The organism is Paenibacillus sp. JT31N17 (assembly GCF_056269255.1).
This window is the reverse complement of sequence record NZ_JBWDNP010000003.1, coordinates 57,672-115,342: the sequence shown is the minus strand read 5'-3', so window position 1 is coordinate 115,342 and position 57,671 is coordinate 57,672. Positions and strand designations below refer to the sequence as shown.

At 53.8% G+C, this 57,671-nt stretch carries 52 protein-coding genes (1 of these 52 only partly in view); 4 read left to right on the top strand and 48 right to left on the bottom strand.

Annotated elements, in window-relative coordinates; genetic code table 11:
* Positions 1–30: 30 nt before the first annotated feature.
* From AC0YOB_RS12155 to AC0YOB_RS12050, 22 genes are all read right to left on the bottom strand, one after another.
* Positions 31–498, bottom strand: a complete 468-nt coding sequence (locus AC0YOB_RS12155; protein WP_475786346.1) for a YaiI/YqxD family protein — start codon at positions 496–498, stop codon at positions 31–33.
* 80 nt (positions 499–578) lie between these two features.
* The gene (locus AC0YOB_RS12150; protein WP_475768162.1) at positions 579–1,397 is read right to left on the bottom strand and encodes a pyruvate, water dikinase regulatory protein; all 819 of its coding nucleotides are present in this window, start codon (positions 1,395–1,397) and stop codon (positions 579–581) included.
* Between the two features lie 58 nt (positions 1,398–1,455).
* Positions 1,456–3,537 (bottom strand): glycine--tRNA ligase subunit beta, encoded by a 2,082-nt coding sequence (gene glyS, locus AC0YOB_RS12145; protein ID WP_475793056.1) that lies wholly within the window; start codon positions 3,535–3,537, stop codon positions 1,456–1,458.
* The gene (glyQ, locus tag AC0YOB_RS12140; RefSeq protein WP_210037696.1) at positions 3,530–4,417 is read right to left on the bottom strand and encodes a glycine--tRNA ligase subunit alpha; all 888 of its coding nucleotides are present in this window, start codon (positions 4,415–4,417) and stop codon (positions 3,530–3,532) included. The genes glyS and glyQ overlap by 8 nt, the downstream gene beginning before the upstream one ends.
* 333 nt (positions 4,418–4,750) lie before the next feature.
* On the bottom strand, positions 4,751–5,497 hold the full coding sequence (gene recO / locus AC0YOB_RS12135) for a DNA repair protein RecO (RefSeq protein WP_475793055.1): 747 nt from the start codon (positions 5,495–5,497) through the stop codon (positions 4,751–4,753).
* Positions 5,498–5,531: 34 nt separating this feature from the next.
* Complete coding sequence (locus AC0YOB_RS12130) at positions 5,532–5,687, bottom strand: YqzL family protein (RefSeq protein ID WP_475786342.1); 156 nt, start codon at positions 5,685–5,687, stop codon at positions 5,532–5,534.
* Between the two features lie 125 nt (positions 5,688–5,812).
* Positions 5,813–6,730: a GTPase Era gene (era, locus tag AC0YOB_RS12125; protein WP_475768167.1), complete on the bottom strand. Its 918-nt coding sequence runs from the start codon at positions 6,728–6,730 to the stop codon at positions 5,813–5,815.
* 27 nt (positions 6,731–6,757) lie between these two features.
* The gene (locus AC0YOB_RS12120; RefSeq protein ID WP_475793054.1) at positions 6,758–7,183 is read right to left on the bottom strand and encodes a cytidine deaminase; all 426 of its coding nucleotides are present in this window, start codon (positions 7,181–7,183) and stop codon (positions 6,758–6,760) included.
* 25 nt (positions 7,184–7,208) lie between these two features.
* Positions 7,209–7,571, bottom strand: a complete 363-nt coding sequence (locus AC0YOB_RS12115; protein ID WP_475793053.1) for a diacylglycerol kinase — start codon at positions 7,569–7,571, stop codon at positions 7,209–7,211.
* The gene (gene ybeY / locus AC0YOB_RS12110) at positions 7,571–8,068 is read right to left on the bottom strand and encodes an rRNA maturation RNase YbeY (RefSeq protein WP_475793052.1); all 498 of its coding nucleotides are present in this window, start codon (positions 8,066–8,068) and stop codon (positions 7,571–7,573) included. The genes AC0YOB_RS12115 and ybeY overlap by 1 nt, the downstream gene beginning before the upstream one ends.
* The gene (locus AC0YOB_RS12105; protein WP_210037703.1) at positions 8,065–10,278 is read right to left on the bottom strand and encodes an HD family phosphohydrolase; all 2,214 of its coding nucleotides are present in this window, start codon (positions 10,276–10,278) and stop codon (positions 8,065–8,067) included. The genes ybeY and AC0YOB_RS12105 overlap by 4 nt, the downstream gene beginning before the upstream one ends.
* Before the next feature lie 126 nt (positions 10,279–10,404).
* Complete coding sequence (locus AC0YOB_RS12100) at positions 10,405–11,376, bottom strand: PhoH family protein (protein WP_475793051.1); 972 nt, start codon at positions 11,374–11,376, stop codon at positions 10,405–10,407.
* A gap of 6 nt (positions 11,377–11,382) precedes the next feature.
* The gene (gene yqfD, locus AC0YOB_RS12095) at positions 11,383–12,576 is read right to left on the bottom strand and encodes a sporulation protein YqfD (RefSeq protein ID WP_475793050.1); all 1,194 of its coding nucleotides are present in this window, start codon (positions 12,574–12,576) and stop codon (positions 11,383–11,385) included.
* A gap of 31 nt (positions 12,577–12,607) precedes the next feature.
* Entirely contained in the window at positions 12,608–12,886 is a 279-nt protein-coding gene (gene yqfC, locus AC0YOB_RS12090) for a sporulation protein YqfC (RefSeq protein WP_475793049.1), read from the bottom strand.
* A gap of 179 nt (positions 12,887–13,065) precedes the next feature.
* Positions 13,066–13,566, bottom strand: coding sequence for a hypothetical protein (locus tag AC0YOB_RS12085; protein ID WP_475793048.1), 501 nt, complete (start codon positions 13,564–13,566; stop codon positions 13,066–13,068).
* A gap of 54 nt (positions 13,567–13,620) precedes the next feature.
* A complete protein-coding gene (floA, locus tag AC0YOB_RS12080) occupies positions 13,621–14,616 on the bottom strand; it encodes a flotillin-like protein FloA (RefSeq protein ID WP_379114069.1) in 996 nt (331 codons plus the stop codon).
* A 17-nt stretch (positions 14,617–14,633) separates the two neighbouring features.
* Positions 14,634–16,019: an NfeD family protein gene (locus AC0YOB_RS12075; RefSeq protein WP_475793047.1), complete on the bottom strand. Its 1,386-nt coding sequence runs from the start codon at positions 16,017–16,019 to the stop codon at positions 14,634–14,636.
* A gap of 118 nt (positions 16,020–16,137) precedes the next feature.
* A complete protein-coding gene (locus AC0YOB_RS12070; protein WP_475793553.1) occupies positions 16,138–17,490 on the bottom strand; it encodes an MATE family efflux transporter in 1,353 nt (450 codons plus the stop codon).
* Positions 17,491–17,665: 175 nt separating this feature from the next.
* The gene (locus AC0YOB_RS12065; protein ID WP_475768175.1) at positions 17,666–18,109 is read right to left on the bottom strand and encodes a GatB/YqeY domain-containing protein; all 444 of its coding nucleotides are present in this window, start codon (positions 18,107–18,109) and stop codon (positions 17,666–17,668) included.
* A 16-nt stretch (positions 18,110–18,125) separates the two neighbouring features.
* The gene (gene rpsU / locus AC0YOB_RS12060; RefSeq protein WP_188992903.1) at positions 18,126–18,299 is read right to left on the bottom strand and encodes a 30S ribosomal protein S21; all 174 of its coding nucleotides are present in this window, start codon (positions 18,297–18,299) and stop codon (positions 18,126–18,128) included.
* 162 nt (positions 18,300–18,461) lie between these two features.
* The gene (locus AC0YOB_RS12055) at positions 18,462–18,803 is read right to left on the bottom strand and encodes a histidine triad nucleotide-binding protein (protein ID WP_210037710.1); all 342 of its coding nucleotides are present in this window, start codon (positions 18,801–18,803) and stop codon (positions 18,462–18,464) included.
* 140 nt (positions 18,804–18,943) lie between these two features.
* Positions 18,944–19,333: a hypothetical protein gene (locus AC0YOB_RS12050; protein WP_379114065.1), complete on the bottom strand. Its 390-nt coding sequence runs from the start codon at positions 19,331–19,333 to the stop codon at positions 18,944–18,946.
* A 196-nt stretch (positions 19,334–19,529) separates the two neighbouring features.
* On the opposite strand from AC0YOB_RS12050, the gene AC0YOB_RS12045 reads away from it, so the two are divergent.
* A complete protein-coding gene (locus tag AC0YOB_RS12045) occupies positions 19,530–20,171 on the top strand; it encodes a hypothetical protein (protein ID WP_475793046.1) in 642 nt (213 codons plus the stop codon).
* 11 nt (positions 20,172–20,182) lie between these two features.
* On the top strand, positions 20,183–20,845 hold the full coding sequence (gene rpiA / locus AC0YOB_RS12040; protein ID WP_475793045.1) for a ribose-5-phosphate isomerase RpiA: 663 nt from the start codon (positions 20,183–20,185) through the stop codon (positions 20,843–20,845).
* Between the two features lie 153 nt (positions 20,846–20,998).
* Here rpiA and AC0YOB_RS12035 read toward each other — a convergent pair whose 3' ends face one another.
* The 6 genes from AC0YOB_RS12035 to AC0YOB_RS12010 form a co-directional block, all read right to left on the bottom strand.
* On the bottom strand, positions 20,999–21,616 hold the full coding sequence (locus AC0YOB_RS12035; RefSeq protein WP_475793044.1) for a hypothetical protein: 618 nt from the start codon (positions 21,614–21,616) through the stop codon (positions 20,999–21,001).
* Between the two features lie 178 nt (positions 21,617–21,794).
* Complete coding sequence (locus tag AC0YOB_RS12030; RefSeq protein WP_475793043.1) at positions 21,795–25,286, bottom strand: AAA family ATPase; 3,492 nt, start codon at positions 25,284–25,286, stop codon at positions 21,795–21,797.
* Positions 25,283–26,509, bottom strand: coding sequence for a metallophosphoesterase family protein (locus AC0YOB_RS12025; protein ID WP_475793042.1), 1,227 nt, complete (start codon positions 26,507–26,509; stop codon positions 25,283–25,285). The genes AC0YOB_RS12030 and AC0YOB_RS12025 overlap by 4 nt, the downstream gene beginning before the upstream one ends.
* Positions 26,510–26,535: 26 nt before the next feature.
* Entirely contained in the window at positions 26,536–30,681 is a 4,146-nt protein-coding gene (gene addA, locus AC0YOB_RS12020) for a helicase-exonuclease AddAB subunit AddA (RefSeq protein WP_475793041.1), read from the bottom strand.
* Positions 30,681–34,259 (bottom strand): helicase-exonuclease AddAB subunit AddB, encoded by a 3,579-nt coding sequence (addB, locus tag AC0YOB_RS12015; protein WP_475793040.1) that lies wholly within the window; start codon positions 34,257–34,259, stop codon positions 30,681–30,683. Before addB ends, addA begins: the two co-directional genes overlap by 1 nt.
* A 267-nt stretch (positions 34,260–34,526) precedes the next feature.
* On the bottom strand, positions 34,527–35,942 hold the full coding sequence (locus tag AC0YOB_RS12010; RefSeq protein ID WP_475793039.1) for a class I SAM-dependent rRNA methyltransferase: 1,416 nt from the start codon (positions 35,940–35,942) through the stop codon (positions 34,527–34,529).
* 116 nt (positions 35,943–36,058) lie between these two features.
* Between AC0YOB_RS12010 and AC0YOB_RS12005 the strand changes: the two genes are divergently transcribed.
* Entirely contained in the window at positions 36,059–37,063 is a 1,005-nt protein-coding gene (locus tag AC0YOB_RS12005; RefSeq protein ID WP_475793038.1) for a Na/Pi cotransporter family protein, read from the top strand.
* On the opposite strand, the gene deoC is transcribed toward AC0YOB_RS12005, so the two are convergent.
* The 18 genes from deoC to gpr all read right to left on the bottom strand — a co-directional run bounded on the left by deoC (position 36,990) and on the right by gpr (position 55,274).
* Complete coding sequence (deoC, locus tag AC0YOB_RS12000) at positions 36,990–37,721, bottom strand: deoxyribose-phosphate aldolase (protein ID WP_475793037.1); 732 nt, start codon at positions 37,719–37,721, stop codon at positions 36,990–36,992. The two genes, AC0YOB_RS12005 and deoC, sit on opposite strands and share 74 nt — an antisense overlap.
* Entirely contained in the window at positions 37,714–38,151 is a 438-nt protein-coding gene (locus tag AC0YOB_RS11995; protein ID WP_475793036.1) for an NUDIX hydrolase, read from the bottom strand. The genes deoC and AC0YOB_RS11995 overlap by 8 nt, the downstream gene beginning before the upstream one ends.
* 161 nt (positions 38,152–38,312) lie before the next feature.
* The gene (mtaB, locus tag AC0YOB_RS11990) at positions 38,313–39,704 is read right to left on the bottom strand and encodes a tRNA (N(6)-L-threonylcarbamoyladenosine(37)-C(2))-methylthiotransferase MtaB (RefSeq protein ID WP_475793035.1); all 1,392 of its coding nucleotides are present in this window, start codon (positions 39,702–39,704) and stop codon (positions 38,313–38,315) included.
* A 4-nt stretch (positions 39,705–39,708) separates the two neighbouring features.
* Positions 39,709–40,497, bottom strand: coding sequence for a 16S rRNA (uracil(1498)-N(3))-methyltransferase (locus tag AC0YOB_RS11985; RefSeq protein ID WP_475793034.1), 789 nt, complete (start codon positions 40,495–40,497; stop codon positions 39,709–39,711).
* Between the two features lie 249 nt (positions 40,498–40,746).
* Entirely contained in the window at positions 40,747–41,466 is a 720-nt protein-coding gene (locus tag AC0YOB_RS11980; RefSeq protein ID WP_379114062.1) for a site-2 protease family protein, read from the bottom strand.
* A gap of 75 nt (positions 41,467–41,541) precedes the next feature.
* Complete coding sequence (gene prmA / locus AC0YOB_RS11975) at positions 41,542–42,525, bottom strand: 50S ribosomal protein L11 methyltransferase (RefSeq protein WP_475793033.1); 984 nt, start codon at positions 42,523–42,525, stop codon at positions 41,542–41,544.
* 188 nt (positions 42,526–42,713) lie between these two features.
* Positions 42,714–42,908, bottom strand: a complete 195-nt coding sequence (locus AC0YOB_RS11970; protein WP_475793032.1) for a hypothetical protein — start codon at positions 42,906–42,908, stop codon at positions 42,714–42,716.
* Between the two features lie 10 nt (positions 42,909–42,918).
* The gene (locus tag AC0YOB_RS11965) at positions 42,919–43,074 is read right to left on the bottom strand and encodes a hypothetical protein (RefSeq protein ID WP_475793031.1); all 156 of its coding nucleotides are present in this window, start codon (positions 43,072–43,074) and stop codon (positions 42,919–42,921) included.
* 111 nt (positions 43,075–43,185) lie between these two features.
* Positions 43,186–44,313: a molecular chaperone DnaJ gene (dnaJ, locus tag AC0YOB_RS11960; RefSeq protein ID WP_475793030.1), complete on the bottom strand. Its 1,128-nt coding sequence runs from the start codon at positions 44,311–44,313 to the stop codon at positions 43,186–43,188.
* A 255-nt stretch (positions 44,314–44,568) separates the two neighbouring features.
* Positions 44,569–46,413 (bottom strand): molecular chaperone DnaK, encoded by a 1,845-nt coding sequence (gene dnaK / locus AC0YOB_RS11955; RefSeq protein WP_475793029.1) that lies wholly within the window; start codon positions 46,411–46,413, stop codon positions 44,569–44,571.
* Positions 46,414–46,459: 46 nt separating this feature from the next.
* The gene (grpE, locus tag AC0YOB_RS11950; protein ID WP_475793552.1) at positions 46,460–47,059 is read right to left on the bottom strand and encodes a nucleotide exchange factor GrpE; all 600 of its coding nucleotides are present in this window, start codon (positions 47,057–47,059) and stop codon (positions 46,460–46,462) included.
* 33 nt (positions 47,060–47,092) lie between these two features.
* A complete protein-coding gene (hrcA, locus tag AC0YOB_RS11945; protein WP_475768195.1) occupies positions 47,093–48,118 on the bottom strand; it encodes a heat-inducible transcriptional repressor HrcA in 1,026 nt (341 codons plus the stop codon).
* A gap of 141 nt (positions 48,119–48,259) precedes the next feature.
* Positions 48,260–48,727, bottom strand: a complete 468-nt coding sequence (locus tag AC0YOB_RS11940) for an N-acetyltransferase (RefSeq protein ID WP_475768196.1) — start codon at positions 48,725–48,727, stop codon at positions 48,260–48,262.
* 226 nt (positions 48,728–48,953) lie between these two features.
* Positions 48,954–50,141 (bottom strand): radical SAM family heme chaperone HemW, encoded by a 1,188-nt coding sequence (gene hemW / locus AC0YOB_RS11935; RefSeq protein ID WP_475793028.1) that lies wholly within the window; start codon positions 50,139–50,141, stop codon positions 48,954–48,956.
* 198 nt (positions 50,142–50,339) lie between these two features.
* On the bottom strand, positions 50,340–52,154 hold the full coding sequence (gene lepA / locus AC0YOB_RS11930) for a translation elongation factor 4 (protein ID WP_475793027.1): 1,815 nt from the start codon (positions 52,152–52,154) through the stop codon (positions 50,340–50,342).
* Between the two features lie 67 nt (positions 52,155–52,221).
* On the bottom strand, positions 52,222–52,695 hold the full coding sequence (locus AC0YOB_RS11925) for a hypothetical protein (RefSeq protein ID WP_475793026.1): 474 nt from the start codon (positions 52,693–52,695) through the stop codon (positions 52,222–52,224).
* 28 nt (positions 52,696–52,723) lie between these two features.
* Complete coding sequence (gene spoIIP / locus AC0YOB_RS11920) at positions 52,724–54,073, bottom strand: stage II sporulation protein P (protein WP_475793025.1); 1,350 nt, start codon at positions 54,071–54,073, stop codon at positions 52,724–52,726.
* A gap of 196 nt (positions 54,074–54,269) precedes the next feature.
* Positions 54,270–55,274 (bottom strand): GPR endopeptidase, encoded by a 1,005-nt coding sequence (gene gpr / locus AC0YOB_RS11915; protein WP_475793024.1) that lies wholly within the window; start codon positions 55,272–55,274, stop codon positions 54,270–54,272.
* Between the two features lie 191 nt (positions 55,275–55,465).
* On the opposite strand from gpr, the gene rpsT reads away from it, so the two are divergent.
* The gene (gene rpsT / locus AC0YOB_RS11910; protein WP_210037735.1) at positions 55,466–55,738 is read left to right on the top strand and encodes a 30S ribosomal protein S20; all 273 of its coding nucleotides are present in this window, start codon (positions 55,466–55,468) and stop codon (positions 55,736–55,738) included.
* Positions 55,739–55,876: 138 nt separating this feature from the next.
* Here rpsT and holA read toward each other — a convergent pair whose 3' ends face one another.
* A complete protein-coding gene (gene holA, locus AC0YOB_RS11905) occupies positions 55,877–56,899 on the bottom strand; it encodes a DNA polymerase III subunit delta (protein ID WP_475793023.1) in 1,023 nt (340 codons plus the stop codon).
* Positions 56,900–57,127: 228 nt separating this feature from the next.
* On the bottom strand, positions 57,128–57,671 hold the 3' end of the coding sequence (locus AC0YOB_RS11900) for an anti-sigma factor family protein (RefSeq protein ID WP_475793551.1). 611 nt of this gene lie beyond the right edge of the window; only the last 544 of its 1,155 coding nucleotides appear in the window; its start codon lies off the right edge, out of view; it ends in the stop codon at positions 57,128–57,130.

Sequence of the window (57,671 nt, the reverse complement as noted above, 5' to 3'; positions counted from 1 at the left end):
ACCTTCATCCTAAACATGTTTAAATATTCGCTAAGATTCACCATTCTCCTGCCGGGTTCGCAAAACTTTTGTCAGCTTTTGCTGAAAACGGATCCGATCCTCGCTTGTCATGGCCTTCGGCCCTTTGGTCTTGCCGCCGCTTCTTCGACGCTTCGCAAGCTCATGTCTGCGCTCCATGAGATAATCAATATTGCTGTCATCATACTGCTGTCCCCGATTCGAGAGCGCAATTGCCCCTTTGGCCAGCACGATCGTCGCAAGCCCGAAGTCCTGCGTAACGACGATATCTCCCCGTGCGACATGATTGGCGATATACAAATCGACAGATTGATCGCCTTTATCCACCTGGACAATCTGAATGCCTGCCCCCGGCTCCAGACGATGGTCGTACGAAGCAACCATCAGCACGGGAATGGACATATTCCGCGCTACCTCGACGATTTCGCGCTTGACCGGGCAGGCATCGGCATCCACCACAATTGTAGGGGTATTCGCCACGTTTATGCATCACCGCATCCCTGGAATAATTCTGTACTATGTTATATACGGCAAAAGATAAAAGAATCCTGCAAGAAAAATCAGCTGGAAGGAATACATTCCATGATTAAACTTGCCGTTTCCTCCACCGCCCGATGCGAAACATCGATTACCACGCAGCCGATCCGCTTCATAATATCCGCAGCGTAAGCAAGCTCCTGCTCAATTCGCGCTGTCGTCGCATACGCCGCACTGTCCGGCAAACCAAGAGCCTTAAGGCGTTCCTTGCGGATGACGTTCAAATAATGGACATCAATCGTCAGTCCCACTATTTTTCCCTTGGGGATCCGAAACAGCTCGTCGGGCGGCTTGAGCTCCGGCATCAACGGCACGTTGGCTACTTTGAATTTCTTGTGTGCCAGGTACATCGACAGCGGAGTTTTGGAGGTTCGGGATACGCCGACAAGCACGATGTCCGCCTTGATAATCCCGGTCGTGTCGCGCATATCGTCATACTTGACGGCGAACTCAACAGCCTCCACCTTGCGGAAATAATCCTCGTCCAGCACATGATTCAGCCCCGGCTCCTTGCGGGAGGGACGGTTGGTCTTCAGCTCCAGGCTGCCGATCAGCGAACCCAGCAGATCAATCGCCACGACGGAATGCTCCAGCGAAAACTTGCTCAGCACGTCACGAAGCTTGGGAATCACAAGTGTGTACAAAATAATCGCATTATGCTCTTTGGCCTGCAGCACCATCCGTTCTACAGCGGACTCATCCTGAACAAAAGGAGCCCGGCGTATATCCGCGTAAATGGGATGGAACTGGGCAACCGCAGCACGCACAACCAGTTCGCCGGTATCGCCGGCGGAATCCGAAACCACATAAATAATCACATCAGGATGAAGCCCGGTTGTCATGTTGGTCCCCTCCTAAAATGCTAAAATATGATGGCTGTGCAGGCCGAGCCACCTTTTATTACCACACAAGTCTGGATAAATCTGCAACTGTACCCGCTCCGTCGGCGATAAGAGCCAATAGAGCCAAGCGGTTTGCACGGACGGCTTCATCTTCAGCCATAACCATAACGCGGTCAAAATACGCAGTGATCGGTTCCTTTAATCCCGCGAGCTTGGCGATCGCACCTGCAGCATCATCATTGTTAATACATTCCACAATGCTTTCGCTTACGGCCTGCCATGCGGCGTACAATTCACCTTCAGCCTCATCCGCAAAGAGGGAAGGCGCCACATTCTTAGACGCAGCTTTAGAGGCAAGGTTGCTCACCCGGTTCAGAGCATCGACCGCCAGCTTGAATTCATCCCGCCGCTCGCCCGCAGCGAAGGCTGTCACAGCAGCGGCTCTGTTGACCGTCTGGCGCAAATCATTATAGCCTGCCGCCATAACCGCATCGACAACATCATAACGGATGCCCTGCTCGGAGAGCACATTTTTCACCCGCAGCGCGAAGAACTCATAAAGGTCTTTTCGAATATCCGCGGCTTCGCGTTTCATTGGCTTCCCGCTGTGCACCTCCAGCGAGAGATCGAATAGTCTGTCCAGCGGCAGCTTCAATCCATGCGCCAGAATAATCTGGATAATGCCCGCTGCCTGGCGGCGCAGAGCATAGGGATCCTGGGATCCTGTGGGAATAATGCCGATGGAGAAGCAGCCGACAATCGTATCGATTTTGTCAGCCAGGCTCACAATCGCACCTGTCAGGGAGCCTGGGGCACGGTCACCGGCAAAACGCGGCTGGTAGTGTTCATTGATGGCGACTGCAACCGCCTCCCGCTCCCCTGCCTTGCGGGCATAATCCTCACCCATCACACCCTGCAGCTCCGGAAACTCGTAAACCATCTGAGTGACCAAATCAAACTTGCAGATCTCCGCTGTGCGCGCAATATCGTCCACGGTCTGCGGATCAAGATCAAGGGCGGTTGCCAGCTTGGCCGCCGTTGCCTGAATGCGTCCAACCTTATCCGATACCATTCCCAGCTCCTCGTGGTAAACGATCTTCGCAAGCTTTTGCAGAGAATCGGAGATCGGAGTCTTCTGATCTTCGGCATAGAAGAATCTGGCGTCGGACAGACGCGCTCTTAAAACCTTTTCATTGCCCTTGGCTACCTGCTCGATAGAGGTACGGTCGCCATTGCGGACGGTAACAAAGAAAGGAAGCAGTTTGCCCTGCTCATCCAGCACCGGAAAATAACGCTGATGCTCACGCATCGAAGTAATCAAAACCTCCTGCGGGATCTTCAGGAAAGCTTCATCGAACGTTCCGAACAGCACATTCGGATATTCGACAAGAAACACAACTTCCTCCAGCAAATCCGCCTTCACGTCGATTTTCCAGTTTTTCTCGGCAGCCAGTGCATGGATCTGATCCAGAATCAGCTGTTCACGTTCCGCTGCATTGACAACGACCTGCTGCTCGCGCAGCCGTTCCACATAATACGATGGGGAAGTGACTGAGGTTTCTCCTCCCAGGAAGCGGTGACCTCTGGTGATCGTTCCGCTCTGAACATCCGTGATTTCAATTGGTATGACCGTTTCCCCGAATAAGGCGAGAAGCCATTTGATCGGGCGGACAAATTTCAGCTCGTGGCTGCCCCAACGCATGTTTTTGGGAAAAGACATGGAAGTAATCAGGCTCGTGAGGCCCTCTGGCAGAACATCAAAGGTAACCGTGCCGATGCTGCTTTTGTTGGCATAGATATACTCTACCCCGCCAAGCTCCTTGAAATAGAAGGCCTCCGGTTCAACGCCCTGGCTGCGGGCAAATCCAAGAGCCGCTTTGCTCCAGGCCCCTTGCTCGTCGAGTGCGATTTTACGGGAAGGACCTTTCACTTCTTCGCTGACATCCGCCTGCTTTTCTTCCACATCCCGGACCAGCACGGCGATCCTGCGCGGCGTGGCATAAGCTTCCACCTCACCGTGGGCGATGCGGGCGGTATCCAGCCACTTGACCGTCTTTTCCTTCAGCTGGTTCATCGCTCCCCGCACAAAACGGGCAGGAACCTCTTCAAGTCCGATTTCCAGCAGCAAATCCTTAGCCATTCGCGCTCACCTCTTTCTTCAATAGCGGGAAGCCGAGCCGCTCGCGCTCCTCCAGATACGTGGCTGCGCAGGCGCGCGCCAGATTGCGGACCCGCATAATATAGCCTGTGCGCTCCGTCACGCTGATTGCCCCGCGGGCATCCAGCAAATTGAATGCATGCGAGCATTTGAGCACATAATCATACGCCGGGAAAACAAGCTTGTGCTCCATCGTTTTCTTCGCTTCTTCCTCATACATGTTGAACAACGAGAAAAGCATCGCGGCATCCGAGGTTTCGAAGGTATATTTGGAATGCTCGTATTCCGGCTGCAGAAATACATCTCCGTAAGTAACGCCTGCAACCCATTCCAGATCAAACACATTTTCCTTATCCTGAATATAGGAAGCAAGACGCTCCATCCCATAGGTAATTTCCACAGCGACCGGATTCACGTCGATACCGCCAACCTGCTGGAAATACGTAAACTGCGTAATTTCCATGCCATCGAGCCAAACTTCCCATCCAAGTCCCCATGCGCCAAGCGTCGGCGCTTCCCAGTTGTCTTCAACAAACCGGATATCATGATGAAGCGGATCAACGCCAAGCCGCTTCAGGCTCTCGAGATACAGCTCCTGAATATTGTCGGGCGAGGGCTTGAGAATCACCTGGAACTGGTGATGCTGATAGAGGCGGTTCGGATTCTCGCCGTAGCGGCCATCCGCAGGACGTCTGGAAGGCTCCACATAAGCCACATTCCAGGGCTCCGGTCCGATTGTGCGCAGAAAAGTCATCGGATTCATGGTGCCTGCACCCTTTTCCACGTCATAGGGCTGAACGAGAATACAGTTTTGCTCCGCCCAAAACTGCTGAAGCGTCAAAATCATGTTTTGAAAATTCATCTGCCGGACTCTCTCCTTTATTATTCAAATTCAGACATGGGCAAAACGATATAAAAAGCTCTCGTCTCTATGTCTGACAAAGCTCAGACATAGGGACGAGAGCTGATCTCCCGCGGTTCCACCCTACTTGATCTCCCAATGTGTGTTGGCACATACAGGAAATCCGCTTTTCACGTTCATCCGAACTCCGAAGCGCCTTTCGCCGATTCGTCCGCCCAGGCTTTCACTGTCCCTGGTTCGCTGCCGCTGACGACTGTCCATCGACTACTTTCTTCATCATCGTTCCTATTCTAATAGTATATCTTAGCTATTCACCGCTGGTATGTCAAGTTGTTAAAGGGGATATTTATCCATTTGATCAAGAAATGCACGGGATTTGAGCGGAATATTAATATGGGTATCGATGAGCAGCCGCATCGCCTGCTTAAGCTGGGCTTTTGTTTCATCCTTGACCTGGATATTCCCAAGCCGCGTCATATCCATTCTACGGAACAGCTTCAGCAATTTGTGCGCGCTCTCGCTGAGCGGCATTGCGGAAGAATCCTTGTATCGACAGCGGTTGCAAAGAACGCCGCCTGAACGGGCGCTAAGCGCCATCGGACCAACGACATTCCCGCAGGATACGCATTCATCGAACATGGGAGCATACCCGGAGGCCTCAAGTATTTTCATCTCGTATAACTGAATAATCGTTGGACCGTCTTTGCCGTCGGCCAAAGCGCGCAGGCACGCCAGGAGCTGCATAAACAAGTATTCGCTTGCTTCCTCGTCGTTGGTCGTCCGGTCAGTAAGCTCGACAGCATAAGCCGCATAGGCGGTCAATTCCAGCCCTTCACGCAAAACATGGTGAGATTCAATAATCTCACCATGCGTCAGCGTACCAAGCCCGCTATTGCGGTAATAAAGATATTCCCCATGGGTAAACAGCTGAGTCAGCGAGCCATGACGGCTTTTCGCTTTTTTGGCGCCGCGGACAAGAATTGCCGCTTTGCCGTGGGAAGGAGTAAGAATCGTAATGATTTTGCCGCCTTCCCCATAATCCATACTACGGATGACAATGCCTTCAACCCGGTACTGCATCGCGGTTCTCCCCTTACTCGCATGTAAAGACGCATCATATGGAAGGAGCACTCTCCATGTCGGATTCCAGCTGCGTTTCTTCATCAACGCCCGGCTCATCGGATTTGCTCAATTGATCCACGTCTTTATAAAGCAGAAAAGCGTCCACATCCCCGGTCAGCGCAAAATACTTCCACGAAAAGTCTCGCATTCGTATCATCCCTTCCGCTCTATCCGAAATGGTTCTCAACAGTTAGGATGCGATGAATGGGGATGTCCTATGCCAGACAAATAACGGGCATTATACGCTTTGACAGGAAACGTGGACAAGCCGTTTTATTCGTTTTTGTAACCGAGATCCTTCAGGACGCGCTCCTGATTGCGCCAATCCTTCTTGACCTTGACCCACAGCTCCAGGAACACCCGTGAGCCCAGCAGCAGCTCGATATCGCGCCTTGCCAGTCTGCCCACTTCCTTGAGAAGCGCCCCCTGCTTGCCAATGACGATTCCCTTCTGCGAATCGCGTTCGACAAAAATAACTGCCCCAATGTAGACAACTCCATTGTCCTGCACCTTCATATCCTCAATCGACACCGCGATGGAATGCGGCACCTCTTCGCGCGTCTGATGCAGGATTTTCTCCCGGATCAGCTCTGCGCAGACGAACTGCTCCGGATGATCCGTCACCTGATCTGCCGGGTAATATTGCGGCCCTTCGGGCAGATAACGGGTCAGCACACTCAGCAGCGTATCGATGTTATTGCCCTGCAGCGCGGAGATCGGAATGATCTCGGCAAAATCATGCAGCTCCTTGTAGGTGGCGATCAGAGGCAGCAGCGCTTCGGGATGAATTTTATCGATTTTGTTCATCACCAGAAAGATCGGCGTTTTGACAAGCTTGAGCTGCTCGATGATATAGCGGTCTCCGCCCCCAAGACCTTCAGAAGCGTCAATCAGGAACATTGCGGCGTCCACTTCGCCCAAGGTGCCGACAGCGGATTTATTCATATAATTTCCAAGCTTCGACTGCGGCTTGTGTATTCCGGGCGTATCGAGAAATACAATTTGCGAATTGTCTTTCGTGTATACACCATGAATTTTATTGCGCGTTGTCTGCGGCTTGTCCGACATTATTGCGATTTTCTGGCCGATGACTTCGTTCATCAGCGTCGACTTTCCAACGTTCGGCCGGCCGACAATCGCTACAAAGCCGGAATGGTATTTTTCTTTTTTACCGGATGGTGTGTGATTCATAATAGACTATTCGATCCCCTTCCAAACTTAGCCTTTCCTTAACGAAAATGCTCCCGGCAGCAGCTCTTCGACCGTCATTACTGATCGGCCGCCTGTCAGGTTTGCCATAATGACGGGCATGTCCGGCTTGCAAAGCTCAACCAGCACTTGTCTGCACACCCCGCAGGGCGTGATGGGAAGCATCGTATCTCCAACAACAGCAATCGCCGTAAACTCGCCCGGCCCTTGCCCGTCGGCAATTGCCCGGAACAATGCGGTCCGTTCCGCGCAATTCGTCGGACCGTAGGCTGCATTCTCGACATTGCAGCCCAGATGGACATTTCCGTCCTTATCCAGCAGAGCCGCGCCTACGGCAAAGCCGGAATACGGTATATAAGCACGGCCCCGTACTTCCATTGCCTGCTCCAGAAGCTTCTCCCAGTCCGCGGAGAGCGGCTCATTTGATACCTCCATCCCATTACCTCCTTCTTCACTTTAGCTAATGGTAGACCATATCCCATATATGCGGGCAGAAGATGATCAATCCGATAATGACGGCCGCAATAGCCGCAACCAGTACAGCCCCCGAAGCTGTATCCTTCGCCGCTTTGGCCAACGGGTGAATCGCCGGGCTTGCCAGATCCACGACGCTCTCGATCGCAGTGTTCAGCATCTCGGCACATATGACCACCCCCATCACAAGCACCAGCACAGCCCATTCCATTTGCGAAATCCTGAAAATGAAGCCTGCTGCTGTGGCAATAAGAGCGGCGATTATATGAATACGCATGTGAAGCTGCGTGTCCAGGGCCAGACGGATGCCAGCCACTGCAAATTTACAGCTCTGAATGAACCTGCGCATTAACGGTGCAGACCAGCCTGCCTGAGGACGTCTTCCTGCTTTTTCGTCATGATCGCCTCGCTCGCTTCGTCCTGATGATCATAACCGATCAAATGCAGGAAACCATGCACAAACAGAAATCCAAGCTCCCGCTCCAGCGAATGACCGTACTCCAGACTTTGCAGCTTCGCCCGCTCAGCGGAGATAATGATATCGCCAAGCATGCCGTCCAGCGGCAAAGGAACATCCTCTTCCTCAATATCATAAATAATATCCAGCTCTTCGTCGGTATGTTCCTGCATGGCAAAGGACAACACATCCGTCGGCCGGTCGATGCCTCTGTAATCCCGATTTAACTGATGAATTTCTTCATCGTCCACAAAGGAAAGAGTTACTTCGCCTTCATTGAGCCCTTCCGCTTCCCCGGCACGCAGAAGCAGCTCCTCCAGACGTCCCAGAAACGCTTCGGGTATTTCAACTTTATTCTGTTCATTATTCCATTCCAAACGCAAACTCATGCCAGCCGCTCCTTTGGTTTACTGTCTTCGGGATATTCGATCCGCGAATGGAAGATACCGATAACGGATTCCTTCAAAGTCTGCGCGATTTGATCAAGCTCCTTGAGGGTCAAATCGCATTCATTAAACTGGCCGTCATCCAGGCGGTTTTTAATGATTTTGTTAATCATCGATTCCACCTGCTCCATCGTTGGACTCCGCAAACTCCGGACAGCGGCTTCGATGCAATCCGCGATGCCGACAATGGCGGCTTCCTTCGATTGCGCCTTTGGTCCGGGATACCTGAAGTCATCCTCGGTGAAATCCGTCTCTTCCCCGGCCGCTTCAGCCTGCTTCCAAGCTTTGTGGTAAAAGTACTGCAGGAACGTCGTTCCATGATGCTGCTCCGCAATATCCCGGATCGGCTTGGGAATGTTATGGTTCTTCAGCATCTCCACGCCATCGCGGGCATGCGCGATAATAATCGATTTGCTCAGCTTCGGATCGATGGAATCATGCGGATTCTCGATATTGCTCTGATTCTCGATAAAATAACTGGGCCGTTTGGTCTTGCCGATATCGTGATAATAGGAGCCGACCCGGCACAGCAGACCGTTGGCGCCAATGGCTTCGGCAGCCGCTTCGGACAGATTGCCGACCATTACGCTGTGATGGTACGTACCCGGCGTCTCCGTCAGCAGCTTGCGCAGCAGCGGGTGATTGGGATTCGACAGCTCCACAAGCTTAAGCGCGGATAAGATGCCGAAGGTAATCTCGAAAAAAGGCATCAAGCCGATAACCAGAATCGCCGTCAGCAGGCCTCCGGCAAAAGCAAATGCAATCGTAGTGACCATTTCCGTCTTCTCCGGCAGCTCGCCCCCAAGAAGAATCAACGCTAGCACGGAAGCAGATCCGAACAAGCTGACCATAATGCCTGCCTTTAATATTGTAGACCGCTGACTCGCCCGGTGAATGGCAAAAATAGCGGCAAATGAGACAACCGTTGTCATAAATCCATAATTAAAATCAAAGATACGGTTGGAATCGACGTTGAATAAGATACTGCCGGCAATAGCGAACAGAAACGAGCAGACAACCGCGAGCTGAACATCCAGCAGCAGTGTAATGAGCATCGCTCCCATTGCTGTCGGTGCCAAATATCCGACATAGGAAATGGTATCGGTCTGCGTCAGCTCGACGATCCGCATAATCAGCAAATTCAGGATAAAAATAAGCAGCAGCATCGCAAGCTGGGCATTATTGTACCGCACATTTGCGGTATTAAGACCCGATGATTTGTCCAGAAAGCTGTAAATAAACAAAAGGAATAACAAAGAAAGCAGCAGCAGGCCGAGCTGCGGCCAGTAGGATTTTTTGTCCTGCAGCAGATTGAACGATGAGAGCCGGTCGTATAACTCCTGGGTGACCATCTCTCCCTTATGGACGATGATATCCCCTTGATTAATGACGACCTCCGGCGTGTTTTCTTTCGCCGCTACCTTCGCTTCGCTCGTTGCCTCGCTATCGAGAAATTTGTTCGGCATAATGGCGAATCGAGCCAGCTCCTGAACGATCTCCCTTGTCTTGCGCTCGCTCAGCGAGCTTGCGTTCACAAGCTCCGCCACCTTCGTGCGGGCCGTCTCCGCTTCCCGCAGCGGATCGCTCATCAGCTTGCGGACGATGGTAAGCCCCACCTGCTGCATATCGGCAATCTGCACAACGGTAAGCTGCGGCAGCTTGTAGTACGTTTCCTCCGGAATGCGGTATTCCTGATTCTTGACTGTCGTTGCCATCTCCTGCAGCAGGGTGTCGTTATAGGCATCCTTGCCTGTATTGCTGCGTACGAACTCGTCGACATAATCGCTATAGAGCTGCGGAATTTCCGTCCTGTAGATGGTCACTTTATTATCCGTCGTAACCTGATCATCCTGATTCAACTGCTCCATACGGGCAAAGATCTGCTCCAGCAGCTGCTCGCTGCGCATCGCGACAATGGAATAAATCGGCTCCACGCGATCCGCTGCTTCCTCCTGCGCCTTGATCCTTGCCTTATCATCCTTGATTTGCGCAGGCGCTACAACGTCGCGTTCCATCCGCTTGCCTTCTTGAATATCGTAGGTTTTGGGAAGCAAATAAGGAGCTAGAGTGATATAAAACAACAAAACAAATAAAAACAGCAAGATCCATCGAACCGCTGCGCTCTGCTTCCAACCACTCCATGAAAACTGCACGTATTATGTCCCCCCTCGTGCTGCGACCACCCCATAGGGTTGCTTCAACTGCGGGGCCGTCCATGCTGGGTATTATAAAACCGTACACCCGGGTAATCTGTACGTTCTATGCTGGCCTGACGCCATTTAGCCCTGATTATCGGCATCCATGTTGTAAGCCACGATGATTTTTTGAACCAGCGAATGACGGACGACATCCTGTTCAGAGAAATGCACGAAGCCTATCTCGTCAATATTCTGCAAGATACGCTGCGCTTCATTAAGTCCGGAACGTTTGCCGCGGGGCAAATCGATTTGCGTGACATCACCGGTCACAACCATTTTGGAGCCGAAACCAAGCCGGGTCAGAAACATTTTCATCTGTTCCGGAGTCGTGTTCTGCGCTTCGTCAAGAATTATGAATGAATCATCAAGCGTACGGCCGCGCATATAGGCAAGCGGCGCAACCTCGATCAAGCCCCGTTCAAAAGCTTTCACGGTTTGATCCGGACCCAGTACGTCATGCAGCGCGTCGTAGAGAGGGCGCAAATAAGGGTCCACCTTCTCCTGCAAATCGCCTGGCAGGAAGCCAAGGTTCTCGCCGGCTTCTACCGCCGGACGGGTCAATATGATCCGCTTGACGGAGCCTTCCTTCAATGCCGCAACCGCCAGCACAACCGCCAAGTACGTTTTGCCTGTCCCGGCAGGACCGATGCCGAATACGACGTCCATTTTCTTGATCATCTTCACGTAGTGGCGCTGCCCTATCGTCTTGACGCGAATCGGTTTGCCGCGGAATGTAGAAGTAAGCTCCGCTTTGAATAAATCCAGCAGCTGGTCAGCCTGCAGCGTCTTTGCCAAATCGAGGGCATACATGATATCGCGTTCCGATGGCGTGTACCCTCCGCGGAACAACTGCTGCAGCACGGTGAAAAGCTGTTCCATGGACTCTACCTCGGCAAAAGGTCCGGAGATCATGATTTCAGCGTCGCGGGACATAATATCCGCTTCCGTCTGCTGCTCGATCAGTTTCAGAAATTTGTCCTGCGGTCCAAAGAGCGCAAGTCCTTCCGCCGCGCTCGCGAGCGGGATTTTGATAATCTTGGTTTCATTTGGCAAAAATGCTCAATCTCCTTGTATATGAACTAACGGTCTTTCAGCTACGATCGACTGTTCCACCTCAAAAAGCACTTTCATATAAACTTTACCATTGTCCGCCTTTTCATGCAAAATGTTTTCGGCGCGGATCTTCGATCCCGCCCCTGCCTTGGTCAATAAATCGGCTTTGGCCTGAAGCAGTCCCGCCTCTCTTGCTTCCTGCTGCGTGAGCGTCTGTTCATCCACGCGGACCTCCCGGATGGTCTCCTTCATCCGGCCGAGCGGCATCTTCAGGGAGCGCCAGGAGGCCTGCTCCAGATGTCTTTCGGTCTCAAATTGATCATAGGGAACCTTGCCAAAGCCGCTGACCCGAAGAGCGCGTCCCCACGCTACCCCATACCAGCGGGTAATACTCTCCCCTGTATAGGTTTTCATTTTCTGCTGCATCGGTGAGACAATCATATATTCATGCCAGACCAGACCTTTAACGATTCCCTTAGCCACTACCGTGCGTGTATGAGCTTCATCCCCATAGATTCCGGAAATCAGCACGTCGCCTTTCTTGACCTTCGTATTCCGTTTCACGACTGGCCTTCCGGTATCGGCCAGAATTTCAGTCACAACGGCATCGGTCGAGGCCACAAGATGGCGGGGACTGAGCAGCTCCTGCTTCTCGGGGATCGTCGTCTCCACCACCTGGATCGTGATCTTTGTTCCCTGCTTTTCCACACCGATCCAGGCTGCTCCAGGCAGCTTCTGCGCCAGCTTCTTGGACAGCACGTCCGATTTTTCAAGTCGAAAAGACCATTGGAACGGATAAAGTCCTTCCTGCTTGGCAGCCTGCAAAATCTGCTCTTCGGACAAGCGGTCGTTCCCTTTAATATCGATGGTCCAGATCAACGAAGATAAAATGTACATGCCAATAAAAAAAATGAGAAGACCCGCGCCGAAAAACAGCCTTTTCTCCAGCCTGACAAGCCAGAAGGGGAGCCCCCTGCGGGACTCGACATGGATCCGGGAGCTTGTCTCCCTCAGAAGCGGCCGAAGGCGAAAGAAGTCATTAACGGTTAAATCGCAAATCAGTTCCCCGCTGCTTGTCCGGCGGATGGACCACAGCTCAAGTCCGCTCGCCAACGCGCGGTTGACAAGCAATTCCAAGGATTCTCCTCTGATGCAGACCGTCACAATTCCCCGCAGCCATTGCAGCCATGAAGCATTCATCCTTTCTTCCCCCTTTGCGATCCATTTATCGTCATTCCTTGATTTGAATATGTTTGATTTTTCCTTCCACGAAGACTTCTTCGGTCCAAATGGTCCTGATAATCAGACCCTCTCCCGTTATTTCCAGCTCCCCTTTGCTGAGCGCGAGGCGCAGACTATCGCTGGAGAAATGGAGCACGCCGCGGTGGTTTTCAATATACAACTGACGATCGCCAATCATCGTCAAACGGGGCAAATCGAATACGACATCCTGCGGTAAATCGAGCAAATCGGCAGCCATTTTACGCAGTTTGCGGTTTATGCGGCGCATGCGGACAACAAGCCCCCTTCCCATACTGTACCAACGTATGCTGGAAACCGCTGAAATATGAGGATTCCGATGCAGATGAGACTGAAAAAGCAAAGAAGCCCTCAGCACCCACTTTCCAGTGGCCTGAAGGCTTCTTAAGCGCTTTGATTATAGCTAGCTAATTATTGCACGAAAATCGATCAGGGACGGCGGTGGGGGCGCTTGGAGCGCGGTGGACCGAGAACCTCGGCAAGAACGACCGCACGCCGGAGTTCATTCTTATCCAAATTACGCAATAAGCCGCCTTTCGGAGCAGCGGATGGCTCAGAGATGCGTGCCTGCGCAAGCGGTCTGCGCTGAAACGGCGAAGTTCGCTCGGTGATCCTGACCTTTGGGGGCTCTTCATATAAAGGCTCCTCAAAAAAAGGTTCTTCATATTCCAGACTAACCCCTTCTCCGTCCTCTGACCGGTTACCGCTATCGTAGCGAGCAGGCTGAGCCGGTTGATTCACAGGCTGGCCAAACTGCCGCTGCTGGGGATCACGGCTTCTGCGGGGCGCCGCGGGGCCGCTTCCAAAGTCGGGCATCCGGTTCTCCCGCGGATTGCCCTTTCTGGCTTTATTGATCAGGGAGAAGAGAAACCCGACCACAATAATGACAATAAAGAAATTTTTCAAAATAAATTGAATCAGGTCGTTCACTGCATCACCTCCGGCAATCCTTTACGAGGAATGTTTATACGGGTTAATAAAAATCTATTTATCCTCTTTGTCCGGCTGGTTGGATTCCTGGTTGCCGATAGAACCGCGCATTTGCGTGTCGGCCTCAATGTTTTTCAAATTCATATAGTCCATCACGCCAAGCTTGCCGCCCCTGAGCGCTTCAGCCATCGCAATCGGCACCTGTGACTCCGACTCAACGACAAGCGCGCGCATTTCTACGACACGGGCCTTCATCTCCTGCTCATGAGCAACAGCCATTGCACGCCGTTCTTCGGCTTTGGCCTGGGCGATTCTTTTGTCGGCTTCCGCCTGCTCGGTTTGCAGATGGGCACCAATGTTTTTGCCTACATCCACGTCCGCGATATCAATGGACAGAATCTCAAATGCCGTGCCAGCATCAAGTCCCTTGCCCAGCACAGTACGGGAAATCAGATCCGGATTCTCAAGAACATCCTTATGAGAGCCGGAAGAACCGACTGTCGTTACAATTCCCTCACCGACGCGGGCAATAATCGTTTCTTCGCCGGCGCCGCCGACAAGGCGTTCGATATTGGCGCGAACCGTAACACGCGCTTTTACCTTGACTTCAATTCCGTTTTTGGCAACGGCAGCTACAATCGGCGTTTCAATTACACGGGGGTTGACGCTCATTTGCACCGCCTGAAGCACATCGCGTCCTGCCAGATCAATTGCCGCCGCGCGTTCAAACACCAGCTCGATATTCGCACGGTGAGCGGCAATCAGGGCATTGACAACGCGGTCTACATTACCGCCTGCCAGAAAGTGGCTCTCCAGCTGGTTAATGTTCAGCCCAAGCCCCGCTTTGGTCGCTTTGATCAGCGGATTGACGATCCGGCTTGGTACGACTCGCCGCAGACGCATGGCCACAAGCGTAATGATTCCGACCCGAACGCCCGAGGACAGCGCGGCAATCCAAAGCATAATCGGGAAGAAACTCAAAAATACGGAAAGCACGATAATAGCCAGTACGACGATAATTATAATGGTAACGGTTGGATCCAGCTCCATAATTTCCCCTCCATGGTTTAAATGTTTTCGTTCAACTGCTGTACAACGACACGCGTTCCTTCAACCTTAATGACTTGAATTTCCGCATTTGCCGCGATAAATTCTCCCTGTGTCACAACGTCGACCCGCTGTTCGCCGATAATCGCCGTGCCGGCAGGCCGCAGCGGCGTAACGGAGCGTCCGCGCATGCCGAGATATAACGCTTTATCGGCCGTTGAGACATACCCCTGCTCCGTCGTCAGGCTTTCACTGAGAATAAACCGGTTCCATACCCCTTTGTGAGCAAAGCGTTTGGCAATGATAAAGACGATGACTCCTGCCGCAAGCAGAGCGACGAACAGGGACAAAAACGCTGATTTCGGGCTGGGCGCGGCAAGCACAACCCCTGCAATAAGGGATGCTGATCCCAGTATTCCCAGTATACCGAAGCTTGACACAAACACCTCGGCAATGAGCAGCACAACTCCGATTACAAACAGGATAATTTCTTCCATTCCGGCAAAGCCCGTAATGTAATGACCGAAGAAATAAAGTCCGAATCCTGCAAGCCCAATCAGTCCGGGGATGCCAAAGCCGGGCACGATCAGTTCAATCGCTACACCTGCTATGCCGATAACGAGCAGCAGCGTCATGATGGCGGGCTGGGTCAGAAATTGCGAAATCCGCTCCATTACGCTGGCTTTGACCTCCACCAAATTGGGCTGCTCGATGCCCAGATGCGCCAGCACCTCATCGACGGAGCTTGCCGTATAATCGGCGTAGCCCACTTTCACCGCATCGGCGGCGGACAACGCCAGCAGCTCGCCTTTCTCGACCGTGCGTCCAAGCGGCTTGATCTCCAGCGTCACATTCGGGTTGACCATCGCGGTTGCCAAATTGGGATCCCGGCCGTTTATTTCTGCGGCTGCTCTCATTTTTTGCGTCCAGTAGGCGACTGTTTTCGGATTGTCAATCAATGTGCCCGTTCCGTCCACAACCGCCGCCGAGCCGATCACACTATTGGGCTCCATCACAAGCTCATCGGCATTCAGGGCAATGTAAGTACCTGCGGATACCGCCCTCCCGTGAACCAATGCTGTTGTCGGAACCTTGCTGGTACGGACGAGATCGCCAATTCCCTCTGCGCTGACAACGCTGCCGCCAAGGGTGTCAATAACAAGCACAATACGCTCAGCGCCGGCTTCTTCCGCTTCCTTGTAAGCACGCTTGAGGAATTTCTCAAGCCCTGATTCGATTGGCTGTTCAGCCGGAATAACATAGACCGTGGAGCCGATCTTCCCCCCGCCGGTATCGCTATCGGCCGCAAATGCAGCGGGAACCATAGCGCCAAGCAGATTCATAAAGATAAGCCCAACAACAACAGAAAGCGTCCCTCTGGCTATCAGCCGTCTAAACCATTTCAATAGTTGACCCTCCTCTCCTTACTGTAACCAAGAAGAAGCTGACGCCATTCCTCTCCGCGTCAAAATCTGCCGCAATCGTAATCCTTCATACGGTCTGACAGTGCCCCCGTTCCAAGTATTATCCGTGGGAGGCCTCCTTAAGCCTGACTGAAGTCCAGTCCGTACGGTAAAAACGCAGCATGACCGACGTGCCGAACACCGTGAGGAAGGAGTAAAGCGCGATCCAGGCTCCCAGGCTGCCCCAATGAAACACAAAGATAAACAAGTAAGCAACCGGCACAAAGAAAAACCAGCTGAGAAAAAATGAGATGCGCATGAGAAAAGTGGTGTCGCCGATTCCCCGCAATCCGCCTGCATAGAAATTAAGCAGGCCATCAAAAATTTGCAGGTAGGCGGACACCTTGATCAGAAACGCCGCCAGCTCATAAACTCCGGGGTCCTTGGAATACAAGTGGGCAATCTGCTCGGCAAACACCAGCTCCACCGTGCCAAGCGCAATGATGAACATGGTACCCAGAATAGCAGTATCGGTTCCAGCCCGACGTCCAATCAGAGCCATTCCTCTGCCCACGCTTTGCCCTACCAGAATTGTTGCCGTCGCTCCGAAGGCAAAAGCCGGCATAAAACCGAAGGACATCACATTCAGCGCCACCTCGTTGGCGGCAAGCGCGTGGTCGCCCAATCTGGCTACGAAGGCGGTGAAGATGAACATGGATACGCTGAGCGAGAATTCCTGCATGCCCAGCTTACCGCTCTCCTGGGCGATCAGTTTTATTTCCGGCCAGTCAAACGAGAAAGCAGCAAGACGGCTGCGGGTTTGGTAACGTTTATGCAAAATAAAGAAAAAGATGTATACGCAAATGAACAGCTGGACCGCTTCACCAATGAGCACGGCGAGACCTGCGCCGGTCAAGCCCAGATGCGGAAAACCCCAGTGGCCAAATGTGAGAACGTACGTCAGAAGAATCATCAATAAATTGGATATCAGCGACACAATCATGGACATGGTGGTCGATCCGATTCCGCGCAGAAAGCCGTGGAAGGCAAAATTAATTATGCCGAAGGACATGGCATAGAAACGCAGCTCCAGATAATAGCCGCCTTGATGGACCAATTCCTCCGATCCCCCGGTCCAGCGCAAAATATCGTCAGCAGCCAGCCAGCCCGTTACGAATATAACAACCGCGAAAAATATGCACATGTACATAGCCAGATATGTCCGCTGCAGGCCTTTGCGCATATCGTTGGAGCCGTAATTCTGTGCGACCAGATAACTGACCGTATGGCCGATACCGGAAAAAATGGCAAATGCATTATACATAATAATATTGGAAACGCCAACAATTGCGATTATTACAAAGCCCAGCTGACCCACCATTATCAGATTAATGGTTCCTGTCACGGTCTGGGTGGCGAAGGTGACAAGTGAGGGTATGGCAATCAGCAGGATTTGAAGCCAGTTACGCAGCATAGTAAAGTGTTCCTCATTTCCCATCTATTAGCCCCTATTCTGGAGCAGTCTGCAGGATGTGTCAATAGCTCCGAATAGCGGGAAACAAAAGAAAACTGTCCGCTTTTAATGAGACTACACGGGCAGTCATGAAAAAACACCCCCTTTGCAGGGAGTGTCTGGCTGTCAGCCTATGTTATTGCAGAAATTGCTGCACATATGTGTTTACTAGTTTACCATCAGCACGCCCTTTGGTCTTGGGCATGAGGGCGCTCATAACTTTGCCCATATCGGCTTTCGATGAAGCACCGGTTTCCGCTATGGTCTGCTGAACAATTTCTTTGATTTCATCTTCGGTCAGCTGCTGAGGCAGGTACACACTAATAATTTCAATTTCTGCGGCGACGTCTTTTGCAAGATCATCGCGGCCGGCTTTTTCGAATTCTTGGAGGGAATCTTTACGTTGTTTGATCTCACGACTTAGGATATCAAGCACTTCATTATCATCAAGCGGTCGCTTTAAGTCAATTTCCAGATTCTTGATGGAAGCACGAATCATGCGAATCGTGGAGAGCTTGAACTTCTCTTGACCTCTCATGGCTTGCTTCATATCATCGTTCAATCGTTCGCTAAGGTTCATTAGTGGAAGGATCCTCCTAAAACTTTCTCTTACGCGCAGCCTCGGACTTCAGTTTGCGTTTAACACTAGGCTTCTCATAATGCTTGCGTTTCTTAACCTCGGCAAGGACACCATCTTTAGCGATAGTCTTCTTGAAGCGGCGGAGTGCAGCATCGATTGTCTCGTTTTTGCGAACTTTTGTTTCAGACACCAGTTTTCCCTCCCTCCGAGCAGACCGTCTAAGAAAGATCACACGGTTCATCACATTTAATTATATGGTATAACCAAAGTCAGTGTCAACTTGAAAGGACCAGCTAATTTCCTTCTTTTACTATAAAATGCACATCTTCTGTACATCCATGTATTCCGTGATTCAACCGGCGAGAGATTTCATCTGGTGCCCGCCCAGAAGATGCAGGTGCAGATGATACACAACCTGGCCGCCCTCGGCGTTGCAGTTATTTACCAGCCGGTATCCCGACTCGTCAATATTGTGCTCCTTGGCGATTTGCCTGGCTGCTGCGAACAGCTCCGCAATCAGCGCGTTGTCCTCATCCTGAACATCGTTCATCGTCGGTATGTGCTTCTTCGGAATGATGAGAATATGTACGGGCGCAGCCGGCTGAATATCGTGAAAAGCCAATATGCGCTCATTCTCGAACACCTTCTTCGAAGGGATATCACCGTCAATAATTTTGCAAAATAAACAGTCCATTTCCGCTGCCTCCTGTCCAAAAGCATTCTTTATTTATCCATAATAACGAAAAAAGCCATTCACGTCCAACGCAAGGAAGAAATGATAAGACCGATGCCACCGGCGCCGGTCTTGGTTTGAGCTTATGGATGGCCAGCGATTTAAAAAAAAGGAAGCAGCGAGAGTCCCAGCAGCGCAGCAAGCGGAAATGCTTGACGGTAGAAACGGCGGCGCGGGTAATACGGATATGGATAGAGCGGCGGATAAAGCGGCGGATACGGGAAAAACCCCCGCGGATCGTACTGATTGTCACAATGAGGAACCGCGAGATACACCATCTCATCATCGATATGCTCCACAAATCCGTCACAGCACCAACCATCCTTGGTGTGGGCCAGGACATAACGGTACTTATGATCCTTGCACCATTTTTTCATTTCATGTTTTTCCATCGGCTGTGTGACCGGTGCGGTTGCAGTCGGCATTTGAGCCATAGGCTTTTGGTTAACGGGCATTGTTGCAATAGGCATTGTTGTAACCTTTTTCTCCATGCTTGATCCAGCCTCCTTCATTCTCCTTTTATCCTATTCGTCTATGGGCGTTTGGCGCCTATGGCGCCCAAAAATGGGCAGATGACTATTCAGCATAACAAAGCGTAAAGCTCCCGGCAGCAGATGAACCGCAATATACGCCTCAATAGAAAGCTCTGTGACAAGGGTTGGCAGAGGATTGACTTGGGAGGTATACTTGCAGCAAAAGGATCATGAACAGCAGGGCATTATTATGAAGGGCGGAAATTCATTGAAGGCTCGAACCCGAACGATTATGTTTATTCTTCTCATTGGGGCAGCGGCGTTCGCCGGCTACAAAGTATACGATTATTACCGGGATGACAGCTTGCTCCACCGTATCGTGACACAGGATGGGTATCAGTTGACGCAGGCAAATACGGCAGACTCCACCAGGCTGGAATTCAAACCGGAGTGGCTGAAGACACAGGATCAGGAATCGAGGACGCTGAACGTTCCGGTCGGGTACGATCATCAAACCCTCTTCGTGCTGGAGAAGATCCGGAGCGAAGCGGATGCCGTGATTTTCAGCATGAAAGCCATACCCGAGCTTAAGAAAGAAGAAGGGGAATTTTTGTATACCGCCGAAATCCACGGGAACGGCGCGCTTTCCCCTGCAGTACCTGATGTGCCGTGGACCTTTTTGGATCGAAGCGGTAACAAAATTGATATAAATGGGGTAAAATATAAGATAGAACCAGAGGCAGGGCCCTCCGCAAGGTTTTCGCTGGAGATTAGCAAAATAGGCCTGGACAAGCTTGCAGCTGGCTTCACCGCAGAATACACCGGATTTAATTTGTATACCTATTCCAGGAAATAGCAGGTGAGATGATGGAAAGCAAACGAATCGCCGCAGAGCATGCCGTAACGCATATAAAAGATGGGATGGTAGTCGGACTGGGTACAGGCTCAACGGCTTACTGGGCCATTCGGAAAATCGGGGAGCGCGTCAAGGAAGGCCTTCTTGTGCGGGCAGTGGCAACTTCAAGACAATCCGAGCAATTGGCGCAAGAGCTTGGGATTCCTCTCGTCGCTTTTGAAGAGATTGACGGAATTGATATTACGATTGACGGAGCCGACGAGGTTGATGGTGAGCTGAATCTCATCAAGGGCGGCGGCGGCGCCCTGCTGCGCGAAAAAATCGTAGCCGCATCCAGCCGCAAGCTGATTATTATTGCCGACGAAAGCAAGCTTGTGGACCGGCTCGGCACTTTTCCCCTGCCGGTGGAGGTTACTGTTTTCGGCAGCTCCCTCACCATGAAAAAGCTTGCCAAATTTGGCTGTCCGCTGAAGCTCCGGACTGTGAACGGCCAGCCCTTCGTCACTGATAACGGGAACTATATTATAGATTGTCAGTTTGGCGCGATTGAACAGCCGCAGCAGCTTCATGATGAAATCAACGGAATTCCGGGTGTGGTCATAAACGGACTGTTTATCCACATGGCGGATCGGGTGATTATCGGACAAAATGACGGGACGGTAAGAGAGCTCTAGCATTCAGGGCTGGTTTTCGCACCGTGCCCGGCTCCCAGAGCGCGGTGCGAATTTGAAGAAACCGTTCAAAGCGTAATCAAAGAGCCTGCATTCCTGGCGAGGAATGCAGGCTCTTTGATTTTTGATGCTGGCAGGTGCGATAATTTTAATCTTTTAACTGCCTGACTGGTACATGACGCTTGACGGCTCGTTCATAATGTCCAGCAGCTTCCTGCTCATATCCACCCACTCTGGGTCGATCAGAATGGTCTGCGCCGAGGTTTCCGATAAGGTGTCCTCATCAAAGGAGGCTATGGTTGTTTTCAATTGCGTATACCAGCTCTCCAGCTGCTGAAGATAGCTGCGTTCCGCTTCGGTGAGCGGTCCTTCATGATTGCCGACCATCGTGGTGGACTGCTCGACCTGCGACAAGAAGGTTTGCGCGTTTCGGTTCTTGAAGGTAAAAGGCTGCTTGCTCGCAGCACCGGCCTGGTCCAGCAATATAATCAGGCTTTGAGCCTGCTTGAAGGCAGCCTGCAAAGCCGTTTTGGTTGAAATCCGGCTGTCGGTCGCATCATTATCCAGCAGCTTTTGAACATTCGCTTGAACGGCATCCACATGCAGCTTCGCCTGATTGCCGGCATTAATGATGCTCATGCCCCGGCTGACACGATCATCTTTGTCATGCTGTATCAGCTTGGTAATGAAAAAAACGTTGCCGATCAGACTGACTACGAGCATTAAAAGGACAATAGGTGTGAATATAGGCCGTTTCGGTTGATGCTCCTCCACGAAGATTCCTCCAAACAAACATTGATCAGCGGCACAGAGCCTTGGGGTGTTCATTCCTGCTATATCTTCATTTACGTTACAATGTTCCCGCTTGCAATGCAAGTCGAAACCGGAAGCAAATGTGAGCAATTATTGCCGAAATAGGCTCAGCCGGCAGGTTTAAATGACCGTCTGGCGGTCACATCGTTTCCAGCTCCACGCTGCTGCCCCGGCCGGATGAATCCGCCGCCGTGACAATCAATCTGCGCGGCAGGCGCGCCCGCAGCTCGGGAACATGGCTGATCACGCCGACAGAGAGCGTGTCGTTATGAAGCTTTTCCAGTGCGGTAATAACCGTATCCAGCAGTTCCGGATCCAAGGTGCCGAAGCCCTCATCCAGGAAAAAGAACTGCAGGGGATATTTGCCGCGAAGCTGAATCTGGCTGGACAAAGCGAGGGCCAGTGCAAGCGAGGCCAGAAACGTTTCGCCGCCGGACAAGGTGGAGACAGGACGCCGCAAGCCTCCGTTCGCATCATCTCGGATGACAAAACCGCCTCCCGAATCAACCTCGAGCGCATATCTTTGCTTGGTGAGGAAGCCTAGACGTTCCGAAGCGGCGCGGCATACCTGGACCAGCTGCTCCTCCGCCACATATTCCACAAAGGTATTGCCGCGAAACAGGGTTTGCAGCGATTTCAACCGCCCGCAGAGAAGGTCCATCCCGGCGCGCCTGACCTCCAGCTGCTGCCAGCGCTCCTGCTTGGCTTTCAGCTCGTCCCAGTCACGCTCTGCCTTCGCTGTCAGCTGCAGCGTGGCCTCGTTGTTGACGCGGGCCTGCTGGAGCGCGGCAGCGCACTGCTCCCATTCCTCTTCTGTAATACTGCGGCCCTGCAGTTGATCCCGCAGCAGCCCGGTCTGGGCGGCAAGCTGCTGCTCGGATTCCCGGAAACGGGCAATCTGTTCCGCAAGGCTATTCTGCTGACCCAGCAGCGGCTTGAGGGAAGCCGCCTCTTCGGCCGTATCGAACGGGGATTGCGCAAGCGCAAGTCCCCAAATCTCTTCGGTTTCCTGACGGCGTTTGATGGCGGAGTTTTCCCCTTCGGTTGAGGCGCTTCTCTGCTCCGCAGCAGCTTGCAGCGCAGCCTGTGCTGCTTCATGCTTCTCCTTGCTTTTCCTGAGCAAGCTGCGGACATCCGCTAGCTCCCGCTCAGCCTCCGCAATAAGTGCCGCGGCGGCCCGCCCTCCTGTCCACTCCTTGAGCTGGGTCTGAATTCTCTCCAACTGTTGAGACAGATGCCCAAGCTTCGCTTTTTGTTCCACAAGCTCCAGTTGGGCGGCTCCGGCCTGCTTCTCATCTTCGGCGATCTGTCTGGTTGTCGCATCGATAAACTCGACGCTCCGCTCCACTCTGCTGCGCAGCTCATGAGCGGCATTATCCCTGCGCTCGTAGTTGTCCAGAACGGCGTGAGCCTGCTCCGGAAGCAGATCGCTGCCAAACTGCCCCTGCCACAAAGCCAGCTCCCGGTTCATGAGATCAGCGCGTTCGCTTGCTTTGTCCCTGGCTGTCTGATCGATTCTGGCACGCGATCCCAGCTCTCCAGCCTCCAGACCGCAGCGGCGCTGGCTGTCGCTGAATCGGGAGCGTGCTGCGCCAAGTCCGGGTTCAATCGATGAAAATCCGCTGCTATGCAAAGCGTATGTCTCAGCAGCATCGCTCAAAGCCCTCTGCATGATATCCAGGGCATCCTCGCTGGTTAGCTCCGGCTTCCGGGAATCGGGCATCGTCTCGGCTCGGTCGACTGAAACCGCCGCCTCCAGCATGGATAAATTCCGGACTAACGAATGATGCGCCCCCGCTTCTGGCCGATCGTTAACGGAAGACTGTGAGCCAAGCTCCAGCAGGCGCTCCTGGGCGGACTCCACTTTGCCAAGCAGCGGCGTGACGCGCATCAGCTGTATCTGCACCCGCTGCTGCAGGTCTTCCCAAGGAGCAGCATCCCCTTGGGAATTGTTGGAGACGGCAGTTTCCCTTATGCCGTGCAGGGACGGATGATCGCAGGAGCCGCATACCGGACAGGCTTCCCCCTCTTTCAATTCTTCAGCAAGCTGCGCGGCAAGCTGCTGCCTCCGCTGCTCCGACTGCTCCTGGCGGACGCGAAGAATCCAGCCTGGGAGCCTGTCGCTGAGCAGCTGCAGCTGTGAAGCAAGCTGTCGCAGCCCGGCGAGCATCGGGCTCAGCGCGGAGAGGCGGTCGTTCAAGACGGCTGCTGCCTCCGCTTGTTCCGCTTCTGCAGCCGCCAGCGAAGCTTGCGCTTCGGCAAGCTGACGGGCGGCTGAAGCGGCTTCCTGCTGCGCCGCTTCCTGCTGTTCGCGCAGCGCGTCCAGCTGCTGCAGCCGCTTAGCCAGCGCTCCGCGCTGCTCGCGCTCGGCGGCAGTAAGCTCGGCGGCCCGGAGCTCGGCCTTGAGCTCGCTCTGCTTTGCAACGGCTCGGCCGAGCTTGTCCTGCGCTTTGGCGGCCTGCTCGCCAAAGCTGCGCTGCCGCTCTGCGGCGTCCGCACAGCGGCGCTCGCCGGCGGCGATGCTTGCCGCAAGCGCGGCGGCTTCGTCTTCAAGCCGCTGCGCTTGCGCGAGCTGATCGAGCCGCAGCGCAAGGCGCGGCTCGGAAGCCTCTGCGGCGTCGGCCGCCGCGGTCCATGCGGCGGCGGCCGACGCCGCCTCTGCGAGCCGGGCGGCATACGCCAGCCCGGCGGCTTCGCGGCGCGAAGCGGCGGCGCGAAGCGCCGCTTCGGCCGCTTCCGCGGCTGCGAGCGCGGGCATCAGCCGCTCCGCCGCCGCCAGGCGCTGCAGCTCGCGCTCGAGCCCCGCAATGCGCGGCGCATCGGCCAGCAGCTGCGCCTGCTGCGCCTCCTTCGCGCGCAGCGCCTCCACGCGCTCGCGTACATGCAGCCGCTCCGCATAGAGCCGCTCCGCTTCGGCAAGCGCCAGCCGCGCCGCCGCAGCCGCCGCGGCCGCTTCGCGGTGACGCTCCGCTGCCGCAGATACTGCAGCGGCAGATGCATCGCCCAGCCCCAGCTGCTCGGCTGCGGCTTCTCCCAGCGCGGTCTCCGCCACTTTCATCCGTTGGCTCAGCTTCAGCGACAGCCCGTCGCCGAACCGCTCCAGGCGGAACAGCCGCTGCAGCATGGATCGCCGGTCCTTCCCGGCAAGCGACAGAAATTCAGCGAATTTGCCCTGCGGCAGAACAACGGCGCGGGTAAAATCCTGCATGTTGAGGCCGATGCGCTCCTCTACGCAGCGCGTAACATCAGCCAGCTTATCGGCAATCACGATATCTCCGGCTTCCGTGATCTCTACAAAACGGCTCAGCGTACTGCTCACCGAAACATCCCCGCTCCGCTTGAACTGCCTTTCCACGCGGTAGCGTTTTTTCTCTCCCCCGCCGGCAAGCTCGAAGGTAAAAGCAACGGAAAGCTGCTTCTCCTCCTGATTCAAAATGCCCTGGGTACCGTTAGCCGCCCGTTCAACCTTGCCGTACAAAGCTAATGTGACCGCATCGAGAATGCTCGATTTGCCGCTTCCTGTCGAGCCAAATATCCCGAATACCCCTGCTTCGCACAGACGCTCGAAGTCGACAACCTGCGTTTGGCGGTAGCTCTGAAGTCCGCTTAATCGAAGCCCTATCGGTTTCATCCTTCATCCTCCCATTCTGCCCGCCCCGCTGCAGCCTCGGCATCCGCTCTCGTGGATGGATCATCGTTCTCTGCCACCAGCTCCAGAAACAGCCTTACCGTCTCCGCATCCGGCTGGGCACCTGCGCTCTGGCGGGCAAAAAAACGCCGGAACAGCTCCTCTGCCGGCAGCTGCTCGCGCAAGCGGGCGTCTCCTTCCGAAGAAGACACCATTTCGGGATAAATCGGACGAATATGTATAAGCCCGTCATGCAGGCGGCGCAGCTGCTGGATGTCGGCAGCCGTCATCGCTTCCTTCATCCAAATGTCCAGATTGATCCAAGCCCGCGCATCCCGGCCCTCTTCCAGCCATCCATGCACATCGGACAAGCCGCCCTTCGCCGTCCAGTTTACGAGCGGACGTCCGCTGCTGAGCAGCATCTCCTGCGGTTCAATCTCTTTGCCCGGAGATGCGTCGAAGATCATGACCGACTTGGCCTGCCCGGCCTCCGAGAAGCTGTATGCCAGAGGAGATCCGCTGTAGCGCATCGTCTCGTCGCCGTCAACCCGCTGCGGGCGGTGCAGATGGCCAAGCGCCACATACTGGGCGCCGACCCGCAGCGACGAGGGATCGACGGTATAGGCGCCGCCGATTTGAATCGGTCTCTCCGAATCCGTCTCCAAGCCGCCTAGCACATAAATATGGCTCATCGCCAAATTGACAGTGTCCGGCATGAAGCTCTCCCCTAATTTCCTCATGAGCCGTCCCACCCGCTCCGAATAAGCGGTGCGCAGCAGCGCTTCATCCGTTTCCTCGCTGAGCAGCTCTCTCAAACGCGATTCCGAAGGGTAAGGAAGAGCAGCGATAACAGCCCTCTCTCCCGTACGGGCAACATCGACCGCAAGCGGCCGGTCCGAGGGCAGGCCGACTAGCCTGATGCCGCTGCGGGCGGCAAGCGGTGAAGAAGCCGCTACCCGCTCCGGGTGATCGTGATTGCCGGCGATAACAGCAACCGTTCTGCTGCCCCCGTCCGCAAGCCTGGACAGCGCCTCATAAAACAGCTGCTCGGCCGCTGCCGGCGGATTGACTGAATCGTACACATCCCCGGCAAGCAGGACAAGATCAATATCTTCCGCTCTGACGAGGGCAGCCAGCTCATCCACGAATGCCGCCTGTTCATCCAGTCGGCTGCGTCCTTCCAGCGAGCGTCCAAAGTGCCAATCGGCGGTATGTAAAATACGCATGGTATAATTCCTCCTTCCTCTCCATGTTAAAACAGCTGTACCGCCTGTCCCCCGTCAAAGAAAAACACATAACAGGCCATGACAGGCCTGTCAAGAATTCGGCTGATCGCTTCCGCATAGAGCGACAGCTGGAAACGATGCCTCTCAGCGGCAGCGCTCCACTGCTTCATATAAATTTTGTCGGTTTTGTAATCGAGGAGAACAAGCCCATTCCCGTCATCAAACATACAATCGACGATCCCCTGAATCAGAATCGGCTCATCGCCAACAGCTCCCGCTTCGCGATGATAGATGCGGGAAGCCGGAAATGTACAGCTGAAAGGCGTTTCCCGGCGGACCCAGCTTGCCGCAAGCAGCCTTTGACCGATTTCGCTTGCAAAGAATGCGGCAACCTGGGCCGTATCAACAGCACTTGCCTGCTCGGCCGAAAGCATGCTCTTTTCCTGCAGAACCGCGATGGTATCCCGGATAATGCCTTCATCCACCGCTGCATCAAGGGGAATATGCTGCATGACCAAATGACTGACCGTCCCGCGCTCCGCGGCGGTCAACGCCTTCTCCTCCATGAATTTGGGCCGGCGCAGCCGGAAGGTATATTCCCCGCCTGAGAAATTTTCTGCCGTCCGGGCCGTAAACTCCCTGCCACGTGAAGCAGCTCGTTCGTCTGCTGCCAATGGAGCATCCTGCCCGTGATCGTCCTTCTCCGCCGGAGCGCCGGACAGTTCCGAAGCCCCAACGTTCCACAGAGTGGAAGCTTCCGCGGCCGGAGGTAATCCAGCCTCCTCAGGCAGCAGTACGACAGCGGCATTCTCATCTGCCGCCGCTTCAGCATGCATCCTCTTCATCTCGGTAACCGATGTTTTGGCAGCAATCACGGTTGCGGCATAGTGCGGGTAGCTCCTTGCCAGACGGCGCTCGATTTCGGCCGCTGCCGCAGGCGATTCCGGAATCGGTACAAGCGCCTGGACGGCCTGCATCCGCTCTGCGAATTCCGCTTCTGACGCTACATCCGTCTCTACGGCTGCGGCTGCTTCCAGCCCGAACAAGGCCGCAGGGACAATGCCTGTCCTCCAGGCTCTGCCTGTTGCCCGGCTCGTCTGCTCTACCGTATAGCTAGCCGCGGATTCACCGGAGTCCGCTTCAGCATCCAATCCAAGCTCCGACCGCTCTTCCACTTCGTTGATTACGTCCATAACCGTATAAGGAGAAGCATCACCAGCCACCTCGACCGTAATGGGAATCCCCTCCTGCACGGCCAACGGTCCGAGCCAATCTATGAATCTTTTGGCCTGCGAAAGGCGGTAATCCGGAATCCGCCCTTCCCCATCAAGCGAAGACTGCCAGCGCGACAGCTGCTTGGCAGCATCGGATACCGTACCGATCAGGAACATTTTCTCCTTGGGACGGGTAAGCGCTACGTACAGAATGCGCATTTCCTCGGCCAGCGTCTCCATCCGCATCCGCTCCCGGATTGCCAGATAGGGAAGCGTGGGATAGCTCACCCGGAGTTCCGTATCAATAAAGCGCGGCCCGAAGCCAAGCTGCTTATGCATCAGAAACGTTCCGTTCAGGTCCTGCCGGTTAAACAGCTTGCCAAGTCCTGCGACAAAGACGACGGGGAATTCCAGTCCCTTGCTTTTGTGAATGGACATGATCCGGACAACATCCTCCTGCTCGCCAATGGCCCGGGCCGTACCCAAATCGCCCCCGTTCTCCCGCATCCGGTCGATAAAACGCAGGAAACGGAATAACCCCCTTAAAGTTGTGGCCTCATATTGCCGCGTCCTGTCATGCAGAGCCCGCAAATTGGCCTGCCGCTGCACACCCCCGGGCATTCCGCCAACCAGATCGTAATAACCCGTCTCCCGGAAGATATTCCACAGCAGCTCGGCCAGCGCCCCCCGCCTGGATTCTTCCCGCCAGCGCTCCAGACGCGTGAGAAAATCGGCCAGCTTGATGCGGGTCGTTTCTTCAATGAGCGAAGCGCCGGCTGCTTTTTTTACGGCATCATAATAGGAGGCGCGCCCTCCGATAATGCGGATTTGCGCCAATTCCTCGGCTGTCAGACCAAATATGGGAGAGCGAAGCGCTCCGGCAAGCGGTATATCCTGATACGGATTATCGATAACGCGCAGCAGCGAGAGGATGGTCTCGACTTCCGTCGCCTCAAAATATCCCGTGCTTAGTTCCGCATATGCCGGTATGCCGCTGGACTGCAGCTCCTCAATAATTACCGGCGCCCACTGCTTGTCCGCGCGCAGGAGAATGACAATATCACGCCAGGCCAGCGTACGCTTCCGCCGGCGTTTCCCGTCATAAACTTCAAATGGGGCTTCACGGTCTCCAAGCGCGGAATCAAGTCCCTTGAGCTTGGCGATTTGGGCCGCAATGTAGCGGGCCTCGAGCTGGACGGTTTGCAGATCAAGCGCCTCTTCACCGGATGGCGAAGGAGAGTCTGGCCCGTCTTCGCTCTCGTCACCGGCGAATGCAGGCTCGCCATCCTTGACACCGCTGCCTCCCCCCTTGTCGATCAGCGCGAATTCAACATCGTAGCGCTCAGCCGGGCCGCCTTCAGCTGCAGGCGGATAATCCGCCCCGCAAACAAGCTCAGCCCGCTCGTCATAGTCCATTTCCGCGACTTTTTCGCGCATGATGGACCGAAAAACACCGTTCACTCCCTCCACAACCTCAGACCTGCTGCGGAAATTTCGTGCCAGGTCAATCCGGACACCGGCGGCAGCATCCGAGCCCGTTTCTTCAACAATCGAGGATGAATAGGATTTATACTTCTGCAGGAAGAGATTCGGCTCCGCCAGACGGAACCGGTAAATGCTCTGCTTCACATCACCCACCATGAACCGGTTGCCCGCTCCGGGCCGCGCCAGCAGAGAAACGATGGCTTCCTGCACCATATTGGTGTCCTGATATTCATCCAGCAGAATTTCATCGAACTGACGCTGATATTCAAGGGCTGCCGCCGAAGGGACGGACAGCTCGGGCGTAGAGGCGGGATCACGGAGAATACGCAGGCAGTAATGCTCCATATCCCCGAAATCGATCAGCCCCTTCTCGCGCTTCGCTTCCTCAAACCGGCTGCCGAAGTCAATCACAAGCTCGGCCAACGTATGCATAACCGGCGCAAGCTCCCGCAGCTCAGCTGCAAAATCATCCGCGGAGCGCACAAACAGCTGGTCGGTCATGTCCGAAATAATCGATTTGGCCATGTCCCGGATCTCCTTGACCTGTTCCTGAAGACCCTTGTCGAAGTCATCGCCACGCCGGCTCTTTAACTTGCCGAAGCCAACCTCAGCGAATACCTCATACCACTGCTCCCACGGAAGCTCTCGGGTATGAGAGGTTAAATTGCGGACAAGCGCCAGATCATCCTCAAGGGTAGCCGCATAATGATCAGGGCCCATGGGAAGCCGTGTCAAATCCAGCGCTTGCTGAAGCAGGCTCCCGGCTCCCTCCAGCGCCAGGACAACAACACTTGCGATGCTGCTGACCCATTCGCTTCGTCCAAGCTCGGCCGCATCCGCTACCTGGAATGCCGCAGCCGTCTCTCTTAGCCATACTTCCGGCCAGGGGTGGCTGTGCCCGAAATTGTACAGCTGGAGTACCAGCGCATAGAGCGGCTCATCGCCGCGCTCGCCCCCAAACCGGTCCACCAGCCGCAGAAACTCGCTCTCGCTTTCCTCGGCCTGCAGATAGTTCTCTTCGAAGATGGAGTCCAATACATCCATCCGCAGCAGCTCCGCCTCTGTTTCATTGGCGATGCGAAATCCGGGGTCAAGACCGATAAGCGGATAATATCGGCGAATCGCATCCAGACAGAAGGAGTGCAGCGTTGTAATCGAAGCCCGGCTCATCAGCGCAAGCTGGCGCTTCAAATGATCGGAGCCCGGCTGCCGCTCCAGCTCCTTCTCAAGCGCCATCCGGATACGCTCCTTCATCTCGGCCGCAGCCGCTTTTGTAAAAGTGGCAACTAACAGCCGGTCGACATCGGTATCATCCGAAATCTTGCGGATAATCCGCTCCACAAGCACTGCCGTTTTACCTGATCCTGCAGCTGCAGCCACAAGGACATTGGAGCCTCCGGTTACAATCGCCTTCCATTGGTCATCTGTCCAGATGCTGCCCTCAGGCTTTCCTGGCACGGTTAATCCAGCCACTACCCTTGTCCCCCTTTCGCATCCCTATCAGTAAAACCGTTCTTATTCAGTACCTGAATCAGATCCAAGCCGTGAGGGCTATCTGCCTCTTCAGCTGCGGCAAGCAGCTGCCAGACCTCTTCCTTTCCCGGTTTGAGCAGCTTGGAGAAGGCATTGCCTTCAATAAGCGGATCAAATTGGCAAACCGGTTTGTAGGCACAAAATTGACAAGGCGTCTTGGCGCCAAGCCGGTAGGGCGCAATCGCCACATCGCCGGCGGAGATCCGGTCTCCGATCCGGCGCAGTGTCCTGCGTACGGAATGCCGCAGCGTATCCCACTGTTCATGCGAAACGACTGAAGAGCTGCTGTAAAAACCGCCGTCCCGCTTGATCGCCACAGGAAGCAGCTCCGAATAGCCGGACTCCAGCGCGCCGTCCATCATTCTGGCCGTTGTTTCATCCGCCAGCACCAGACCCTTGAGCTTGAACCGCTTCAGACGTTCTGCGCCGGCCTTATGGCTGCTGAGCACATTGGAGGACGATATAAGCGGATTATGCACATGAAAATAAAGCACGCCTGCGGGCTTGGCCGGCTGCCCCAGCCACTCCGGCGCAGCGCTGAGCAGGACATCCAGATAGGTCAGCATTTGCAGCGCCAGCCCGTAAGCGACCTCCTCGAGGCGCAGCTGCGTAGCGCCTGACTTGTAGTCAATCACGCGCAGCAGCAGACCTTCATCGGTTTGGGCCGCATCAACACGGTCAATCCGGCCGGACATCTGAAGCATGCGGCCATTGGCAAGCGGAATCGTTACCGGAGGCAGGGGACCATCCGGGCCAAAGTCAATTTCGAGCCCAACCGGCTGGAACTGCGCACGTCGCGCATGCTCACCCAGAATAACGGCGGCTTGGCCGACTATATCTTTTAATTTGCGCGCGACATAACGGTGCCGGCTGCTGCTCAGCAGAATCTGCGACTGCAGACGCATTGCCAGCTCTTCAACAACGATGGCGGACTCAGCCCGGATTTGCTCCGCGCCGAGCATGCCCCATCTCTCCCCAAGCGAGAGTGCAAGCCTGCTCAGGGCAGCGTGGAACAGCTGCCCGATATCCGGCGCTCCAAGCTGGAACAGCTCCCTCTCACGCAGCCTTAGCCCGTGGATGGCAAAATGCTGGAACGGACAGGAAACAAACCGTTCCATTCTGGACACACTGCCCTTGAGCAATGTTCCATACAGCTGATCGGCGGTGGCCAGCGACAGGGAAGGCACGAAATTCGTATATTCCAGCGAACGCACAAGCCGTCCCAGCTTATCCTGCCAGCGTGGCCGGACAGCAAACCAGTTGAAGGCTTCCCACCATGCCGGTGCGATGTCCGTACCTTGACGCCATGCGCGCAGCTGATTGATGACATATGAGAGCGTCCGCTCCGGATGGGAAATAAAAGACAGCTGCTCCTCCTCTTCCATCCCGGCAGCAGGCTCGGCGGCTATCCCCTTCTCCTGTATCCCTGGAAAAAGCTGCTTCATATGGCGCATAATTTCGGAAGGATGAAGACTTTTTCCTTCTTCATCCGCTACCGGCCAGCTGATCCACAAATAACGGCTTGCGGTTGTTAATGCGTTGTAAATCAGAAAACGCTCGTCAAGCAGCCTCCTGCGGACTCCCGGCGCCATCTGAAGCCCTCCGCTACCCAACGTTTCCCGTTCCTGCTCAGTAAGAACGCCATCCTCCTGAATTCTCTGCGGCATAACTCCATCGTTTGCTCCCAGCACATAGCAGCCGCGCACCCTTCCCGAACGGGTACGGTCTATATTCCCAACCAGCACCTGATCCAGCGCCGGCGGGACTGCAGCAAGCTTGAGACTCTCAAGACCTGTTTCCACCATACCCGCGAACAGGGGGACCTTCATAGACTCGTCTCCGGTCATCTCTGTCAGCTGATCCAGTATATTCATAACCCCGTCCCACAGCTGCCGGTGCTCACGGGCAATTTGGGTTTTCCCTTCAGCCGCCGCTTTGCGGCTCCAGCGCTCCAGTTGGTCGGGAGCATCAATTCCCATAAGAAGCTGATACAAGGCCTCGCACATCTGCCTGACGCTGCCCGCCTTCTTCAGAGACCTTGTAAACTTGTGGAGCGGCGTCACTACGGCTTCCCGCGCGGCAAGAACAGCCTCCAGCAGGCGGATATCCGGTTCACGGGCCTCCGCAGGATCGCCATCAAGCGTGTCTCTCATCAAGGGCTTCCACTGGCTGCGGGTCAACCAGCGGTTACCGTCAATGCCGGCAGCCAGAGCGTAGTTCTCCAGAATGTCGAAGGATTCCCGTGTTAGACTACCGTCGTCAGGCATGAGAAGCTCCGTTTTGATGCAGCGGAATACCGCCTCGTATCTCCAGCCATGAGCGGCAATTTCCAGAGCGGAGCGAATAAATTCCACTAGAGGATGATGCAGCGCGGCATCCTTTTGGTCAAGAAAATAAGGGATTTCGTAATCGGCAAACACAGCCGTTATGTAATCATTATAATCCGGCGCATTTCGCACCATGACGGCAAGATCCCTGTAGCGGAGCCCTTCGTCCTGCGTTTTGCGGACAATGTCGCGCGCCACAGCCTCCACCTCGGCGCGCCGGTGAACGGCGCTGTGAAGCGTCAGCCCGCCGCCATCCAGCTGCTCCTGCGTGAGCCTGAGCGGAGCGCGGTCATTGTAATGCCCTTCCAGATGCGCCAGCATCGGACTGCCGCGGTAACGCCAGGGCGTCCCGTCATTCAGAACCACCGGTTCTGCCAAAGGAACATTATTGGCAAGCGCCAGCTCGCGCAGCTTCAGGAAGGTCTCGGCAGTGGAGCGGAACATATCCAGCTCATGAGGTTGTTCCCCGGTCCCATATACCCGGTCCAGCGTTAGGGTTACTGTGATCTCTTCAGCTTGCCGCATCATAGCTTCAAGCGCTTCGAATTCCTTGGGGGTAAAGCCGTGAAAGCCATCCACCCATATATGCGTCTGGCGCATCGAAGCCGCTTCATGGAAGCCTCGAATCAGCCAGGATAAATAATCTTCAGCATCTATGTACAAACCTGTCAGTTCCTTGACCAGCTGCCCGCCAATCAGCCTCAGATCGTGAAGCTTGCGGCCGAGCAGCTGATTACTGCTCCCATAATCGCCCTCCGACAGAAATGTTTCAATATCTTCCGGTTCTATCCCGTACCGCTTCCATTCCGTCATCAGATCGCCAAGCCGTTCGATAAACCCGGGCTGCGACTCGCTTCCCTGATATAACTGCAGCTCATCGTGAAGCCGATGCACGATTTTGTACAGCAGCATGTTCTTGCCGTTCTCGCTGATTGGAACGAGGGCTGTTCCGCCCGTCTCCTGCATAACGCGGAAAGCCAGCCTCCTGAAGCTGAGCACCTGGGCCCGTATCGTCCCGCTCAGCTGCGATTCTCCCAGCAGGGCATATTCCGTTTGAAAAGTAGCCTGCTCCGGCACAAGCATTACAAGCGGCGGACCGCCCGGCTGCTCCAGCACCTGATTGCGTATCTCATTCAGACAGAACCGGGTCTTGCCGGTTCCCGATCTTCCTATTACCAATCGGAGCGCCATACGCTCACCCCTTCGCCGTTTCGATTCTATTATTCTATCATACCTGTATCTTGTTTTCACCCAAAAAAGCAAACATTTGTTCGCAATTCATTAGGTAAATCATGCATCTTATGAAAGCATCGGAAATTCAGACAGTTATTCCCTCCTGATAAGGCGTATCCGCAGCTGCCTGTCTTGCCTGGAGGCATCCAAGTCAAAAAGCCGTCCCAGACAGCGTAGACCAGCGCTGCAGAAGACGACTTACCTTGGACCTTATTCGAGTGCAGTCTAGCGGCTGCGGACTTCAAAAATAGCGAACTTTAAATAGTGGCCTTCGCTAACTCCGAGAATTTGGGGGTGGTCCTTGCCGGCAGCCCGCCATTCGATCAGCCGCAGCTGCTTGCCCGCATCGACGGCAGCCGACTGGACCGTCTCGAGAAATAAATCCGGGCGCATATGGTAGGAACAACTGGCTGTCACGAGGTAGCCTCCTTCGTTCACCAGCTTCATCCCGTGCAGATTAATATCTTTATAGCCGCGGATCGCTCCCGGAACGGCGCTCTTGGATTTGGCGAACGCAGGTGGATCGAGAATAACGACGTCCCATGTCCGGCCTGCGTTCCCCATCGGCTTGGAAGTATCCGGCGTTTTACCGCCAGCCGCAAGTCCGGCTCTCCCGCGCTCCGCCCGCTCCTCCAGCCCTTTCACCTGCGAGCGCAAATATTCGAAGGCATCGGCGACCACAAATTCCACCCGGTCCTCGAAGCCATTACGGGCCGTATTGCGGCGGGCAGTCTCGATAGCATGGGAGGATACATCGAGACATGTCACTTTCTTGGCTCCGTATTGACAGGCATGCAGCGTGAAGCTGCCCGTATGGGCGAAGCATTCCAGCACGGTGGCCCCGTCCCAATAAGGGAAAGTAACGGCTTTACCGTTCGCATTGACGGGAACCCGTGTGCCCTCCTGCAGCTCCGCCAATGCTCCCGTGTCATCGGAGGCTTCATCGGGTGAGCGCTCTTCAAGCTTGATGCCGCTGCGCCATCCCCAACCCTTCATGAGAGGAGCGATGGATGCGCGGTTCTCACGCTGGTCGAAAAAATAGCCGGTTTTCTGCCCCTCGACGATGTCCACCTCAAGCAGCAGTCCATTCTCATGGATATCCACGATGCGCGGGCATTCCCCGTAGATGACTCCTGTCCTCTCTTCCAGACCCTCAAGCGCGCGAACCGATACATCGCTGCGCTCATATATCCCCTTCGGCGTGAAAACGGCAGCCAAGGCGGCCGTAATGGCTTCCCGCCGGGCATCCATGCCAAGCGTCAGCAGCTGCACCACCAGCACATCGCCAAAACGGTCGACAATCAGCCCCGGCAGTCTGTCCGCTTCGCCATAAACAAGGCGGCAATCATGATCCTGTACGAAGCGGCTGCGGTGCAGCGCGCACTGCTCGAAGCGTTCGCGGAAAAAATCTTCATCCATGGCTTCAATCGGTTGATAGGAAACAATTCTTACTGTAATTTGCGACTGGGGATTCCAATAACCCGTGGCCAGATACCGTCCTTGGTGGCTGTGCAGATCGACCAAATCCCCGGGAGCAGCCTCGCCTTCCATGCGGTCAATTTCACTGGCATAAACCCAGGGATGTCCCTGCTCTACTCTTTTTTTGCGATCACGCAGCAGTATTGCTCTGGGGTGTTTCATATCCTGCTTCCGCCCTTCAAATGGTCATTGCTTGTCATGGTTGTCCGTTTTTACGCATATGTATCGATACAACAGCCGGTCTTTAATTATATGAACGTAAAAGGAGTTCTGCCTTCATGATTCACTCCATTATTGCGCCTATGCTGCTTGGTTTTGCCTTGTTCATGCTGGGTATGAAAGCGATGGAGCTCGCTCTCCAGCGCTCGGTCGGCAAGCATCTGCACCTCGTGCTGCAGAGATCAACAGCGACGCCGCTGCATGGTCTTGCCGTCGGAACAGCAGCAACAGCCGTTCTGCAAAGCAGCACGGCCGTCACAGTCATGTCGATGGGACTTGTCAATGCCGGTCTGCTCACTTTCCCGCGCACGCTCGGCATTATTCTTGGCACCAATATCGGAACCTGCCTGACAACAGAGCTGATCGGACTGAACATTAACCGCCTAGCCTGGCCCCTGCTTGCTGCGGCATGCGGACTTTGGCTGGTGACGGCGCTGATCGGAGAAATGAAGCTCATGCCGTTTCGATCGGCCAACTACTCCACCAACACAGGAGGGGCAGCCGGGCATCGCTGGTTTCAACCTGTCCGTAGCGCCGCCGTGATTATAGCCGGTTTTGCTCTCCTGCTGATCGGGATCAGCGTGATGCAGTCCATTGCCCCGGCCGTTCAAACAAGCGGCTTGTTCAGCACTTTTCTGAACCGCGCGGAGGACAGTGTACTCTGGGGGCTGGCAGCCGGGTTCGTATTAACAGCGGCAGTGCACAGCAGCGCCGCCGTCATCGGTATAATTATGGGTCTTACATCCGTTGGCGCGATGCCCGTTGAAATCGGGATTGCCGTTGTAATTGGCGCGAATGTGGGCACCTGTGTAACAGCCCTTCTTGCGTCGCTTGGCGGCACCAAATCCGGCCGTTTTGTCGCATGGTCCCATACCGCCCTGAATGTTGGCGGCGCTGCGCTATTCGCCCCGTTTGTCGCGGAGCTGCAGGCTGTATCCGCCTGGATGAGCGCGTCCCCGGCGTCACAAATCGCCCACGCTCAAACGATTTTTAATATAATGAGCTCCCTGATTGCCCTTCCGCTCTGCTATCACCCGGCGCTGAAGCGGTTGACTCCGGACTGACAATCGCGATTCCCGCACTCGTTCCGAGCCTGTTCGCCCCGCTGCGAAGCATCAGGATCGCCGTCTCCCTGTCACGGATACCGCCCGATGCCTTGACTCCGGTTCCGGCTGCAACGGATGCCCGCATCAGCTTGATATCCGCTTCCGTTGCTCCACCCGGACCGAACCCGGTCGAGGTTTTCACATAATGGGCGCCGGCAGCTTCGGCTGCAAGTGAAGCCTCGACTTTTTGCCGGTCATCCAGAAATCCCGTTTCCAGAATAACTTTGACGATCGCCCGGTTTTCCACCGCTTTCACCACAGCAGCGATATCTCTGGATACACTATCCAAGCGCCCCTCAAGGACTGCTCCGATGGACAGCACCATATCGATCTCCCTGGCCCCATCCTCAACCGCACTGACGGCTTCGAACACTTTTACCTTCGTCGCCATTGCTCCCAGAGGAAAACCGCAAACGGCGCTGATCGCGACATCGCTTCCGGCAAGCTGCTTCCGGCAAAATGCAACCCATGATCCATGCACGCAAACGCTGTAAAACTTGTAGGCGATGGCTTCCTTGCACAGCTGCAGAATATCCTGTTCCGAAGCGGATGGCTTCAGCAGGGTGTGATCAATAAAACGGGCCAGCGATGAATCCGGCGTCCAAACTTCAACCATTTCCGCGCACCTCCAGGCCGAGCAGCTTAAGCGCTCCCGACAATATACGATCATTGTTGTTATAGCCTGATTGGCGCTGACGGCGCCAGGCCTCGGAAGGCTCAAACCATTCAACCCCGCGGATTTCCTCCACCTGGGCCTGCAGCTTGCCTCCTACCGCTTCAACGAGGTAATAATGCACCTCTTTATCGACAGAGCCTTTCGTCTCGTGATTGTACTTATACTTAATTTGGTCGATAGGAGCGACTATAACGCCTTCCATTCCCGTTTCCTCTACGATTTCACGCAGAGCCGTTTGTTCGACTGTCTCACCAGGCTCCATTTTTCCCTTGGGAAGCGAGATTTTGCCGTAACGGTCCTGAATTAATTGGATTTGCAGCCCGCCGTCAATACGGCGAAATACAACGCCTCCTGCCGAAATTTCTTTCATATACGCTTCCCCTCCGCTATTCAGGTGGCCTCACCTTAAGGCGCATGAATGCCTTCGGCCTGGTGCTGTGACCTATGTAGAGCAAGGATTCTCTTCGCAGCCCCATACTTCAGGGCGGATAAGAATCCTCGCAATTTTAAAATATGAATGAAACGCTCCGCCTAAGCTCTTAAGGCTTCAGGCAGGGCGGCAATTCCGGAATCCAGCTGCTTCGATACCGGAGCTTCATTGGTTTCCAGTACACGGACAAGCTGACCAAAGCATTCGTTAACGCCAGCCTCAGTGATTTTTACCCGGCACAGCTGGCCGATAAGCAGCTCCGAACCTTCGAATACAACCTGCAGGTAGTTGTCCGTGTAGCCCATAACGCGTCCCGTTCCAGGTGCACCCTTGTAATCGCGCTCGGGAATGACATCCAGTACCTCGCCGACATATTTCCTGGCGTATTCAAGCTGCATTTGTTCCGACAGATCAATCAGCTTGTGGACACGCTCATTCTTAATCTCTTCATCCACCTGTTCCTCCATCCGGGCCGCAGGAGTACCCGTTCTTCTGGAATAAGGAAACACATGCATTTCCGAGAACTTCAGCTCTTCCATCAGGCGGTAGCCATTCTCGAACATTTCCTCGGTTTCCCCCGGGAAGCCGACAATCACATCTGTCGTAATCGCCACGCCGGGCATGGCCTGATGCAGAAGACGGATCTTCTCGGCAAATTCTTCAACCGTATATTTGCGGCGCATGCGCTTGAGCACGGTATCATCGCCTGCCTGGAGAGGAACATGAAGATGGCGGCACATTTTGGATGAACGGTTAAGCACGTCGATCATGGCATCATCGATTTGGCTTGCTTCAATGGAGCTGATGCGGATGCGCTCAAGCCCTTCGATCTTGTCCAAATCCCAGAGCAGATCGGATAAACGGTAATTTTCCATATCATCGCCGTACCCGCCGGTATGAATGCCGGTCAGAACGATCTCCTTGTAGCCGGCAGCCACCAGCTGACGTGCCTGATTAAGCACGCTCTCGGGGTCGCGGCTGCGGGAGAGCCCGCGGGACCAGGGAATAATACAGAAGGTGCAGAAGTTATTGCAGCCCTCCTGGATTTTCAGAAAGGCCCGTGTACGGTCGGCAAAGTCAGGAACATCCAGCTCTTCGAACTCGCGCGTTTTCATAATATTGCGGACGGCGTTGACCGGTCGGCGGTCGGCCTGGATCTCGCGGACATGGTCCAGCAATTTGTCTCTGCCCTGCGTGCCGATTACCAGATCGACGCCTTCAATAGCCAGAATCTCAGCCGGGGATGTCTGAGCGTAACAGCCTGTCACGGCAATTACGGCATCCGGATTACGCCGGATTGCACGCCGGATAATCTGGCGGCTCTTCTTGTCGCCCGTATTGGTTACCGTGCATGTATTGATCAAATAGACATCAGCGGTCGTCGTCTCAAAATCAACCTGCTCATAGCCTTCATTCTTGAACAGCTGCCAGATCGCTTCCGTATCATAGAAGTTTACTTTACAGCCCAATGTATAAAATGCAACCGACGGCATGTCGTTATTCGCCTCCCATTTCTCCGGATTCGTACATCAGGCAGGCCAGGCCTACCATCGCCGCTGTCTCGGTACGCAGAATGCGTTTGCCGAGCCCTACGATAACGGCGCCTGCCGCTTCCGCCTCCTCGGCTTCCCGCTGTGTAAATCCGCCCTCAGGGCCGACAATCAGCAGTACGCTAATCCGGGATGATTTCCTGTCCACCATCCTGCCGCTTTCTTCAAAAGAACGAATCGCATCGCGCAGTCCTGCACCTGCCGATCCGCTCTCCTTCTCATAGCAAAACAGCACCAAATCATAATGGCTGAACTCATGCAGCAGCTGGCGCCAGGATAATACCGCCTTCACTTCCGGGATGCGGCTGCGGTGTGCCTGCTCTGCCGCTTCCTTGGCTATTTTGCTCCAGCGCTCCAGACGCTTCGTTTCTTTCTTCTCATCATATTGGACGATAATCCGCTGCGATTGGAACGGTATAAAGGCAGCTGCGCCGATTTCCGTTCCTTTCTGAATGACCAGCTCCATCTTATCGCCCTTCGGCAAGCTTTGCGCTATCGTAACGGACCATGCCGGCTCACCGTTCATCGGAAGCCATTCCGCAACAGCCGCTTCCACCCGTCCTGCCTCCGCCGTGCGGATAACCGCTCTTGCCGTACGCTCGGCGCCATCGCTGACGATAAACTCATCGCCCGGCTCCATTCGCATGACACGCAGGGCATGATGGGCATCCTCGCCGGTCAGATATACCAATTCGTCGCCGGCAAGCTGCTCCGGCGCTACAAAATATCGCTGCATGCTATTCAGAAACCCTTCGTTATCGATTGTTGAAACAACAAAGACGGAGCATAAAAAGAGAGGAGCTGCACCGGCTTGCGGCGAGCTGTATTCATCCCTCAAGAAAAACCAGCAGAGGATAGCGAACATGACCAACACTGCTGATAATTCGAAAAAACTCCAACCTTTATCATACACGTTTTAGATCAGCCGCGCCAGAGCCTCCCTTTTTTTGGTCACGGCACGGGAAGAGTGCGGCAAAGTCTGGAATTACGTTCTCGTGTAACCAAGGAAGTCCAGAATAAAGCTTTGCCAGCTGACCGGCCTGAAAAACAGCTCATAGAAATTCTGCAGGCCTTCAATGATACTGCTTGATTGGGAAAACAACGGGTCCAGCGTAACTGCCCGGAGCTGCGGAATAAAGATGATCAGCAAAAAGACAAACATGCCCCAATGGACGTTCTGGTCCATTTTGAATCTGACCTTCAAAGGAACGAGGTCTTGAATGATCCGATAGCCGTCAAGCGGAGGAATCGGAATCAGGTTGAAGATGAACAGCATAAGGTTTATCGTGATCAGATAATACAAAAAGTGAATGATCGCCCTGTGCACGCCGATAGAGCCTACGTCCATCAAGCCCGTTTGATTCAATACATACAGCAGTAAAATGCCAAGCGCCGCGGTAACCAGATTGCTCAGCGGCCCCACTGCAGAGACCACAATCCCCATCAGTCTCGGATTCTTGAACTTACTGCGATTGACCGGTACAGGCCTCGCCCAGCCGAAGCCGGCGATCAGCAATAGAATCATCCCGAAAATATCGATATGGACTCGCGGATTAAGCGTCACTCTTCCCGCATCGTAAGCCGTGCGGTCGCCAAATTTATAAGCGCTGTAAGCATGGGCAAACTCATGTACCGTAAAAGCAATCATGATCACAATAAAAATAAAGGGTAAATCCTCAATGGGATACCAAAGAAAATTGGACACAATGGACCTCCTAAGAATTTTCCGAAGGAAAATTCACTTCGTAAGCATAAGCTTTGTTTTTCAAACCGCTTCCTGCTATTGCGGCTTTCGTGCAACGAAAGCGATCCAGTCCTGGTCCCGCTGACGATCGGTAATGATGAATCCGGACTTCTGCAGTCCCTCTTCCACCACATCTTCCTTATTTTTGAAAATACCTGAGGCTATGTAGATTCCACCCGGTTTTAAAGCAGCATAAACATCGTCGACGAACAGCAAAATAATTTCTGCCAGAATGTTGGCAACCACCAGATCAACAGGCAGCGTTACATTAACGATGGACGCGGCAGAGCCGGAAGCGGCACTGGTCTGAACCACACCCAGCAGATCGCTCAGCTGTACCTGTATAGTTGATTCCAGTTTGTTCAGTTTGACATTCTCCGATGCGGAGGAGACCGCAACCGGATCCAGATCGAGCGCAAGCACCCGTTTGGCTCCCAGACGCACTGCGCCGATCGCGAGAATGCCGGAGCCGGTTCCCACATCAATGATTTCTTCGCCTCCGCGGATCACGGATTCAAGCGTCCTCAGACACAGCGCAGTAGTGGGATGTGTTCCGGTACCAAAGGCCATGCCGGGATCAAGCTCAATAATTTCCTCGCCCGGCACAGGATGGTACTCTTCCCAGGTCGGTTTAATCGTCAGACGCGGCGATACCTGAATCGGCTTAAAATACTGCTTCCAGGCTGTGGCCCAATCTTCCTCATCCACAATGACCGTGGATATTAGGTAGTGCCCGGCATCAATGCCAAACTCGCGCAGCTGATCAATTCGCGGCCTTACATTCGCCTCCAGCGCAGCCATGTCCGTCGCTTCGGGGAAATATCCTTTTATGATGGCGTGGCCTTCGGGAATATCGTTCAGCGGGGTCTCATACCATTGCCCCAATGAGGTGTCCCGCTGCTTGTTAAGCGTACCCGATTCTTCAATCGATACGCCGTCCGCATCCATCTCATGCAAAAAATTAGTGATCATCTCAATCGCTTGCTCCGTTGTTGAGATCGTCAATTCATACCATTTCACAGCCGTACGCCCTCCTATGTATAAAACCTTTGCCCGTCTATTTTACACCAGAAACCCCGCTTGCACAAAAAAGCTTCCACTGACGTTAAATTTTTCCTGCCATCGGCACCCGCAAGGCATCAAAAAAAGGACTGCGAGCCCGAATCGGTAATACCGATCCAGAAGCACACAGCCCTCTTCAGGTTCTTTCAAAGCTCTGTCGTTCCACCCGTTTGACGAATAAGATACAGCGCACGGTCCACCAAATCATCCTCAACCATTGCAGTAAGCATGGATCCGTCCGCTCCGCCTTCGACCTCAGTCACTCTGAGCGCCTGCAGCTTCAGCTGAGCCTCGCGGGTTCTGCTTCCATCCTGAAACACAGCGACTATTCTGGAGGTCATATCGTAACCTTCATTCGTGTGCGGACTGCGCGGATTGATCTGCTGCGCGCTTCCGGACTTCATGATTATGATTGTCATCCACAGTCTCGGCAAATTCAGTATCCTCTTCACTGCCGACAGGCAAAATAACGACGCAATCATCAGTCTTGTTTGTTTCATTCGCCATTGCTGCATGCCTCCTCAAATGCTTAGGATATTCTCCCGTCAATTGAGTAGCATAACCGATCGCAGGACCATCTATTCCTGACAGGTTCCAGGGCTCTTCGGAAAACGAATGCTATTCCCCCCGAAACGCCTTCTTCATCCGCTCAAAAATCGTTTCATGGTGATCCTCTTGGCTTGTTCCTTCGCTGCCTCCACCGAACTGGCGGAGCAGTTCCTTTTGCTCGTCAGTGAGGTTGGTCGGAGTTACGATCGTCACTTTTACATGCTGATCGCCCTGGCCATACCCGCGCAAGCGCGGAACCCCTTTGCCTTTCAATCGGAAGTAGGTGCCTGTTTGCGTACCCGAAGGCACCTTGAGCTTCACTTTCTCGGTAAGAGTCGGTATCTCGATCTCGTCACCCAGTGCCGCCTGGACAAAAGTGAGCGGTACCTCGCAATAAATATCGTCGTTCTCGCGTTCGAAGAAATCATGGGCTTTCACCCGGATTACGATATATAAATCCCCGGACGGGCCTCCGCGTGTTCCGCCTTCGCCTTCCCCGGTCATGCGGATTTGCGCGCCGTCATCCACGCCTGCGGGAATCTTGATATTAATTTTGCGCTGGCGCTTAACTTTGCCTGCTCCGTGACACGTGGTGCATTTTTCTTTGATGATGCGTCCCGTGCCACTGCAGTTCGTACATGCGCGGCGGTTCACCATACGGCCGAAAGGCGTATTTTGAACCACTTCCTGCTGCCCCGAACCTTTACAAACCGAACAGGTTTCCGGCTTGGTTCCCGGCTTGGCGCCGCTGCCGGTGCACGTATCGCAGGTTTCTGTGCGCGGAATCGTAATTTCCGTTTCTTTGCCGAATACCGCTTCTTTAAATTCGATGGTCATCGTATACTGCAGGTCATTGCCGCGCTGCGGCGCATTAGGATCGCGGCGCCCGCCGCCTCCGCCAAAGAACATATCAAAGATATCGCCAAAGCCGCCAGCATCGCCGCCGAAACCGCCGCCTCCGCCAAAGCCCTGGTTGGGATCGACATGACCGTATTGGTCATAAGCGGCCTTTTTGTTGCCGTCGCTCAGAACGTCATAAGCTTCTTTCATTTCCTTGAACTTGCTTTCCGCATCCGGCTCCTTGTTCACGTCAGGATGATATTGACGCGCAAGCTTCCGGTACGCTTTCTTGATTTCTTCCTCCCCGGCATTCTTCGCGACGCCGAGTACTTCATAATAATCACGCTTGCTTGCCAAATCCGTCACCTCGTCTTTCGTATTCCCCTATGGCGCTAGCCGTTCCCGTCCGTTAAACAGATGGACAAGAAGAAACGCTGCGCCGCGTTTTGCGGCGCAGCATCCCACACAAAAATATCAGAAAAGTATACTCATGAAGATTATACTTTTTCTGATACAAGAAAGAAACGGCTGTCTCCGCCATTTGGCGGGAAAGTTCGTTTCAGGAAGAAAAGGCTGCGCCGTCCGGGCCCGGACGGCGCTCCGCTTAATGTCTTAAGATTTTTTGTCGTCGACGACTTCATAGTCGGCATCTACGACATTGTCTTTGCCTCTGTCCCCGCCGGCAGCATCGGCTTGAGGGCCTTCAGCGCCCTGCTCGGCCTGAGCAGCCTGCTCATATAATTTAACGGACAGCTGCTGAACAATTTCCGTCAAGGCTTCGGCAGCAGCCGTAATTTCTTCAAGATTGTCGCCTGCGATCGCCGTTTTCACTTTCTCTTTGGCTTCGTTTGCTTTCTCAATCTCGCCGGCATCTACTTTATCGCCCAGATCCTTGATCGTTTTGTCAACGGAATAAACAAGCTGGTCCGCATTGTTTTTCGCTTCGACAAGCTCGCGGCGTTTGCGGTCTTCATCCGCGTTCAGCTCGGCATCCTTCATCATGCGCTCAATTTCCTCGTCGGACAAACCGCTCGAAGAAGTGATCGTGATTTTTTGGCTTTTGCCTGTACCTTTATCCAAAGCGGATACGTTAACGATACCGTTGGCGTCAATGTCAAAAGTAACCTCGATTTGCGGTACTCCGCGCGGCGCAAGAGGAATATCGCCAAGTGTGAAGCGTCCCAGTGTTTTATTGCCTGCCGCCATTTCCCGTTCGCCCTGCAGAACATGGATTTCAACGCTAGGCTGGTTGTCCGCGTAGGTCGAGTATACTTGTGATTTGCTGGTCGGAATGGTCGTGTTGCGGTCGATCATTTTGGTAAACACGCCGCCTGCCGTTTCGATACCCAATGACAATGGGGTAACGTCGAGGAGGACAACGTCTTTCACATCGCCTGTCAGTACGCCGGCTTGAACGGCAGCGCCGAGGGCAACAACCTCATCCGGGTTAACGCCTTTATGCGGCTCTTTGCCGATCAGTTTTTTGATTGCTTCCTGTACCGCAGGAATACGTGTCGAACCGCCGACGAGCACGACTTTATCGATGTCGCTTGCGCTCATTCCGGCATCCTTCAAGGCTTGACGGGTTGGGCCGAGCGTGCGCTCTACAAGAGCGGAAGAAAGCTCATCGAATTTGGCGCGGGTCAGGTTCATCTCCAAATGCTGGGGAACGCCGTCCGCCATCGTAATAAACGGGAGCGAAATGGAAGAAGCTACTGTACCGGAAAGCTCTTTTTTCGCTTTTTCCGCCGCATCTTTCAGACGCTGCACAGCTGCTTTATCTTTGGAAAGATCCACGCCCTGCTCTTTTTTGAATTCCGATACCAGATAATCGATGATGACCTGGTCGAAGTCATCTCCGCCCAAATGGTTGTCTCCGCTTGTCGCTTTAACCTCGAAGAAGCCATCGCCCAATTCAAGGATGGATACGTCGAACGTACCGCCGCCAAGGTCATAAACGAGAATGGTGTGATCTTCAGTCTTCTCAAGACCGTAGGCAAGAGCGGCTGCGGTTGGCTCATTGATGATGCGGAGCACTTCAAGACCGGCGATTTTACCTGCATCCTTCGTAGCTTGACGTTGGCTGTCATTGAAATAGGCCGGCACCGTGATAACGGCTTGGCTGACAGATTGGCCGAGGTAAGCTTCGGCATCGGATTTCAGCTTCTGCAGGATGATAGCGGATATCTCTTGGGGCGAGTAATCTTTGCTATCAACCGTTTCTTTGTGATTTGTGCCAATATGGCGTTTGATGGAGCTGATTGTACGGTCAGGGTTGGTGATGGATTGACGCTTTGCAGCCTCGCCCACAACACGTTCTCCGTCTTTCTTGAAGCCGACAACCGAAGGGGTTGTACGGTTGCCTTCCGGATTTGGAATAACGACAGCCTCGCCGCCTTCCATAACGGCTACGCAGGAATTTGTGGTTCCAAGGTCGATACCAATGACTTTACTCATAATAGTAATCCTCCTAAATTGTTATGTTTTATAGTCAGCTGTTGTCCTAACTGCTTACTTTAACCATAGCGGGACGCAGCACTTTATCCTTCAGTATATAACCTTTTTGGACTTCTTCGACAATAATGCCTTCTTCATGCTCTTCCGATTCCACCTGCATAATCGCCTGATGGAATTCCGGATTGAAGGGTTCGCCGACGACTTCCATCGGTTTCAGGCCTTCCTGCTCCAGAACCTGCTGAAATTGACGGAAGATCATGTCCACGCCTTTAGCGAACGACTCCACGTCACCGCCGCCTTGTCCGGCTTCAATGGCACGGCCGAAGTTATCGACAACGGGCAGCAGCTGCCCGATCAGCTTCATGGAAGCATACGCGCCAAGCTCTTCCTTCTCCTTGATCGTGCGGCGGCGGAAATTGTCAAAATCCGCTTGAGCCCGCAGATAACGCTGCTGATGCTCTTCCACCTGCTTCTGAAGCTCCCCATATCGCGTATCTGCCTGCGTTTCTTCAACGGAATCGACTGTTTCGGCTTCTGCAGCCTCTACAGCCTCTACAGCCTCTGCCTGCTCCTGCGTATCCAAATTCTCTTCCGAAGCGCCAGTCACTTCATGTTTATGATCTTCATCAGTATGTTGTTCATTCACACTCACGGGCCGCTTCACCTCCTTAAATATGCTTTACTTATACCAGCGACCGAGAAGCACGGCCATGTCCTTGGACAAAATATCGATCAGACTGATCACTTTCCCGTAATCCATCCGGGTAGGACCAAGAATGCCGATCGTTCCAAGCGACTGGCCGTCAACGGAATAGTTCGCCGTGATCAAACTGCAGTTGTTAATCGCTTCATGTGCGTTTTCAGTACCGATCCTGACTTGAATGCCGCTTGGCAAAGCCGTGAACATGCGCATCAGGGTGGGAGTTTGCTCGAACAGATCGAGCAGCGTCTTTACTTTGTCAACATCCTTGAACTCCGGCTGCGTCAGCATGTTGGTCGTCCCGCTAAGAAAAACGCGGTTGTCTTCATCGTTCATCAGCGCTTCGTCTAGAATGCCCAGCAGCCGCTCACATCCATCCACATAACGGCCGAGCTCCTGCCCGACCTCCGAGTAAATCCTGGATTTCAGCCGCGAAATCGGCACACCGATAAGCTTATGGTTCAAAACATTAACCGCATGCTCCATTTCTTCCATACTCATATCAGCAGGAAGCGAAACCGTCCGGTTCTCGACATGTCCGGTATTCGTCACAACAATTGCAACTGCCGTATCCGAGCTGAGCGGAACGAGCTGAAAATGTTTGAGCGAATTCGTAAACGTCTCCGGTCCCAGAACAATAGACGTATAATTCGTCAGATTGGAAAGGATCATCGCAGCATGCTGGATGATTTCTTCCATTTGGTTCATTTTTTCCGCAAAAAACGAGCGCACTGTGCTTAAATCCTGTTCATTGACCTCGCCCAGCCTGACAAGATGGTCAACGTAATAACGATAGCCCTTGGTAGAAGGGATACGGCCAGCCGATGTATGGGGCTGCTCCAAAAATCCGAGCTCTTCCAGATCGGCCATCTCGTTGCGAATCGTAGCAGGACTGTAGCCGACATCGCCGCGTTTGGAAATACTGCGGGAGCCTACAGGTTCTGCAGAACGAATGTAATCATCAATTATTGCGCTAAGTATCATTCTTTGCCGCTCTGTAAGCATCGCAGCACCTCCTGTGGTTTTGCAGAGCAAAACGATGTTATTGCCATTGTTGAATGCAATTTCTCAACCTCGTTAGCACTCGTTATCGTTGAGTGCTAATCATTAATACAAAAATACCAAACCAACTTGCCTATTGTCAAGTCAGTTCAGCATTTTCAGGACTGCTATTTCATCGCAAGCATGCTGCTTGGCGCAATGTACACAGTCTTTCCATACTTTTTCGGGAAAAATTTCTTTGTCCACGATTTTGAAGCCGTTTTTCTGGAAGAAGGTGACTTCATACGTCAGCGCCATGACTTTGGTGATGTGCTGATTTCGGGCTTCTTCAATAAGGAAGTCTACAAGCTTGCTTCCAATACCGAGCCCCTTATAGCCTTCGGAGATGCCGAGCGAACGTATCTCAACGAGATCCGTTCCGAGCTTGCAGAGCGATCCGCAGCCCACCACTTCCCCGTCCACCTCTGCGACTATAAAAGTATCAATCTGACGCTGCAGCACCTCTTTCGAGCGCGGCAGCATGATCCCCTTTTGGGCATAACCCGCAATCAGATCAGCCAATGTGCCTGCGTCTTCCATTGTTGCCTTTCTGCATACCGCTTGTGCTTGCATCGCTTTTCGCCTCCACCCGGGTGTTCCATTAAATAGGATAATACGAATAAATATACACTACTACGCATAACTGTACAAGAAAAATTTATGGACATCTTCCCGCGGGGAAATTTCTATACAGCGTCTATAATAAAAGTGTCGTTAAACAGAAAAAAGACACCAGTGACGGTGCCTTCCTGCCGCCTTCAAAAAATCATTGATCGCTAACCCCGAGCAAATTGCAAGGTCAGTCGGCTACAGCCTCATCCTTTGTTCCTATAAATGCGGCAAAAACTTCATTGCCCAGCGGCAATCCTTTGCCGGAAAGCTTGTATCCCTGAGGGCTGCCGGCTGCTGCTCCGGTTATCTCCAGCAGTCCGTTCTCAAGCAGCGGCGCGAGCTCCGGTCCGAATTCTGCTGCAATGGTGCGGCCGGGGAATTGAGCCGCAAAATCAGATTCGCTCACACCCTCCAGCAAACGCAGCCCAACCATCATAAAATCTTCCATCGCCTCATACTCGCTGACACTGTTCGTTTCCAGACGCGGCAGTCTGACGGCCGCAGCATCGATATATGGCTGTACACCTTTGATATTCATATGCCGCTCGCCGCGGGCATAACCATGAGCGCCGGCCCCCAGTCCGTAATAGGGCTCGTTGCGCCAATAGATTGTATTATGCCTGCTCTCGAAGCCCGGCTTGGCAAAATTGCTGATCTCATAATGATGAAAGCCCGCACCCTTAAGCTTCTCGATAAGCAGCATATACATCGCCAGTTCATCATCCTCCGGAGGAAGCGGCAGCTCATTGCGTTCGTACATGGCATGAAACAGCGTATTCTCCTCCACCTTCAGTCCATACAGCGAATAATGCGGCAGCTCAAGCGCCAGCGCACGGTCCACGCTCTCGGAGAGCAGCTGCACCGTCTGCCCCGGCAGACCGAACATCAGGTCGATGGACAGGTTGTCAAAGCCGGCAGCTCGCGCATTCCCGATGCTGCGGTATACATCCTCCACATTATGAATCCGTCCGATCCGCTCCAGCAAGCCATTGTCGAAGGACTGCACACCAAAGCTGATGCGGTTGACGCCGCCCGCCCGCATAGCAGCCAGCTTGTCGGGATCGGTTGTCCCTGGATTGGCTTCCATGGTGAACTCAATATCGCCATGCAGCGGAAAATGACGTTTCACGGAGGACAGAAAACGTTCCATCTGAACCGGATTCAGCACGGTCGGCGTTCCGCCGCCCACAAAAACTGTACGGATTGCCTGCGGCGGCAGCGCCGCGGCAGTCAGCTCCATCTCGTGTTCGAGCGCAGTCAGATAATCATCGACGGGCTGTCCTTTAAGCACGTAGGAGTTGAAATCGCAGTAAAAGCATTTGTTTGTGCAGAAAGGGATATGAATATAAAGCGCGTTCGGCGCTACGTTCAACATTTAGATTACCTCCATTTAAAACCCAGCCTTGCGTAAGCAGCCTTGTACCTTAATACAGTCGTGATTTAAGAAAGAAAGTCCATAACCTTCCACCTGCTTCCCAGGCAGTCAAAATAATCGCTCTATAAATCGAAAAGGGAGCGCTTGGCTCCCTCTCATCTGCTCATTGGGGCTCCGATGACGGAACCGCAAGACGGATTAATCGTCGATCTTGAGGACAGCCATAAAGGCTTCCTGAGGCACTTCCACGCTGCCGACCTGCTTCATCCGCTTCTTGCCTTCCTTCTGCTTCTCCAGCAGCTTGCGCTTCCGGCTGATGTCGCCGCCGTAGCACTTGGCCAGAACGTTCTTGCGCATGGCCTTGACGGTCTCACGGGCAATGACCTTTGTACCGATGGATGCCTGAATCGGCACCTCGAACATTTGACGCGGAATAAGCTCTTTCAGTTTCTCGCATATTACGCGTCCGCGGTTATAGGCGCGGTCGCGGTGTACGATGACAGACAATGCGTCGACCTGCTCATTGTTAAGCATGATCTCCATTTTGACCAGTTTGGATTGACGGTAGCCCGACAATTCATAATCAAAGGATGCGTAGCCCTTCGTGCTCGATTTGAGCTGGTCGAAGAAATCATAAACGATTTCCGACAGCGGCACGTTATAGCTGATGGTCACGCGGTTGGTGTCCAAATATTCCATATTGATGAACTCGCCGCGTTTGTTCTGGCAAAGCTCCATGATAGCGCCGACATAATCGTTGGGCACAATAATGGCCGCCTTGACATAAGGCTCTTCCACGAAATCGATTTTGCCGATCTCAGGCAAATTGGACGGGTTGTCGATCTCGATCACCGATCCGTCGGTCAGTGTTACATGGTACACAACGCTCGGAGCCGTCGTAATCAACGGAATATTGAATTCCCGCTCGATCCGCTCCTGAATAATCTCCATGTGCAGCAAGCCCAGGAAGCCGCAGCGGAAGCCGAAGCCAAGCGCTGTTGACGACTCCGCCTCATACCGCAGGGAAGCATCATTAAGCTCCAGCTTCTCCAGCGCATCCCGCAAATCATTGTAATCCTGTGTTTCGATCGGGTACAATCCGCAGAATACCATGGGATTGATCCGGCGGTAGCCCGGAAGCGGCTCGAGCGCCGGCTTCTTCGCATCGGTAACCGTGTCGCCGACCCGGGTGTCCTTCACATTCTTGATACCGGCGACAATGAATCCGACATCGCCTACAGCAAGCTCCGATACGATCGCCATGCGCGGCATGAATGCGCCCACTTCAATAACTTCAAACTCGGCGCCGGTAGCCATGAAGCGGATTTTGTTGCCTGCCTTGATGCTGCCGTCAACGACACGGACATAGACGATTACGCCTTTGTAGGCATCATAGTGGGAATCGAATATCAACGCTTTGAGCGGATTATCCGGTTCGCCGTTTGGCGAAGGCATCTTCTTGACCACCTGCTCCAGTATTTCCTTGATTCCGATTCCTGCCTTGGCCGAGGCCAATACCGCATCGCTCGTATCAAGGCCGATTACATCCTCTATCTCCTGCTTAACCCGTTCCGGCTCGGCGCTGGGCAAATCAATCTTGTTGATAACGGGTACGATCTCGAGGTTGTTGTCAAGCGCCAGATACACGTTTGCCAGCGTCTGCGCTTCGATGCCCTGTGCTGCATCGACCACGAGCAGCGCGCCCTCGCATGCAGCCAGACTGCGGGATACCTCGTATGTAAAATCGACGTGTCCCGGCGTATCGATCAAATTCAAGATGTATTCTTCGCCGTCATCTGCCTTGTAGCCCAGACGGACAGCCTGCAATTTAATGGTAATCCCGCGTTCCCGCTCCAAATCCATCTGGTCAAGCACCTGGGCCTGCATCTCCCTGGAGGTCAAAGCGCCGGTATATTCCAATATCCGGTCCGCCAAGGTCGATTTGCCATGATCGATATGAGCAATGATTGAAAAATTTCGAATCTTCTTTTGTCGGTCACGTACGTCCGCCATGCCTAACCCCCACAAAATGCCTAATTGCTAATCATTCTTATTATTATATCAGTTCGGGGGTGTGTCATCAATCAGTAACGGATTCAAAAAACGAAACGATCAATCGAATCCCCTTGCTTGAGACGGATTGCAGCATCCCGGCTGTTCCGTCAGCCAGCTTATTCACACCCGAATCGCTCGTCAGATCGGGAACGCCTGGCAGCCGCTCGTTCTCATAAGCTGCCTGCAGCCGTCGCTGCGCCTCAAGCTGGCGCTGCTCCTCAAGCTTCGCCCAGTCCGTCTCTCTGCCGTGCTGGGCGTCAATAATACGCCGTGGGCCGCCTGACGCGGCAGATCCTCCATCCACAGAGTCAGCAGGGCCAGCTGGGTTGGAATATCCTTCATCTTCCGCTGCCGGATCCGGATAAACCGGCAGCGCTTCCTCCGTCGTCAGCGGCCCGTTGATGCGCTCGATTCCGCTTGACGCGATATCAATGCCGAACATCACAACCAGAGCCACGACACCGCCAACCACGACCATTTTCAGAGAATGACTGCGCATATCGACTCCCCCTTATATTTTCATATCCTTACAGTCCTGCACCCAGGTTCGTGTTGACCTTCTCCGCATTCCAATATATTTCGGTGATCACCTTAGCTAGCGCATCGATCGTCCGGTAAGATTCCTCCAGCGTGTTGTCGACACCGCCAACTTCGATCAATACACTGTCAGGGGAAACCGACTGGTTATACTCCCCGTTTCCGCTTGCCGTCGTTTTGCCCCAGATCCCCCTTGATATTCCAGGATACCGGCTTTCCAAGGCTTCGTGAATTTCGCCTGCGAACGCTTCGTTCTTCCGCCAGTCGGGATTCGCGTGGCCGATGATAAAAAATACCTGGGCGTAGGATTTTCCGCCGATGGTTGTCGTGGTTTCTTTGCGGTGCTGGGAGTCCCTGTGGATGTCAAAGAAAAATTTCAAATCCTTATTGACGGCCAACGCCTCAGTCACCGTTTTTTTTGAATATTTATAGGATAGGGCCCAATTGTAATTTTTAATCGCTGTCACGTAATCTTCTGATGAATGAAGAGCGCCTATACCATTCGCCTGAAGCTTATCCGCAAGACGCTTGCCAAGCAGCGTGATGTTGGTCGTAGAGGATTCCGCAGTCTTGGTGCTTTTCACCTCGGGAAACCAGGATTCGCGGCTGTGCGAATGATAGATAAAAACGACATTCCGTCCTCCCGTTGTAGGCTGCGCGCTGTTGTCCCCGCTGACCTGGCCATCTTCCCCGCTTCCGCTCTGTCCAGACGTTCCACCGCTGTCCGGCGCTGCCTGCCCGTTCCCCGCGGTCTCGCTGCCGCTGTCTGAATCAACCGTCCCGCCGCTTCCCGGGTCGGGGTCCGCAGTCAAGTCTTCATCCGGCCCCGGATCAGGGCGGCCCGATTCATCCACCCGATGCCCGTCATCCACGGCTGACTGCCCTCCCTCCGGCAGCGGCTCATGGTCCTCCGGCTCCACCGCTGTATCCGCGCTTGATCCGCCTCTAAGCAGGACAGCATCATCGCCGTTCATGCCGGGATATTCAGAGGCAAGCAGGCTTTTCGGATCGGAAGGATTAACATCGGTCAGCAGACGCACCAGGAAGGAGCTCATCTGCCTGCCTGATATTGTGGAAGTATTCTCCCCTTGATCGCTGCCTGGCATTTCCATTGCAAGCATATCCGCAAAAGTTCCGCTGGAAACAGCTGCAGCGAACCCTTTCATGGAAGAAACCGGTGACTTGGCCGTCTTCGCCTGCACAATTGCGCCAATTCCGATAACAATCACGAGAATCATCGATCCAATAGACAATATGGCGAATGTTCGGCCGGCAACAAGCAGATTGCGAAGCCGCATGCTGCCTCTTCCCAGATTCCACGTTACAATAACTCGTCTCATAGGTTTAGTTCCTCCCAAGTAAGATCTTCGTCAACAGCCCACTATCACCATATGAGAGGAAAACATTTCATAGAACCGGAATTTGGTAGAGTGAGACAAGAATGATTCAGAGGTTGCTAGTTTGATAGGGTGAAAAGAAAGATTGGACAACGCAAAAAGTCCCTGCAGTCAGACAGCAGGGATTATGTCCGGTAAGTCAGTGCGTATAGGCGGCGACATTGCTTTTATCCACCGCTTCATGAAGAGCGGCATTCAGCCCGCTGGCAACAATATTGGCAATATCCTCAATAAACTGGTCAATCTCCTTGGGAGTCACGAGCAGATCGAAGCCAAGCGGTCCAAGCGCCTCACGCACAAGCTGGAGACGTTCGTTCTCAGGCATCTGATTGATCAAGCCGAAGATCTTGTCCGTATTTCCATTCTGCGCCTTGATATGATTGCGCATGAGCTCGATGGTATTGTTGACGATGGTAGATGCATACACAACAGTCGGCACTCCTATCGCTATTACGGGTACGCCCAAAATTTCCTTGGTCAGCCCGCGGCGCTTGTTGCCGATCCCGGAGCCGGGATGGACGCCGGTATCAGCGATCTGAATGGTCGTGTTCACGCGGTCAAGCGCTTTGGATGCCAGCGCATCGATCGCAATGATAAGATCCGGCTTGGAGCGGTCGATGATACCCTGTACGATATCGCTCGATTCAATGCCCGTTACGCCCAGCACCCCAGGCGCCACTGCGCTGACGCAGCGGTAGCCGGGAGCCACCTGTTCGGGCATTAGCTCATAATAATGGCGGGTTACAAGGGAATTCTCCACTACGAGGGGACCAAGTGCATCCGGCGTTACGTTCCAGTTGCCCAGTCCTACGATGAGCACATTGGCAGACTTGCCAATGCCGATACGGTCGAGAAATCCCGCGAATTCCTGAGCAAACTTGGTGGCGACGCGATCCTGCAGCACAGTGTCCTGCTTGCGCAGATCCGGGACTTCGAAGGTGACGTAATGACCCATCATTTTGCCAAGCGCCGCCGAGCCTTCCTCGGTGGTAATTTCCAGTCTTGTGATCGTTATTCCGTCATCCTCCGTGGTATCGGTCAGAACTCCCGGAACAGGTCCGTTTCCGCCCGCTTCCGCATGTTCCTTAGCCTCCAAAGCCAAGTCAATGGTCGTATTAAACTGCTGCAGATCTAGATCTCCCATCGTATCTGTGCGCTCCCTCCAGAATCGTTTTCCTTAGTTTGCGGTTGAAGGGTGCGAATTATGCGGATAAGAAGGGAATTGCTGTTGCTTTGCTCCATCCGGACAGTATTGCTTTTTGGGCATGTGCGTGGTAAAATATTTCAAGTTGTGTTGTTAACAAGGGGTTTCTTTTTTTACAGGAGGTGAATGCAATGCCAAACATTAAATCAGCTGTGAAACGCGTTAAAACAAGCGAGAGACGTCGCGCTTTGAACGCTTCGCAAAAATCCGCGCTCCGCACGGCCGTTAAAGCTGCTGATCTAGCTGTTGTCGCTACTGATGTGGATGCTGCCAAAGCAGCTCTTCAACTAGCTACAAAAAAGCTCGACAAAGCGGTTACTAAAGGTCTGATTCATAAAAATGCGGCTTCCCGCAAAAAGTCTCGCCTGGCGAAAAAGCTTAACGCTCTTTCAGCTCAAGCCTAATACACAATAAAAGAAACTAACCTTGCCGGCAAGGTTAGTTTCTTTTTGTATCTGGATAGATACCTGCAGCTCCCAAAAAGCAAAAGCCCTGCTCACCGCATAATTGCGCCGGCAGGGATTTTTTCGCGGGCAGTTTCCTTATGCGGTCAGCGACAGCAGGAATAGTTCGAGACCCAGCGTTTTTTCGATCTTTCCCGTTTTCATCTTATAATCCAGCTCTGCCAGTCGATCCAGATGACCGCCAAGCGACTTGACCGAGAAAATCCTGGCCTTCTCTGCGGCAAGCTTGACCGCGTAAGGGTGGAGTCCCAGCTGTCCGGCCATCTGCTGGGGAGAATACTGATGCTGGGCAAGCTCCTTGATCTGCAGCATAATGCGAAGCTGGCGGGCAATGAGCGCCGCAATCTTGATCGGCTCCTCCTTGCGGAGCAGCAGCTCGCCGTAGAGCTTGAGCGCTTTATCCACCTTCAGCGTGGCCATGGCGTCGATGAGGGCAAATACATCCTCCTCCACCGTAGAAGCGATCAGCGTCTCCACCTCGATTACATCGATGGTTCCTCCTGGTCCCGCATGAAGACAAAGCTTGTCCACTTCATGGGCCAGCTGCTGCATATTCGTTCCGGTTCGGGCAAGGAGCAGCTCCGCCGCTTCCTTCTTCAGAATCCGGCCTTGCTCTTCCGCCCGCTTGATCGTCCACTGCTGCAGCTCGTTCTCCTGCAGCTCCTGAAAAGGAATAAGCGCATTTTGTTCCTTCAGCAGCTTTACGACCTTGCGCCGCTCATCCAGCTTCTCAGCCATCACCTGGAATACCACTACGCTGCTTTCGCAGGGCTGCTGCAAATAAGCGAGCAGCCGCTCGGTCTTATGCTCAATCTTGCCTTCCTTGCCCTGCGCCGCTGCCAGAACGGACTGATCCCGGATAATGACAAGCTTGCGGGAAGCAAAGAACGGCAGCGTATCCGCTTCAGCGACGGCTTCTTCAATTGAAGTTTCTGAGGTATCAAATTTGACAATGCCAAGCTCACGCTCATCTCGCGGCAGCAGCAGCTCCGTCAGCGCCCCGATAAACTGCCCCATCCGGTATCTGTCCTTCCCATAGATTACGTAAACCGGAGAAAATTGACCGGATTTCCACTGCTTCATCGCCTCTTTGACATCCATTTTTGTTCACTCCCTATGTATAACTGGAAGAAGCAACAGCAACAAAGGGATGAAGTCATCTGCGACTTCACCCCTTTGTCCCTAAACATCTATATAAACATCCGCAGGTCGGTCGGCCCATGGTACCGTCTGTGGATGGTCATACGACGTTAAGGTTCCGCACTGTGACGGTTGTCGTATCCTGCATTATACGCTAACAACACACCATGTGTGCAGATTTGGCAGCAATTAATTGGTCTTGAGCTTCTCGGACGACGCTGCCAGATCGACGACATACTCCTGCTTCTCGCCGTCGGCGGCAGTCGACTCATATGTGAGTGTCTTGCTGTCCGAAGACCATTTCAGGTTGGCGATGCCATCCCTTTTTGCGCCTTGAAAAATCATGTCATTATCAGCTGTGTTAAAAATTTTCAGTACTTTATCGACCACAGCCGCGTTGTAAAGTTTGTCAGGCGAGAGGGCTTGCGGATCCTGTGAAGAGAGAATCTGATTACTTAGCGTATCCTCGCCTTCCGGGGCCGGCATGTCTGCCGTCGGAGCCGGCATGTCTGCCGTCGGAGCCGACGGGTCTGCCGTCGGAGCCGGCGGGTCTGCGGGCGCATCCGCCGCACCCCCGGCATTTCCGCTGCCCGATTTACTATACAGTGACTGTCCCTGGCTATTACCGGGATCATCGGATGACGCGGCTCCGTCCTCGCCTTCCGCCGGCGAACCTGATCCTGCGATATCCTTGGATGCCGGGTCCTCCTGGGTTTGCATATTATTTGCGATC

Bases quoted from the DNA above. Each gene is read 5' to 3' on its own strand.
- AC0YOB_RS11970 (WP_475793032.1), bottom strand. From the start codon at position 42,908: ATGACCTCCAGAATAGTCGCTGTGTTTCAGGATGGAAGCAGAACCCGC.
- addB (WP_475793040.1), bottom strand. From the start codon at position 34,259: ATGGCGCTCCGATTGGTAATAGGAAGATCGGGAACCGGCAAGACCCGG.
- gpr (WP_475793024.1), bottom strand. From the start codon at position 55,274: ATGGGAGATCTAGATCTGCAGCAGTTTAATACGACCATTGACTTGGCT.
- AC0YOB_RS12070 (WP_475793553.1), bottom strand. From the start codon at position 17,490: ATGCTGCGTAACTGGCTTCAAATCCTGCTGATTGCCATACCCTCACTT.
- hemW (WP_475793028.1), bottom strand. From the start codon at position 50,141: ATGTTGAACGTAGCGCCGAACGCGCTTTATATTCATATCCCTTTCTGC.
- AC0YOB_RS11985 (WP_475793034.1), bottom strand. From the start codon at position 40,497: ATGCAGCGATATTTTGTAGCGCCGGAGCAGCTTGCCGGCGACGAATTG.
- holA (WP_475793023.1), bottom strand. From the start codon at position 56,899: ATGGATGTCAAAGAGGCGATGAAGCAGTGGAAATCCGGTCAATTTTCT.
- AC0YOB_RS12005 (WP_475793038.1), top strand. From the start codon at position 36,059: ATGATTCACTCCATTATTGCGCCTATGCTGCTTGGTTTTGCCTTGTTC.
- AC0YOB_RS11940 (WP_475768196.1), bottom strand. From the start codon at position 48,727: ATGCAAGCACAAGCGGTATGCAGAAAGGCAACAATGGAAGACGCAGGC.
- era (WP_475768167.1), bottom strand. From the start codon at position 6,730: ATGAATCACACACCATCCGGTAAAAAAGAAAAATACCATTCCGGCTTT.
- yqfD (WP_475793050.1), bottom strand. From the start codon at position 12,576: ATGAATGCTTCATGGCTGCAATGGCTGCGGGGAATTGTGACGGTCTGC.
- yqfC (WP_475793049.1), bottom strand. From the start codon at position 12,886: ATGCGCCGCATAAACCGCAAACTGCGTAAAATGGCTGCCGATTTGCTC.
- AC0YOB_RS12130 (WP_475786342.1), bottom strand. From the start codon at position 5,687: ATGCGAGACTTTTCGTGGAAGTATTTTGCGCTGACCGGGGATGTGGAC.
- AC0YOB_RS12010 (WP_475793039.1), bottom strand. From the start codon at position 35,942: ATGAAACACCCCAGAGCAATACTGCTGCGTGATCGCAAAAAAAGAGTA.
- floA (WP_379114069.1), bottom strand. From the start codon at position 14,616: ATGGAGCTGGATCCAACCGTTACCATTATAATTATCGTCGTACTGGCT.
- AC0YOB_RS12150 (WP_475768162.1), bottom strand. From the start codon at position 1,397: ATGACAACCGGGCTTCATCCTGATGTGATTATTTATGTGGTTTCGGAT.
- recO (WP_475793055.1), bottom strand. From the start codon at position 5,497: ATGCAGTACCGGGTTGAAGGCATTGTCATCCGTAGTATGGATTATGGG.
- rpsT (WP_210037735.1), top strand. From the start codon at position 55,466: ATGCCAAACATTAAATCAGCTGTGAAACGCGTTAAAACAAGCGAGAGA.
- glyS (WP_475793056.1), bottom strand. From the start codon at position 3,537: ATGGCTAAGGATTTGCTGCTGGAAATCGGACTTGAAGAGGTTCCTGCC.
- dnaK (WP_475793029.1), bottom strand. From the start codon at position 46,413: ATGAGTAAAGTCATTGGTATCGACCTTGGAACCACAAATTCCTGCGTA.
- AC0YOB_RS12065 (WP_475768175.1), bottom strand. From the start codon at position 18,109: ATGAACCTTAGCGAACGATTGAACGATGATATGAAGCAAGCCATGAGA.
- spoIIP (WP_475793025.1), bottom strand. From the start codon at position 54,073: ATGAGACGAGTTATTGTAACGTGGAATCTGGGAAGAGGCAGCATGCGG.
- lepA (WP_475793027.1), bottom strand. From the start codon at position 52,154: ATGGCGGACGTACGTGACCGACAAAAGAAGATTCGAAATTTTTCAATC.
- AC0YOB_RS12050 (WP_379114065.1), bottom strand. From the start codon at position 19,333: ATGGAGAAAAAGGTTACAACAATGCCTATTGCAACAATGCCCGTTAAC.
- AC0YOB_RS11995 (WP_475793036.1), bottom strand. From the start codon at position 38,151: ATGAAAGAAATTTCGGCAGGAGGCGTTGTATTTCGCCGTATTGACGGC.
- hrcA (WP_475768195.1), bottom strand. From the start codon at position 48,118: ATGCTTACAGAGCGGCAAAGAATGATACTTAGCGCAATAATTGATGAT.
- rpiA (WP_475793045.1), top strand. From the start codon at position 20,183: ATGGAAAGCAAACGAATCGCCGCAGAGCATGCCGTAACGCATATAAAA.
- AC0YOB_RS12030 (WP_475793043.1), bottom strand. From the start codon at position 25,286: ATGAAACCGATAGGGCTTCGATTAAGCGGACTTCAGAGCTACCGCCAA.
- AC0YOB_RS12115 (WP_475793053.1), bottom strand. From the start codon at position 7,571: ATGCGCAGGTTCATTCAGAGCTGTAAATTTGCAGTGGCTGGCATCCGT.
- deoC (WP_475793037.1), bottom strand. From the start codon at position 37,721: ATGGTTGAAGTTTGGACGCCGGATTCATCGCTGGCCCGTTTTATTGAT.
- AC0YOB_RS11965 (WP_475793031.1), bottom strand. From the start codon at position 43,074: ATGGCGAATGAAACAAACAAGACTGATGATTGCGTCGTTATTTTGCCT.
- AC0YOB_RS11925 (WP_475793026.1), bottom strand. From the start codon at position 52,695: ATGCGCAGTCATTCTCTGAAAATGGTCGTGGTTGGCGGTGTCGTGGCT.
- AC0YOB_RS12025 (WP_475793042.1), bottom strand. From the start codon at position 26,509: ATGCGTATTTTACATACCGCCGATTGGCACTTTGGACGCTCGCTGGAA.
- AC0YOB_RS12055 (WP_210037710.1), bottom strand. From the start codon at position 18,803: ATGGACTGTTTATTTTGCAAAATTATTGACGGTGATATCCCTTCGAAG.
- glyQ (WP_210037696.1), bottom strand. From the start codon at position 4,417: ATGAATTTTCAAAACATGATTTTGACGCTTCAGCAGTTTTGGGCGGAG.
- AC0YOB_RS12120 (WP_475793054.1), bottom strand. From the start codon at position 7,183: ATGGAGGTATCAAATGAGCCGCTCTCCGCGGACTGGGAGAAGCTTCTG.
- ybeY (WP_475793052.1), bottom strand. From the start codon at position 8,068: ATGAGTTTGCGTTTGGAATGGAATAATGAACAGAATAAAGTTGAAATA.
- mtaB (WP_475793035.1), bottom strand. From the start codon at position 39,704: ATGCCGTCGGTTGCATTTTATACATTGGGCTGTAAAGTAAACTTCTAT.